The following is a 57,233-nucleotide window of genomic DNA, read 5'->3' on the forward strand; positions in this document are numbered from 1 at the left end:
CTGTATATGAGGTAAGAATTTTGCGTGTAGGTGGATTTGTTGGCCCAGTTAGCTTTAGTGCGGATGAACTGACTAACCAAACCGGAGTAGGATCAGTTGTTTTTGCTCAAAATCTAGTGAAAGATCCGTCCGGAAATATTTATGATATGACCGTGACAGCCAATGGAACAGTATTTAATGCGGATTATCCGTTTTATGTCAAGGGAACTACTCCTGACTTGGGCGGCTTACCAGCCGAGAGATGGGCACCGAATAAGTTAGCTGGACCTCCCCCAGAACCGCCAGCGCACTTTATTATTCAGAGTACGCCGGGCTACACCTTAGACATTGTGGAACCCAGCCAAAATGTTTTTGCTGGCAACACGGCTACCTATACCATCAAAATTCAGGATTTTGTAAATGGTTTTAACGAACCTATTCGTTTGAGCGATGATATTTTAACTAACTATAGCGATTATGTTGAACCTAATGGGGTTAGTTACGATCAAAATCCCATTACTAACGAAACTCTTTTACACATTCACACTAAAGAAGGTGTGTCTCACCCAGGCTTTACGTTCACCGTGTATGGCAATAGCACTCCGCCCAACCCTACTCTATACCGGTTTGACACGTCAATTCTAGCCATAGGTGTGGCACCAGATTTTTCCCTCTCCATTGTGCCTCTGACTCACACCGTATCTCCAACTGCTCCGGGTAACAGCGCTGTATATGAGGTAAGAATTTTGCGTGTAGGTGGATTTGTTGGCCCAGTTAGCTTTAGTGCGGATGAACTGACTAACCAAACCGGAGTAGGATCAGTTGTTTTTGCTCAAAATCTAGTGAAAGATCCTCTCGGAAATATTTATGATATGACCGTGACAGCCAATGGAACAGTATTTAATGCGGATTATCCGTTCTATGTCAAGGGAACTACTCCCGATTTGGGTGGATTACCTGCCGAAAGATGGGCGCCCAACAAGTTAGCTGGGCCTCCTCCAGAACTGCCAGCGCACTTTATTATTCAGAGTACGCCTGATTTTGCTATTGATATTGAGCCACCTACTACCAAAACCGTCCATCCGGGAGAAACTGCCAATTACCATATTCGACTTACCAGGTTTAATGGCTACAGCGGAACAGTCACCCTGTCTCATAATCTGATCAGTCTATTTGTAGTAACTCCTCTTGTCTTCGACGATCCTATTCTAGAAGAAGGTCAAAATGATACTTATTTGCGAGTTACAGCTACGAACCCAGCCGATAATAGCACTTTACCTTTCAAGGTTTTTGGCCAAGGTATTGTGTCGGGTAATCCAGCCACCCGGGAAACGGATGGCACATTTATCATCGAAAATCTCTTCGATTACCGCCTGTCTATCAATCCCGCTAGCCGAACAGTGGCTCCAGGTGGAATCACGACTTATACCGTAACTTTAACTAGAGAATTCTTGTTCCCAGGCCCAGTTAGTTTAACGACTAATTTGGGCAGTATGGTAGGGGTGCAATCGGCTGTATTTAATCCAGAGACTTTATCTGGCGGGGTGATGACATCCACTTTGACAGTGACAGCCAACAGTTCAGCCAGTGATGCCGCCCATGTCTTTACTGTCTATGGAGCTACTCCTGACCTAAATGGTAGTCCTGCCCAAAGAACAACTCAGGCCACTTTTGTGATTGAGAATAATGAGGATTTTAACATTGAGGTAACACCAAATACTCTCACGGTCGCTCCCGGAGGCACGGCATCCTACGATGTCACTCTGATTCCAATCAATAACTACCCTGGCTCTGTAACTCTCAGCAATAATCTTCTGTCTGTTTATGGCGATTATATTCAATCAGCTACCTTTGGCACCACCGTTTTAAGACCCAGCTCCCCTACGACCAAACTCTGGGTAACAGCTAAATCAGACATTCCTAATTACGATATTCTTGATTTTATTGTGACAGGGACTGGTTTGGTAGAAGGCATCAATCAAGACCGCAGCGATTATGCTGATCTTCTGATTCGCAATCCCTTCGACTACCGCCTCTCTATCAGTCCCCTTAGCCGAACAGTGGCCCCGGGTGGAGTTACAACTTATACCGTCACTTTAACTAGGGAATTCTTGTTTACTGGCCCAGTTAGTTTAACGACTAATCTGGATAGTATGGTGGGAGTACAATCGGCTGTGTTTAATCCGGAAACTTTGTCCGGTGGGGTCATGACATCCACTTTGACAGTAACCGCCAACAGTTCGGCCAGTGATGCTACCCATGTCTTTACTGTCTACGGAGACACTCCTGACCTCAATGGTAGTCCGGCCCAAAAAACAACTCAGGCGACCTTTGTGATTGAGAATAATGAGGATTTTACGATTTCAATTTCTCCCAAAACTAAATCAGTGGCTCCTGGCAGAACTACCACTTACGATATTACAGTTACTCGCCTTAATAATTTTACCGGTACGATTAGTCTAAGTACCGACCTGGGCAGCAAGATCGGCATTCAATCTGCCTTATTTACTGACAATACTTTAGATAGTACAGAAACTGCCACTGCTTTAAATGTCATCACTTTAGCTACCGTCCCCACTGTCGATATTCCTTTCTTAGTGATTGGTAGTGGCAGTCCGGAAGGCATACCCACTATTCGCCAGGATACGGCTACATTAAATGTAGTGGATTTCCGCATCACCATCGACCCAAATAGCCAGACTGTTACTCCGGGCGGAGCTACCTCTTATACGGTTAACCTAACTCGACTTAATGGCTTCACCGGTACTGTTAATTTAACTACTGACTTGGGTACGAAAAATTATATTGCATCGGCTATATTGGCCGATACTGCTTTGAACGGCGCCGAATCCAGTACTAGCTTAAATGTAACCACCTTGAGCCCGGCCCCTGATTTAGATATTAACTTTACTGTAACGGGAGACAGTTCAGTGGAAGTTGCCCCCCTATCTCATCAAGCCACAGCTCTTCTCCGATTACTCACCCCCACTATTCCTGATTTTACTATTACTGTGATTCCCGAAAACCAGACCGTTAATTCGGCTGGCAGTACTACCTATGATGTACTATTACATCGTCTAAATGGATTCGATAAGTCGGTGACTTTAAGTGAAAATCTATTGAGTAATTATCCGGATTATATTGCTTCGGCTACCTTTGGCTTAGACGTTCTCCCGGACGGAACTACCGATCAAACCACAGTTCTGTATGTTACTGCCAAAGATGTGATCGGCGGCAATATTGATCTGCCCTTTGTGGTTACGGGTAAAGAAACTGCCACTGGCTTACCTGAACACTCAGACAACGCTACTCTTTCTATTATCGGTGACACGCCTCCTCCGCCTCCGCCACCTCCACCCGTCCCTGATTTTACTATCAAAATTACTCCCGACCTAAGAGAGGTAGATGCTGGTGGTTCCACTGATTACACCATTACCGTTACACCTATAAATAATTTTAACGACAAGGTTATTCTCACCCACAATCTATTAAGTGATTTTGGCGATTACATATCTAAAGTTGATTTCGATGTCCTACAACTTGATATAGACAACAACTATACTACCACTATGCATGTGGAAACTAAGAATATCTCCAATAGCCACATACTTACTTTTACTATTACCGGAACTGCCATCAGCGGATCTCCGATTCACTCCGATAATGCCGACCTACAAATTAATGTCGCCGGATCTCCTCCTCCCGCTGGCGGTGGAGGCGGGGGTGGAACTTACACTCCTCCTGCTCCCACTACTGGCGGCAGCACAGAAGACTTTACTATCCAAGTAACTCCTCTGACTAACACTACTATTTATCCAGGCCAAACTGCTACCTATCAAATCACCATTATTCGCTTGGGCGGCTTCACTGGTCCCGTCACTCTCTCTACCGATGTTTTGCGACTTAATTATGATGTTGCCTCGGCCACTTTCGGTAAAACTACCGTTCCTGCTGGTGAAACTACCACTACTTTATTATTAGTAGCGCGGTCTAATGCCGTGATTGATTCCAGTACCCTCTTTAATGTTCAGGGCAATAGCTCCACCTTAGGAGACAGAAATGATGATGCACCGGTAGCTATTATTATTCCTCGCGGCTTACCTTCTACTGGTCCTGTCACGCCTCCATCGCCATGGTTCTGGCTTACCATTATGGGTATAGCTTGGTTGAGCTGGGCACAACTGCATACTCCCAAATCCCGGCAGGTTAAATAATTTCATCTACTAAAACTCGGCGATATTTCCCCACGGAAAGATGGCCGAGTTTTAATTTGCCAATACGCACTCGCTTAAGTTGAATGATTTTATATCCCAGCATTTCGGCCACGCGTCGGATTTGCCGTTTTCTCCCCTCTTGCAGAATCAATGAGATAATCCACGAATTAGGACTAATCTTATTAATTATCTTCACTCGCATGGGTTTAATTCTGGCGCCATCTATTTTGAAACTCTGAGAGAATTTGGTAATTAAATCTTCGCGTTCCGTGCCTCTTCCGTCATCCTGAACTCGTTTCCCTGGCCGGGCAGGCAGGATCTTCCTTGGAGATGCTGAACTAAATTCAGCATGACGGGAAATAACTACCTCGTATTCTTTTTCGTGTTCGTAGCGGGGATGCATCAACTTGTTAGCCAAATCCCCATCGTTAGTAACTAGCAATAATCCCTCACTGTCTTTATCTAACCGGCCCACCGGGTAAACCCGACCCACATCCTTAAAGTAATCGGCAACGGTTTTTTGGGCATGCGGGTCTGCCATAGTCGAGGTTACTCCCGCTGGCTTATTAAACATAAACAGCAGAGGAGTCGCCGCCTGCAAAATCTTGCCCTGGTATTCCACTTTATCTTTTTCTGGATCAATTTGTATGCCAAGACTAGTAATAATCTTGCCATTTACCTTCACCTTCCCCTCTTGGATCAGCTCGTCAGCCTTGCGCCGGCTGGCTATCCCCGCCCCCGCCAAATACTTGTTCAATCTCATTTTCGTCATGCTTATAATATAAGCTGGTTTTCTCAAGATAAAAAGAAGCCCCCATAAAGGGGGCGTTGAGATTATCATTTCTAAAAGGATCATTTTTTTATTACATCACGGGGGGCAGTTCTGCACCGCACTTGCCACAAAAATCTAATTCGAGTGGCATACCTTCGGCTCCGCAGGCATCACACTTGCGTGTCGTATAGGGCCCAAACAAAAGTTCCATGTCGGCGCCTTCCGCGGCGGCACACCGGATAGAGTCATGATCGACCGGCCGTTTTTTCGCGAACCCGACCATGCCGAAATAGGCTTCGATCCCGCCCATGTTGCGAACGAGTGTGTCTTTGGCAAATCCCATGCTGGTGCCCCAGACCAGGTTACTGAAGAAATTAAGCTGCTCGCGAGTGGAGCGGATTGAACCAGGGAATTGGTTGAGAGCATCATGCGCCCATCGATCGACCGTAGAGTCGAGTTCGGCGTATGAGACAACGTCGTTCACCAACCCCCAGGCTTTAGCCTGTTCGGGTAGGATCGGGCGGTTGAAGAGGAGAATTTCCTTCGCGCGACGCATGCCGACCACGAGTGGTAGATTCTGGGTCGCACCGCCGGCGGCGACACTTCCAACCGTCGCACCGACCTGCTTGATATAGCGAGTCGGTGATTTCGTCCCGTCGGATTTTTCTTTCCAGTCGGTGTCGGCCATGATCGCGACGTCGCAGCTTAAGTTCCATTCATTACCGCCGCCGACGACAATTCCGTTCAGGCACGCAATGGAAGTTTTGCCAGTGTTACGGAGGGCATCATGGGCGCGAACAAACCAGTTCATCCAGTGCCACATGTCCTGTGATTTTCCGAGGACGATCATGTCGGCATATTCTTTGACGTCGCCGCCGGTGCAGAAAGCTATGTCGCCTTCACCACGGAGAATGACCACGCCGATTCTGTCATCACACGCAACATCGTCGAACGCTTCGGTCATTTCTTTTAGAGTTGCAAGGTTGTATGAGTTGTAGACGTCGGGACGGTTGATCGTCACGCGTGCGATTCCGTCCGTTTTCTGATACTTGATGAATTTGAAATCGAACTCGCTCGCGTCCTTATGTTCAAAAAGTCCGGGAGCCTTTCTTTTGGGAATTTGGTACTGCATAGGTTCTTTGGGTGTCATCGGTGTTTCTCCTGTGATTGTCTAGTTGTTAAGGTGCTTTCCTGCACCTATTTATTCTAAGTTGTCAGGTTAAGGTAGGTTAGTTATACTATGGCATATTAAGAGACCTGTCAACAAAGCATTGATAGCCAGCAACGCTAAAATCTCATACAATAAAGGAGAGTTAATCCATAGAATATGTCTAAACAAACCAGACAACACAAAACCGATAAACAGAGTCGACTTTCTATCTTGCGGCATTCGGCTTCCCATATCTTAGCCGCCTCAGTGATGGAAATGTTCCCCGAAGCCAAACTGGGGATTGGCCCGGCGACCGAGGATGGGTTTTATTATGATTTTGCCCTGCCGCGCCCGCTCATTCCGGAAGACCTGCCTCTAATCGAAGCCAAAATGCAAGCACTCATTGCGGCTGATTTGCCGTTCGAAAAAACTACCGTCGCGATTGACGAGGCTATTAATAAATCGGCCAATACTTCGCAGATCTACAAAACAGAGTTGATGCAAGATTTGAAAGCAGCGGGGGAGACCCAAGTTACTTTTTATAAAAGCGGGGAATTCGTAGATTTGTGTGCCGGCCCGCATGTGAAATCCACTAAAGAGATCGGCGCCATCAAACTGCTTTCTATCGCAGGGGCTTATTGGCGCGGAGACGAGCATAATACCCAGCTTACCCGTATCTACGGCACTGCTTTCGAGACGATCAAAGAATTGGATGAGTATCTTGTTATGTTAGAAGAAGCCAAAAAACGCGACCACCGCAAATTAGGCAAAGAACTTAATATCTTCGCTTTTGACGACCAAGTTGGCCCGGGTTTACCCCTCTGGATGCCTAATGGCACGGTTATTATTGAACAATTAGAAAAACTAGCCCACCAAACCGAAGCAGCAGCCGGCTATCAGCAAGTCAGAACCCCACATATTGCCAAGGAATCCTTGTATCTTACTTCTGGACACCTGCCCTACTATGCCGATAGTATGTTCCCGCCTATGGTGGCAGAAGATGCCAAGTATTACTTAAAAGCTATGAACTGTCCGCATCACCACAAAATCTTTGCCGCTATCCCCCGCAGTTACCGGGACCTGCCTTTGCGCTTAACAGAATATGGTACCTGCTATCGTTATGAGAAATCAGGGGAATTGTTCGGACTAATGCGGGTCCGGTCTTTTCAAATGAATGATGCTCATATTTATTGCGCTCCCGAACAATTTGCCGAGGAATTTAAGGCGGTTAATGATATGTACATTAAATACTTTAAGATCTTCGGTCTCAAAAAATATGTGATGCGCCTATCCACTCACGACCCAGCTAAATTAGGCAAAAAATATATTGACGAACCTGAGCTTTGGCAACAAACCGAAGAGATGGTACGAAAAGTCTTGATTGATGCCAAAATTCCTTATATAGAAGTGGCGGATGAAGCGGCCTTCTATGGGCCAAAGATCGATGTGCAGGTTTGGAGTGCCATCGGTAAAGAATTTTCTATTGCTACCAATCAAGTCGACTTTGCCATACCGAAACGATTTGGGCTGTGCTACGCCACCAGCGATGGCGGTACTGCTACGCCACTATGTATTCACCGCGCACCGCTCGGCGTCCATGAGCGATTAATCGGCTTTCTATTGGAGCACTATGTTGGAGCCTTCCCTTTCTGGCTCGCCCCAGTCCAAGCCATTGTCCTTCCAGTCAGCGATAAATTTAATGATTATGCCAAATCTGTATTTTATCAACTTATCAAAAAGGGTTATCGAATCAATTTAGATGACCGCAATGAATCGTTGGGTAAAAAAATCCGCGAAGCCGAACTTCAAAAAATTCCTTATATGTTAGTGGTGGGAGAAAAAGAGGCCTCTGCTTTAACTGCAACTATTCGGACATTGCATGCCGAGGAACAATTAACCAAAACTATCCCCGAAATCATCGAACTCTTTCGTAAACAACGCTCTCCATTAAAGTAACAATGTTTACTTTGCATCGCTATCCTGGCCTTGCCCAGGATCGTATATAAGATTCTGGAGTCGCTCCAGAAGCTCCCCAGAATGACGACCAAGAAGTCCGGAATGACAGGAATATAGTAAATATATGACTAGAAAAATAAAGGATTCGGGCGATCCTGATTTGCACGCTCAAAAGCGGGAGGTTAAGCTCCGCAAAAAACATCACTTACCGGATAACCGCAAAAGCATTCAGTTAATTGCCAAGCTATCTTCCGCCCCTAAACATGGTCAAAAATCTTCGTCTCGTTAGAAATGATATAATCAGCAGTTGAGTTCTCGCTTAAGCTCGAATCCATCCTTCGCTCTGTGAGCTTCGGAGGGCTACTGTAGCAATATTCTTCGAGCAGAGGCGAGCCTGCCTGCCGGCAGGCAGGAAGTTAACATTAATCTAAGATTTTGATGGTAATTTCTAAACAGGGTAAAGCGATTGTGATCGTGGGACCAACCTCTTCAGGTAAAACTGATTTGTCTTTGCAATTAGCTAAAAAATTCAATGGAGTGGTGATTTCCGCCGATTCCAGGCAAATTTACAAAGATATGGATATCGCTACCGCCAAAACTACACGCGACCAGCAACAAAATATTACTCATTATATGATCGATATTTTAAGCCCGGATGAAGATTTTAATCTAGCTCATTACCAAAACACCGTGAACAATTTACTTTGCTCAATTTCCGAAAACAATTCAAAACGCAGCCAACCGGTTATTCCTTTTATTGTCGGGGGTACTGGTTTATATATCAAATCGATTGTGGATGGTTACCAATTGCCTGCCGTCCCGCCTAATCCAGTTCTCAGAGCTCAATTAGAACAGTTCTCAATAAAAGAATTAGCCCATCAACTAAAACAACTTGATCCCACCACAAAAGTAGATTTACAGAATAAGCGCAGAGTAATCCGTGCCCTGGAAATTATTAAAAACCGGTCGGGGAAACCAATCCTAAATCAACCAGTAAAGTTGAATTATGAATTCTTCCACATTGGCATCACTCGACCGCGGCCGGAAATTAAACAACGCATCGTGAATAAAATTACCGAAATGTACAAACAAGGGCTCGTGAAAGAAACTAAAAAATTACTGGCCAAAGGCTATGATTTTACCAAGCCGGCTTTTTCGGCTCTTGGCTATAAACATATCCTGGGTTACTTGCAACATAAAATTACCTTGCATGAAGCATTAGATCGCATGCGGCAGGATACCCAAAGATATGCTAAACGGCAAATGACTTGGTTTAAACGCGATCCTCGCATCCATTGGATCAAAGATTATACCGAAGCTGAAACTCTGATTCGAAATTTTCTTAGATAAAATTCTACTTGCGATCCACTGAATTATCAGATATAATGCAAAACCTAAACAAAAAAACAGGAGTGTACATTAAAAATGGTTAGCACAAAAGAAGACGAAAAAACATTCGCCGAAATGACAGCCAATGAGTTGGAAGAAAACACTTACCTTCTCAAAAACAAAGCTAGAAGGGGAGAAATCAGCCCCGAGGAAGCGAAAAAACTTATCAGGCAATTGGGAGAAGTAGCTGATGACCCAAATAAAGGTTATCTAGTAAGACAAACTGCAGCAGGAACACTCAGGGCACTGGGTATCATCTGTCTCCCTGTTTCGGGTGGTTCGGAATGAACCAACTTTCTCCGGATAAATTTTAACCCCTGCTTAGGCCCCAGGGGTTTTTTTTACATAAATCCCCTTCTCTAAGTTAGATTTGACTTTAAAAAGATCGCCCAAAGTCCGCCAAGCATCTCGGCCAGCACGCACTTTACTGGCGCTATCGTTAGACCAATCTATTCCCACTTCTTTAAATGAATATTTAAGATACCGGGCAATGGCTAAGGCTTCGAAATCAAACCCAAACCTATCAATCGTCACTCGGCTAAAAATCTCTTTAGCGGGTTGGTTTTGGAATAACTTGAACCCGCACTGGGTGTCATATATACCTGGCAACAAGACCACCCGAATTAAACGATTACTCAGGCGGCTTAACCAAACTCGATACCACGCTTGCGGCATTAGAATTTTGGCCCCCGGGCAATAACGAGAACCAAACACCACCTCGTATCGACCAATGTGGGGTAATAGTTTCTCAATTTGGGTAATGGGAGTAGAATTATCCGCATCGGAAAACAGAACATACTGTCCCCGAGCAGACAATATCCCTTGCCGGACCACTGCCCCCTTGCCCTGATTCGTTGAATTAGAAAGCAATTTTAACTCTGGCCAATCTCTGGCAATATCACTCACTGTCTTGTTGGTATTATCAGTACTGCCATCATTTACCACTAACACTTCGTAAATATATGCCTGCTGTTCCAAAAATTTCCGCAGCCCAGTGAGAGTTTCACTGACCCGCTTTTCCTCATTGTAAGCCGGAACCACTACTGATAAAAAAATTGATGCATTCATTTAGTGGCGACAAAGAAAATATTAGTAACAGTGGGATAAATTTTTATTTGGCTAAAACTTGTGCTCAATAAATCATTCAGTTCATTAACCGACATCTCGTTATGAAAAGGTTCTTGAATTTTATAGTGCTTAGTATTGGAATGATACGTAATACTTAAAAAACGCAACTTCCAAAACCATGATCTCCGCGGAACTGATCCTACCAAAACTCCACCATTTTTTAGGAGGCGACATATTTCATGTACCACTTTCTCCGGATAAATTAAGTGTTCTAATACTTCTGCCGCCACTATCAGATCAAAGGTAGCCTCCGGATAATTAATCCCTTCTTCCACATCGCATAACTGGCCGATGGCTCCTGGTACATATTTTTTTAAGCGTTCTAAATTGCGCGGATTTAGATCCAACCCCACCGAACCAACTGGTAAATGCCGTAAAATCAGGCCTGTTCCGCAACCTACTTCCAACGCCACTGGGCTGCCCTGAAGATAGGGCTGCAACAATTTTAACAGCCACCATTCCCTGTATTTATGCAAAAAACTCTCTGGCCCTCGTAAATTATCAGCGGTATCAGTCCAATCATAGGTTTCCACCTCTTGGTAATATTGATTCACCAGCGTCTTGTAACCCGGCCAGTCCAATTCGGAGGGCTTACTGTCCGCTATATGCTGTTTATATGATGGATGATTTGCGTTTTCCAAAGATGATAAATTTATAGGCTAAGAAATTCCAGACCCAGATAACAAAAACTGACACAACTTTAACTATATTATAGCGCCAGTCGAAAGCCAAACTCGGCCAATAGTCGCCTGATGCGGGTAGGCCATACTTAATGATCAAAGTGGAAATACCTAAGCCCAGCAAATTAACCGCTACAAACCCGCTAAACTGCTGCCAACTATTAACTGACTTGTCCTGAAAAGTCCAATATTTAGTCAAAAAATAACTGTTGGTTACCGCCAGCGAAAAGGAAACTGCATTCGCCGGTAAGACTTGCCAATGCCAGATTTGGATCAGCAAATTCAATACTCCAAAATCTATCGCCGTATTACCCAGTCCAACAATGATAAACTTCATTAATTGGTAGCTGATTTTAAAATAATGTAACCCCTCGATGCGTCCCTCCCCAATTTTCCTGAATAACACAAGATTAGTTGCTAATCTTTTGCAAAAATTAGGGAGGGACTTACTCGGGGAATAATTATTTGCCGAGCGGAGTCGAGGCATTACCATGACTTTTTTTAGCTAATATTACTATACTGCTGCCAAAGGGAAATTTAGCGAAACTCAACCACCAGGATTCAACTTTGCCTACACCAATCAAAAAATTATTAATCCATTTGGGTACAGCTATATATTGGACCAAAGCTTGAGAAGATTTTTTCACGAAAATCCGCTGGAGCCAAAATAAAGGAAAGGTTAAACAAAAAAAATACGAACTAAAGATGATATTAAAACCATTGTTTTGCAATAATTTAGTTAATGGCCGTAAATTATAACGCCGAAAGTGCCCCAATGCGCGGTCATGCGGACCGAACAAACTCTGATATGCCGGCACAGAGATGAATAATAAGCCACCAGAGAGCAAAACTCTCCCCCACTCCCCTAATACCCGACTTTCATCAGCTAAATGTTCTAAAACATCAAAGGCGGTGACTAAATCGAATTCTCCGCTTTCCACTGGCAAATCTTCTGCCCTACCTAACACTGCCTTTCCTTTTTGGGCAGCTAATGCAACTGCCAGCTCGCTCGTGTCAGTCCCTACTATCTCGCCGAATTTGCTTAGCCAGTAGAAGTTTTCTCCTGTCCCGCATCCGACATCCAGAATCCTTAGTTTCTCCTCCCTTGTCATTCCGAGCGAAGTCGAGGAATCTAGCGGAGGAGATCCTTCGACTCCACTGTCGTTCCGCTCAGGATGACAGAAAAGTAAACCATGAAACCTATTTAATATTGTCTGCAAAATCGCTCGGCGGCTGATATGCCACCAATAAGTTTTCTCCTCCTCCGCCAATGCCCGCACTGCCTGATCATCCATATTTATTATTGTATCAGATCAGGGTCAGAGTAATACTTCCGGTATATGCACCTACTTGAGCAATATTATAGATCCGGAGAGTTGGTAGTAAGGTAAATCCGCCTAAACCATCTTTGCTACTGCCGGCTACCGAAGCAGCAGTTACCGCACTTCCCATATAATCTCCCGACTGGGTAGAAATGTTAGTGGTCGGAGCGGCAAATAACCCAGTAATCACATCGCTAATCCAATAGGTACTGGAATCGGCAATAACAGTTTGGCTGCCCGGCACACTAGTAAACTGCCATACATTGCCCGTAAAATGGCCGTCTACCGCAGCCCATTTAACTGCCACTCCATGTTGCAGTTCTACCCAATCGGTGGACATATCACCACTGCCAGACCCGCCTAAGTCACTGGACCAACCGAATGTGTCAGGGCTACTAATCGTATTGGCAACCTGAATCGTAAAGGTTTCTACCGAACACCCCTCATAGGTATTATTATGGCTCATATCATTAAGCCCACCTCCAATGAAGCTGATATTCCCCAGGGTCCCTGTAGCGCAGGTGTTGAATTCGGTGGTCACTGTAGCTGTGCAATCCCAACCGGTGCTATTGCCGCTGGTTTGGCCTCGGTTGTCTCTCACGGTAATTTCCTCCCCTCCTACAAAGTCATATTCATGATAAGCGCCGCTGCCGAATTGGTAATTTCCTAAAGCCACTGATGAAGGAGAACTGATTGTCAAAGCATATGCATCGGCAACTTTCAAGCTGGGATAACTTTTGCCGCTAGCCAAAGGAATACTTGCCGCTAATACTTCATCATAGAGACCAAAGTAATAAGTAGTGTCAGTATCATTGAGAACACTATAATGCTCAATACAAAATTCCCATTCCACTGTCGTACTGGCCGGGTGATCGGAATTGGTTTGGCCGGTAGAACTCGCTTCGTTATGTGTACCTAAATTGGTGGCATGAGAATCAGACAACACTTTTGATGGTATTTTATCTCCATCTGTTCCTCCACCGTCATAAAAGCGCCATTGGCGAGTACCATCTGCAATACTCCCCACTGGAACCCATATTATCGGTTCATTTAGACTGATAGTATATTTCAACACTTTCCGACTATCATTTTCCGCTATCCCACCGGTCTCGGTCAGGTTAACTCGTAGTTTATACGGAATGGATTTGCCATTTTCTATTTGCGGGGGGGCTGTATTTTCTGCTGCATAGGCATCGGCTTCGTCTGGCGAAGCATCGGCTTCATCCGCATACCAGCGCCAGTTATTTATTTCCGGGGTATAACCAGTTATAGTTATCTGGGGAGTATATGTATAGGTAGCAAAAGCACTGCCATTGTCATTAGCGCGGATATTGTAGGTTTGGGTGGAGCCGGCGCCGACCAACGACCATTCGTATTCGGTAAAATTCCACAACCCCATTGTGGTATCTCTCGCCGGACTAGAATCCTCTTCCATCTGCCCAGCTACAAAATCATAGCCGGAGCTGGTCTGATCAGTTAATTGTCTGGTAGTAGCAGTGGGTTCGGTAAATTGAGCAGAGGCGATAATTTTAATCGGAGCGGCGGAAGTAGTAATTTCCACCCAAGCGCCGGGCGGTGAGCTAACTTGATATTCTATTTTTGGTTGCAGGACATCTGGTTCCCCTCCAGCGTTCTCAATCTGGATGCGCAGGCGAAAGTTAACCCCTGCATTAAAGGCGGCGGCAGTATGGGGGTCGATGGCACCACCGTTTCCATTAGTCCAAGCTATATGAGTTTCATCATCATCATCTTCGTCAAATTGATAATCGCTTTCAGTGTAAGTCGCCGCTTGGTACTGCAGAGGCGCTCGATTGGAGTTCAGCGGAGGGATAATGGCGCTGTTTCTAGGAGAAGTGCTGGGGGTATTGGCACCACCAAAGTAGTGATTGACCGTATAGGTATTAACTATATATTCATTCATCTCTATAACTAATCGCTCACCAGCTGAGATGGTAATGGCTCCGGCGCCATTATTAACAACTATTTCAACTTGATTGTCGGTCGTGGCCACGGCCCACTCGTTAGCAGCCCCTGAAACTTGGGTCACTCCCACAATAGTGTCTCCAATCGTGTCGTCCGGATCCCAAGTGTAAATGGCATATCGGAAAAAAGCGTTGGCACTGATATTACTCTCGTTACCGCACATCTTGATGATAAAATTACTACTAGCGGGGATGGTCTGGGCCGCCAGCGGAGGAGAGGTAAATATATTAAATAACCATTCACCGCTAGCTGTGGCGGCCTGGGAGTTGGTTTCGGCGCTACTACCGGCACCTGTTTGCATCCGGCGACTGTCTAGTGTGCCTCCTTCGGGAGCGGATTCTATGCTAGTGGTGTTAGTGGGCTCATGGTCTACATTAGTTTCCCGGAAATAGAGCGGATCAAAAGTGTCTACGATAGTATTATTGACGGTGATGTAGCTGGCCGGAGAAGCGTTGCCGGTTCCAGTTGCCACCGCCGTATTCCCGCCCCACATGAAAGTGCAGGTATAGGCCGTCGTCCGGGTATTGTTGAAGTTGACCCAAATTTCCACCGCCAGATAGTCATCAGTGTCGGTAGTATAAGGCGTTCCCGCCCCCACTACATTACCCATTTCGGTTGTGCTGATCAGAATACCCTCATTGCTAGTCCCTATTTCGGTTGTGTCCTGGCCGGGACCGGCCAAAGTTTTGACATTGGCCGAAGGATTCTCGTCGCCATCATACACATAGACAAAGGCTCTGGCCATGGCATTGGCGTTACCGGAACTTTCATCAAAAGAGGCCCCGATCTGGAATGTTGTAGCACTAGTAAAAGTAGTGTCGGCTGCGAGCGGCATAATAAAAGTACGATACCACACTAAGTCAGCATTAGCATCGACCGTGCTGCTCGCCTGCACGCTATCAGTAGCTACGCCAGGAACCAGTGCTCCAAAAACTGGGTGTTGCGCTATAGCAGTGGTGGCGCCAGCTTCAGTCACTTCAGCAGTATCAGTGCTTTCCTCATTGTTCGGCCCGGTAATATCATAATAAGTGCTGGCAGTAGCAGTATCGTTTTTGAAATAAAAAGTGGTTTGAGTGGTGGCCTGGGCATTAGCTTTTGGTGTTGGCGTTACTTCCTGCGGGTGGCCAACTAAATCCGTATCCACCCAAATATTCGTCGTCAAAAAAACCGCCATCATCAACCACGCCACCCGGCGGAGTAGAGTGGGACGAAAAATCTTCCGTTTTAACGATTGGTGATGTTTAGTTTTCGTTAATCTGCTCATTCAAGAAAATTCTTTTTTTCATCATACTGGCCTCCAATTCCGTCATCCTGAACTCGTTTCAGGATCTCTTGCGCTGTCGTTTGAGGGACATTAACTTAGAGATGCTGAAATAAATTCAGCATGACGAAACAAGATAATTATCGTCAATTATTTTGATCGTTTGGGTGGCCGGCGCTTCACGGTTTTTTTAGCCGCTAATCTACTCGCGCCAGACGATTTTTTAATTGCCATTACTGGAGGAACCGGGATAAATAATTCCTGTCCTGCCTGCAACTTATATGGCCATTTCAATTTATTGATCGCAATGATTTCCTTGGCGCTTACCTCGGCAAATTCCGCCACAGTTTTAACGGTGTCCCCCACCTCCGCAATCACTGGCTCCAGATCAACCATACTTCCTTCATCCTGAACCTGCCTCGCTTGACGCGAGTCAAGGCGGGCTCGTTTCCCTGGCCGGGCAGACAGAATCTTCCTTGGAGATGCTGAAATCCATCCTTCGCTCTCCGAGTTTCGGAGGACTGGCGTAAATTCAGCATGACGACCACTGGAATTAGGGCGGTGCCTGAAAATATTTTTAAACCATTTCCCTATAGGTTCTTCTACCCCGCGACGTAAAGCCTCCTTATCTGCACTAGATTGCGCTTTTTGTTCGACTTTAGTCATTTGTCCTTGCGGGATAAGCAAGATATCTCCCACCAATAGATCATATGGCCATTTTAATAAATTAAATTTGGCAATTTTTTTCGGATCTATATTATAAATACCGGCAATCGTCGTTAAGGTTTCGCCTTTTTTCACAGTGTGCTCTTTGGTTTTAGTATTCAACCTTTGGCGGATCACGATCCACAGCCAGAATTTGCGTATCAGCAATAAGAGAGCTAGTCCGATCAGCCACCAGAGCATGGTCAGCCATGGAATCAACCAAAAGACATACTGAATATCTTGGTATTCGTCTTTGACATACTCACCTTTAAAGTCCTCTTCACCATAATGGATCCGGAAATCAGCCACAAACCGGCCAAACTTAGGCGGATGCTTTTGCCAAGGGATTTTAGCTTGGATCGTGCCTCCCCGCAGGATCATCCCAAATTGAGATTTTAACTGTTCTCCCGCAGAACCAAAAATCCCCCGCAACTTCACATCTGCTTTCGGAGTCAACTGGACATTGCCATCATTGTGCATCGTCATCTGAAAATACAGCACATCCTTGTAAATAGTGTGGTGGACATTTTCTATTCTCAGTTTTCTGATGATATCTCCCGGAACAGTCAGATATAACCGAGCTGCCACGCGAGTGACTACCGACAACTGGCCGGCACTTTTTGTCGCACCGGCAGTGGCGGTCTTGTCTTCCCAAATCACTACCCCGCCAGGGTGGCTTCCAACATCCGCATCTAATGGCACTTTCACGGTCAAATCTATGGTTTGTTGGCTTTGGGGAGGCAAAGTTACGCTATTGCGGCTTAAAGTTGACCAAGTCCCCACATCTTTGTTTTCTTCCACGCCTCCCACTAAAGTATAGCCGCCGTCTTTGGTGACTGCTCCATCCAACACAGCCACTTTTAAGGTAACCGTGCTATTGCTATGATTTTTAATTAATACTTTGTCTTTGATCTCTTTGCCCGGCTCTGCTTCGTATACAAACCACGACCGGATACCAGGGTATTCATTCGTTGCGGCTGGAAAGACACTGACGCCATTTCCCTCAATCGCTAAAATTCGCGCTGGCGCTAAATTGAGTATAATCACAGCCAGAAGCACCAACCCAAAACGATAAATTGTTGATGTTGAACGCATTCCCTCCATATTTATCAGTATATCATCTGATAATTCTAATTAGTAATGCTTTTGAGGTCAGAGCGCTCGAAAATCATCGCAATCTTATCGCTATACAATAATTTCCACTCCTCCGGATGCGCCATAAAGTAATCTTTTGATGTCCGATTCGCAAACACCAGCGCTAACCCCACATCATAGCGACCAAGTATTTCCGGGGTGGCTTCTTGATTCTTGCCGACTACTAAATAATCAGCAAATATGTCCTGTTCGGGTGTCTGCCAAACCGCCATCCGCCCATCAATAAACACTTGTTTCTCCGGCAGCTGCCAAACCAAATACCCCCCCCAATTATATTCATTAAACAATTTGCCCGCAGGGTGATTTTCTTTGATATACTGTACGGCTTGATAGGGATAATTAGCGATACTGCCCCATGCCGAGGGATCATGAGTATAAGGCATTATCTCTTGGTACCTTAGATAGCCTATATATATAATGATAGGCATTAACGCTAATATCAGCCACCGGCTGCGCAAATAATAGTGAATTCCTTTCGGAAACAGTTGGTCAATCATTTCCACTAGCAAGGGTAAAGCAATCAACGGGAAAAACGGCAAATTACGCCAGCTAGCGATAGCTATGACAAAAAAAACTAACGCTAAACCAAGTTTAACAACATCCAATTTCCGCCAGGTCCATGGAAGTAAGACCAGCAAACAAACTGTGTAAATAATCAGATTCTGGCTTTGCGGATTAGACCACTGGACCGGATTCCATTCTGAAATACCCTTGAGTACGGCCGGATTAAACACAGTCCGAATAATTTCATCATACACGCGCCAAGTATATGGATTAATTAAGGTAACCCCTGCCATCAAGACAATCACTATCCCTAATTCAATTAATTGGCGAGTGGTCAGGATAGGCCCGATCAATGCTTTTTTAGAATAGTGCTGCCAAATAGTTTTGCTTGTTGCCAAAAATAAAAATACTCCAGAGAGCAATAATCCGGCAACAAATCCTCCATGTAAATTAACCCAAATTAGCATTAAAGGTATCAACCAATAAATCCGATGGTTCTTGGGCTCATAATACCAACTGAATAAATAATAGAGCGTGGCAGCCAACCCTACTAGCGTGATCACCTGGGCCCGAATGCCTACGATCGGCAAGGCGACTAAAGCCGCCACTAATGTCATAAAGATAACCACTTCCCACCGTGCTTTAGAAACTCGGGCTGCCAATAAATAAGCGGCAGCTACCAGTCCGGCAAACAGCGCCGACAACCACCAAAATCCTAAATAATGATTGCTCAAATATAACCCCACATCTGTGAGCCACTCGTGAGAGATCCACGGGTAACCAAACATAGTATAAGAATAAAGATCACCTCGAGGCACTCCAAGGCGAAGAATATCTGCCCCGTTGCGCAAATGCCAACCCAAATCCGGATCGGTTGGGGGACGCATCAGCACAACTGTAACCAATAGTAAAATTAACCCGCTGAACCACCAGACAATTTTGTCCGTCCTTATCTTGGAAATTGGTTTATTCTTCTTTTGTGATGGGCGCGAGCCCTTTAACCTTGACATCAGTTATACCATTTAATAATTCGCGAATACCAGGGACGCCTAAATCATAGTAAGCCAAATAACCCACACCGTCCCCTAATGCTAATTTAGAGTATGCTCCGGTGGGAATATTCCACTTATTACGGATGATGATCATAGATTCATCGGTGGGCAATATTTCCAGCCAATCTACCAAAGACCACTGGTGCCTATAAGCCAACATCCATTTTTTGTTATCCGGATTATATACTCCCCAAGTGGTATGGATATATACCGGATACTCCGGTAAATAATACTCAAATTGAGGAAATCCCCAATTGAGAAATGGCGATTCTAAGGCAATCAAGGAACTTTGCGGATTAAACTTATTGCGAATAGCCGGAATCACATTTCGCCAAAGTCTGTTATTTACTTCAATCACGGGATAAGTACTCTTTTGCATAGCGACAGTGGCGCTTGGCTTAACATAAGTAAAAATATTGAACCCAGCTATACTAATAGCTAACACTGTTATCAAAGAAGTTATCAATAATGATTGACTGGTCTTAACATGATAGGCCGCTACCAACGATTCAATTAAACCTATGGTAGCTACCGCTACCAGGATAGTTAGAGCGGGCAGTACCACCAAAAGATATCCGGGAATGGTAAATACTATCAATAGATAAAACAGCATCGCTGGAATAACCCAGAGACACCAAAACCAGAGATTAAGCAGATTCAACTTCCGCTCACCGGCCCGTGGAGCTAACCAAGAAGCCAGGTAAGTTATAGTGACAAAAGTAGCTAACCCAAAATTAAGCAATAAATTATTCCAGATCAGTTTCGCATACCACGCCAATTTGGCCAAACCCTGGTCGAATACTGTAAAACTATACAGACCAGCTTTCCCTAATAAAATACTGCTTAAGGCTTGCCAGAATTCAAGCAATCCGCCGCTCAGCCACATGGCTGGGAACAGCCATGCGAGTGTCCCCCCTAACATAATAGATATATTAATAAGCAGCCCTCGCCAGCTGCGTTGGCGCCAAATTGTCCACAACCACAACGGAACCATAAAGATGATCAGGGTGGGCCGGAATCCCCCGCCGATAGCCAAGATCAAACTTGCCCACAGAAGCGCCTTGTAATTTTTGGTGTCAGTAGCTGCACGATATAAATATATCCCCGCCCAAGCCGAGAAGAAAGCATCACAAGCATAATTGAGCGCCACCTGGCCATAAAACCAAAATAAGGGGCCTGTTATTAACATAATAGTACTTAACCAAGCCACTTTTCTTCCGTAAATTAACTTGGCTAAATAAAACACAGCGTAAAAAGCCAGTACTGAAAAAATAATACTGACTATGACTAACGCTAAGTTGGCATCCTGTATTAATAAGTAAAACCCCTTGGCAAATAATATATATAAAGCGTAACCCGGTGGATGAGGCTGGTGCATACTGATATCATAATGATCCAAAGCCAAGGCATACAAAGCCGAATCAGTGCTAAACAAATATTCCGATTTGCCAATCCATCGGCTAATAATAACCCCTAGCGCCATCACCCCTAACCAATAATTATCCGATCGTGCCATAACTGAATCAAACAAACTCTGCGGTTTGATTTTTTTGAAACGAGTCAGCCAGATCGCAAAACCGCGCTTAGTTTTACTAACGAGAACTTTTTTGCTTTTGGCTGTGCGTTTCTTCACACATCTATTGTAATGAATTTGCAGATATTAAAAAAGCGCCCCTTTAGAACGCATCAAATAATTACAATTAACTATGGTTAGATATTTATGCCAACGTATAAACGAGTGTGGCAGTATAAGCACCGGCAGGATCTGTACCGTCAACCGTCAAGTTGATAAACCCATTATCGTAATTAAATCTCCCCGAGGCAGCCGTAGAACCATTGAATAGAGTAATTCCAGTTCTATCCAAAGTACCATTGGTGCCCTTCGCTACTTGATTAGTATCAGCATTCTGCAAGTTGCTAATAATACCCGCTTCCGCATAACAATTCAAGGCAGAAGCAGCAATCTCATCCCCGGTAAAGTTAGACGAATTGATTGTTACTCCCCAGGCTTGCGAGTTGCCGCGATAATCCGTAGCTACCAAACCATCAATCTCTGTATCACCAGTAATGTTGTTACCTATGCCAAAGGCTTGGGAAGCAAAGTTTATTGCTAAAGGAGCATTTTCAAGCGTAAAAGAACCGGCTGTCACATTGAAAGACAAATTAGTAACATCGCCCACAGCTTTGACTAAGCCAAAGGTGGTCATAATCATCAACCCAGCAACCGCCAAAAGAATACCGCCAAACAGCTGTTGCCGCACTTGATTTTCCGCCCTATTTAAGATTGTTTGCTTAGTAGCCATTTATTTGAGTGTTTCTTTAGTTCTGCGAGCTGTTTTTACTTTATTATCTTATTATACCACTATTTTCCATCTTTGTAAAGCGTCTTCTTTCCTATGAACCCAAGACCAGAAAGACGGATTTTTGACTGTTTTTCAGCCCTTGGACTTCATCTGTTGGAGCCCCCGCCGACATCTCTCTGTAGCGGTGGCGAAAGTTCTGTTGGCTAGCCTATTAATCCACCGGATAACACAACTGTCAAGAGCCCCACTGGCGTGAAGTTCCTATAAAAATTATATTTGTTTTTTATGCAACCCGGGCATACTGCTAATAAATTTTGTGAGCCAAAATAAAATAAATATTTGCAACAACTTTAATATATAAGCAACTCAAACTATATGCAAATATTTTATCCCCATTTTTCTCAACTTTTATTTTAGACATTTCCCTACTTCGTCATTCTGGCTTGTCCAGAATCTTTGAGTACAAATCTTTTAAATCAGGATTGATTATTTTTACTAAGCGGATTTTGTCTGCTCTGTTGAGATTCTTAATTTGTTTTTCTCAAATAATAGCTTGCTCTATGAAATCAAAAGTTTCGTAATAAAGTAGTCTATGGCATTTATATTTAGCCGTAAAGCCTGGAATTAAATTATGCTTATGTTCATAAACTCTGCGTATTAGATTATTTGTCACTCCTGTATACAAAGTCAACTTGTAACTTCCTACAATATATGTAAATCCGCCTTTAATCATAAGTCTATTGTATAAAGATTCTGGACGCATTTGCCACGGGCAAATTTGCCAGAATGACGGTATGTATTTGTGGTCGGGGTGAGAGGACTTGCACCTCCGATCTCCGCGTCCCAAACGCGGCGCCTTAGCTGCTGGGCTACACCCCGATGATCATTCCTATTTTCCCATTATTCCGGCTTTCCGCCAACTGGACCCACGGAATCAGTGTAATCCGTCCCCAATCAGCGGAATTAGTGGTTATGCTATCATGAGGATATGAGGTATTCGCAAAGTTTTATTAAAACCAACAAGGAAGCGCCGAAAGAAGCGGAGACAATTTCGCACCGACTTTTGCTCCGCGGCGGGTTTATTCACCCCCTCGGTGCCGGATTTTATTCACTGCTCCCGCTGGGTTTTAAGGTTTATCTAAAGATCTACAACATCATTATGGACGAGCTGCATAAAATTGGTGTGGAAGATATGGTCATGCCGGTAGTGCACCCCGCTAGAGTGTGGAAAGAAACCGGCCGGTTTAGTGAAGTTGGGCCAGAACTTTGGAAGATAAAGAATCGCTCGGATGAAGATTTTGTCCTGGCTATGACTCACGAAGAAGTGGTGACCGATGCGGCCAAAGCAATCATTTCGTCTTACAAAGATCTGCCGAAATTAGTCGGGCAAATTCAAACCAAAGTGCGCGACGAAGCTCGGGCGAGAGGTGGATTAATTCGCACCAAAGAGTTTACTATGCAAGATGCTTATTCTTTCGACCGCGACGAAGCCGGATTGGATGCGGTTTATCAAAAATTTATTGGCGCTTATAATAATATCTTCCAGAGAGTGGGTGTCGAAACTGTGATGATAGAATCATCTACCGGCGCTATGGGCGGCTCCGGCGCTCATGAATTTATGATGATCACGCCGAGCGGAGAAGATAAGATTGTTATCTGTAAAGATTGCGGCTGTGCCGTGAATGCAGAAGTATTAGGTATTATGAAAGAAGGAGCGGACGAACCCAATGTCAGCTGTAAGAAATGCGGCAGCACTAATTGTGAATTTAAACGCGGGATTGAGTCCGGTAATATTTTCAAACTGGGCACCAAATACAGCATCCCGATGAAATTGATATACACTGATGAAAACAATCAACAAAAACCGGTCGTGATGGGAAGTTATGGGATTGGGTTGGAGCGGTTAATGGCATCGGTAATTGAAGCTAGTAATGATAGCCGCGGCATGATCTGGCCGGAAAATATTGCGCCGTTTAAATTGCATTTAATTAGCATTGATAAAAATAAAAAAGCTGACGCTATTTACGAGAAATTGGTCGGCAAGGGTATTGAAGTATTTTATGATGATCGGGATGTTTCACCCGGAGAAAAATTTGCCGATGCCGATTTGATCGGTATTCCCTACCGCGCCACCGTAAGCCGTAAAACTGCCGGAAAAATTGAGCTGAAGCGCCGCACCGAGTCGGAAGTAAAATTAGTCACCACCGCCGAACTCCTCAAGTTACTCAAGTAACAATCTACCACTTCTACCGTCATTATTGAACTTACACCAGCCCACCATAGCCTCGGCGTCGGCTGGGTTTCAGCATCTCTTGCACTATTGTTGCTTAAGTTAATAAAGAATATCAGTGATGGAGATCCTGAAATAAATTCAGGATGACGGAAGGAGGCACTAAAATGACGAATTGGAGAGATGTCCAGATGACGATACAATAGGTGTATGACTATCGCGGAAAAACTCCATGCAGCAGTTCAAGAAGCGGCCATCGCCTTATGGCCAATAATTGAATTGCCCGGTTTTGATGTCGTGGCACCTCCCTCGCCGGAATTCGGGGATTTTTCTACTGCCCTACCTTTGACTCTAGCAAAAATAGCGCAGGAGTCGCCTATGTCGATCGCCCAAAAGCTGCAAACCCACCTGCAAACCCAATCTTTAGGTTTTATTAAAGATATAACTACCACCGCTCCCGGTTATGTTAATTTTTTGGTTGATTTTTCTTCTTTAAGCGAACATCTGATCCAGAAGATTCTAACTCAAAAACATGAATACGGCACATGGCGGGAAGATAAAGGCAAAGTTCTAGTGGAACACACGGCTATCAACCCTAATAAAGCTGCCCATGTCGGCAATTTGCGCAATGCCTGTTTGGGTGATACTGTGGCCAATATTTTGCGCACTACTGGCTACCAAGTCGAGGTACAAAACTATATTGATGACACTGGCGCCCAAGTGGCTGATATTTTAGTGGCAATGGAGAATCTACCCGATAAACAAGGCAGCGAACCGTTTGATTACTATTGCTGGAATATCTACACCAAAATCCACAGAATGTACGAAGTGGACGAGAAATTGGTTGCCCGCCGCAAAGAGATTCTCAAGCTCACCGAGGAAGGCAATAATGAAACTGCCCAAAAAGCCTTGGAGATAGCCAACCAAGTGGTCGATCGCCATCTACAAACTATGTCTCGGCTCAACATTGCCTACAATCTTTTAGTTTGGGAAAGAGACATCATCGATCTCGGGCTCTGGCCAACTGTATTCGAGAAATTAAAACAAAAGAAGTTAATCAAACAGCCTTGGCGCGGAGTCAATAAAGGGGCCTGGATTGTGGAATTTGGTTCCACTGATCGCGAACATAAAATCTTGGTCAAAAGCGACGGGGTGGCTACCTACACCGCTAAAGATCTGGCTTATCAACTTTGGAAATTCGGCTTACTCCCGATTGATTTTGAATATTTTGTCCGTACTCGCCAGTGGAATAATGAACCATTACTTACCACCGCTGGCGGAACTTTGGGAATTGAGAATCTGGAACCGGCTGAACGGCATTTCCAGAAACCCAATAAAGTTATTAACGTAATTGATGTCAGGCAAAGTTATCCGCAGGAAGTGATCAAAGAAACTCTAACTAAGTTAGGGTATGCCGATGCTGCGAATAATTCCATCCACCTAGACTACAATGTGGTCAAGCTTTCATTGGGAGCTGTGAAAGAGTTAGGTATTAGACCGGAGGTGGACAAAACCGAGTATGCTATGTCCGGCCGGGAAGGTATTGGAGTTAAGATTGATGATTTGATGGATAAGATCGAAGAAAAAATTGCCGCTGTTAATCCCAATCTCCTCCCCACCGATGTACAAAATTTAGCTTCCTCAACCTTACGCTATTATATGCTCCGCAACCGGCTCCACACGGAAATTATTTTTGATTTTGACGAAGCATTAAGGACTGACGGCAATACCGGCGTTTACCTCCAATATGCTTATGCTAGAAGTTGTAATATCTTGAATAAAGTGGAACAATGGCGACCACTTAGCCAGAAATTGAATATACCGGCGGGGTTGTCGTTGGAGACTAAAGGATTACTCAAAGCAATCGAAGAATATCCGGGTGCTTTGCGGGCCGCTGAAACGGAATTAGATCCTTCACTACTCACTGACTACGCCTTTGCTTTGGCTAGCCAATTTGCTAAGTTCTACGAAAAAAACCCAGTTCTATCAGCTGATCCTGAAACTAAGAACTTCCGTTTGCATTTAGTCGCCAGCGTCAAACAAATCTTAGAGAATCTACTGGAAATTTTGGGTATCATTCCCCTTCCCAAGATCTAGCGATACAATAAGCCTATGAAAATACAGGATAAAATCTATCTCGGTTTAGGTGTAATCTTCATTTTGTACGCCTTGGTCAATTTTATTGATAAACCGGCTCCTAGCGTTAACCAAACCAATACTCCGACTGAACAACCTGTCAAAATCATTGCGGTCGGAGATATTAATTTGGGACGACAAACTGGCCAAAAGATCTTGGCCGGTGAGATTGATTATCCTTTTATTAATATTGCTGATTATTTAAAATCAGCTGACATCACTTTTGGTAATTTAGAAAGCCAATTGGCTGATTTGGATGGGGAAACTCAATCTCCCACTAATGAATATCGCTTTGCCGGGCCACCCGCCGGAGCCGACAGCCTAAATAATGCCGGTTTTGATATCGTTTCTCTCGCCAACAATCATATGTGGGATTATGGCAAAGATCGGCTATTCGAAACGATGGATAACTTGGATCGGACTCCGATTAAATATATTGGAGCTAGTAGAACCACAGAGAATCTCTATCATCCGGTGATTATGGAAGTGCGCAATCAAAAAATCGCTTGGTTCGCCGTTACTGCCATTTTAAACGGTTACGAAAAAGCGGGAGCAAAAGATTATGTAGCCTGGGCAGATGATGACCGCTTGATTGAGGCTATCAAACAATTAAGAACCCCTCCTGCACCTCCCTTTACCGATGGGGGGATGGGTGGGGTGGATTGGATCATCGTTTCGATGCATCGCGGTGTTGAATATGCCGCCACTCCGTCATCTACTCAAATCGATTTTGCCCATAAAGTGATTAATGCCGGAGCTAATATTGTGATCGGCCACCATCCCCATGTGCCAGAGGGGATTGAAAATTACAATAACGGGATAATTTTTTATTCGCTGGGGAACTTTGCCTTTTGGCAACCATTTGATTATTGGACCCAACACAGTTTTGCTGTGGAATTTACTTTAAAACCTGACGGCACATTTGATCACACTATTGTGCCGATCAATGCCGGCTGGCAACCTAAATTAAGTGACGAGATCGATCAAACCAAGATAAAAGAATATCTCATCAAATTATCCGATAAGCTCAACCCCGCAGCTGCCGAATAGCAGTATAATAAAATATACCCGAAAAAAGGGCGCACCTAAGGAGGCTACTATGACTACAGCGGCGATCACTATTTTGCCTGAAGAACACGAGATGCTTGCAAAACAGATCTGTGAAAAGTTAGGGAAACTCAACCTCCCTAAAACATTCACTCGCAAGTCTGGCTGGACAAGAGGACTCTACCTGGGCAGTGATACCGATAGCGATATTAACTACCCTCGAGCCACTGAACTACTCTCTGGCACCTATCATCGGACCAATCCTCCCCAAACTATCACAGTGCAAGAATGGTTTGCCATTCTTGACCGGATTGAGGAGCTCTTCCCAGTATAGACTGGGTTTGCTCCCGACTGGCGGATCCTCACAGTGACCCGCCTTTTTGTTATAGTCAAAGTATGGCTCTGGCAAAAATAAATAGCGCGGCAATTGTAGGACTCTCCGCCACTTTAGTGGATACGGAAGTGGATATCAGCAATGGTCTGCCAGGTTTTCTGATAGTGGGACTCCCGGACAAAGCCGTGGAAGAAGCTAAAGAGCGAGTAAAATCAGCTATCAGGAACAGTAATGTGCAATTCCCCAATCGCAAGATTACCGTTAATTTAGCTCCAGCCGATTTGCGCAAAGAAGGACCAGCTTATGATCTGCCGATTGCAGTGGGGATTATGTTAGCCTCAGAACAAATTTATAAACCGGATAGTGCGGTGTTCTTTGGCGAATTAGCGTTGGACGGGAATATTCGCCCCATCAACGGAGCGATCCTGTTCGCCTCTATGGCTAAGGATCTGCACATTAAAACTATTTATCTACCCGCCGAAAATGCTTTAGAGGCTTCTCTGATCGATGAAATAGAAATTATTCCGGTCAAAAATTTAAAGCAACTGGTGGCTCATTTGCGTAAAGAAATTAATATTCCAGCCCACCCGCAAACTGCCGTGGACCCGTCGTTGTTGGAACAATCTTTCGCGACCGATATGAAAGATATTTCCGGGCAAGAACAAGCCAAGCGAGCCTTGGAAATCGCTGCTGCCGGCCGGCACAATATTCTCAAGTTATGGGCACAATGTAGACAATATGCCCAGATTTAAGATAAGAATCAAGATTTGATTCCGACTTCAAACCCCTAAGCATACTGATTGACATTCTGATTGGAGAACGATATAATCTAGTTACTAAACCTGAAGCGGATATTTCGTATGTCCGCTTCTTTTGATAGATTGAGACTCCTCAATTTGTTCAAGGTCCTTTTTTAGCATTATGAAATCTCTAAAATTACTCCCAGCAAATTTCTTGATTTCTTGAGCAGTATTATGCGAACGAGCCAAAATAATTACCTCATACTCAAGGTCTTTAAGATATTTTAAGACTGGTAGATAATCCCCGTCACCTGCTAATACAACGGCTCTCTTGTAATTATCCTTCTCCTTCATTAAATAGAATGTCAGGTCTACATCGCAATTTGCCTTTCTGGTAACTGTGCCGTCTTGTTGCGGATAGAATTTAACAGGTTTTACCACCAATAAATACCCAAAATTCTGTAGTTTCAAATAAAATTTAGTTTTTTGATAAGCACTCCTGAGCTCTTCGAATGATTTAATCTTTTGAGCATCAAATTCACAATTAAATCTTTTACTGCATGCCATTGCAGTCTGTTGGACATCTTTGTGTTGGGCCTGACATTCGGATATATAATTGGTGATATTTTCTTTTAGCTTTTCCTTTGCAGCTAAGTTATTTGCAGGTACAGATACTAAAATGTCAGCCGCATAACTCATTTTACTATAGAGCTCTATTTTTAATCCTTTCAAATCCACTGATTCACAACCGAGATAATCGTGTTGGTAATTGAATGTTTCTACGCCACCAAAATAATAAATCTTTTCGGCTTGATATTTTTGCTGCAGGTATATGAAGAGTTTCTCATAATCAACTGTCCATCCTAGACTCTTTTTCCCACCATAAAAAAGATTAGAGGCATCAATGAAGACGTATGTTTTTCCACCCATACCGATATAAATAAGTTTTTTAATTATCAGACTAATACACCTAATAATACCAGGGGAACACCATGAAAACGATATAAAATAGTTATGGTAACGTTATGTTTAGAAATTGGGTGTTATTTAAACAACAGATTATTTAGCAATGTTTTAACCTAGGGTGGGGCTCTTTATGCCCGTACCCCGCACAGGATTTATTTATTTTTTATGGTAGGTACCCTATTTCCCTATACCTTAGGACTGGAAATGGTCTGAGGCAAATAGCATCATACCGGCTGCTAGATAACCAACGAAGATACTGGGCAACTTGTCTTCACCTCTAAGGTCGGGTGTTATGTTTTTTTTCTTGAAGAAAACCTCCATTTTCTGATAGTCCAAATTAGTGATGTTTGTTAGACCTCTTAATGTATTATCTCCAAGCATATTCCAATCGAGTGTGTATATCTGTGGCACCCATTTTTCATACAATTGTTGACCACTGACAGTGCTGGAATGGTTCATGATAGATCCCGTCATAAATGTGAAAGGATACATAAATGCCTTCATGATGATCTTTGTGATTAACTCACCCATCTCAGAGATTTCATTACCATCCATCTTCGAAAAATAACTTCTGTAATATGCTGCAAGACGTGGCTGATTATCGGTTAAGCGACCCAATCCGCGATAACCTGATGTCAGATAATCCAATTCAGATTTTATGTATTTGTCTAGGCAATAGTTGATCTTTTCTAGAGACATCTTATGTTTGCCACCCTCAAACCTCTTCTTGACTCCGTCTATCTCAACAGCAGCGACTTCCCACTGCTTAAGTTGCGTCAACATTTCTTCCATGTATTGGTCTAATTTTAAGTCAGTAATTGCCATAATGTTTTGATTAGGTTTGTGAAATACAATAACTTATTTGATACAAAATGCTCTAACACTATTTAGTTAAAGACCCCGCTTTTATCTAACAATTTCCGCGTATGTTCGACCAAGGTTATCATAAATTGACTGGCTAGATAAATCATAGCTGCATTATTCCCTAGATTTGATGATTCTGATATTTTCTTACCATAAACTAAATAAATATTATTTGACGGGTCATCTACGCCTTCATTACAATCTTTATATTCATTTTGCCTCTGGCGATAAGACTCTATAAATGATTTGGCGAATGAGTCACTTAATCTAACTTTGATCTTTTGCGGTAAGTCTTCAATAATATAATCAATTATGGCATCCATGAATAATTGCCGGTCATAGACACCAATTTTCTGAAAAATTGTCCTATCTATCAAATGCAAAAGGCAACACAATGCTTCAATAAACAACACCTCCCTCTCTTTGATTCCTACCAATATAGCAACTTGATTACTTTCTGGACTGCCAATCATGCCGCCATACAAATCGGGTAAGTCATATGAGGACTTGAACGCCTCTGGTATTACAGCCACGCCAAGATCCTTACTGATTCTTGTCCAATCTTTATTCATGACTTAGGTTATTATCCGCTTCAAACTCATTATTAATAGCACCGCTGCTCCAACTCAATGATAGTGGCGTCCACAGTAAAATGAGCACTATGGCAACCACAATAACCCATTCTGCTCCAAGAACTAATCTGACAGTAACCAATAAAACATAGCTTAACTCTGATAGCATTACTCCAAATAATGCGGCCTCATTATCTCTACTTTCTTTTTGAGCCAAAGAAGTAAATAAACCAGTTGCAATACAATAGCCCCCAATAAGTAATGGCCAAATTAACCCGTCACCGCCCGATAATGAATCTGCCATAATTATAAACAGTAATGACCATCCCACTATTACTGTGTTTGTAAATAAAACACTTAAGGTTAAGAATGACCACATCAACCATTTAATACGTTTACAGGCTAATGTTATCCCACCTAACAATAACTGTATAGGAAGTGTTATTAAAGAATAAACCCAAGTATCTATAAACATGATTAGTATGCCGAAAAGAACAATCGGCCACTGACCCTCAATCAAAAGCCAAATGCCAGCAACCAGACCGCCGCCCCACGATAGAATAGGGTTTATAACCCCCAGAAATGTAGCGACACCAACCAGTACACCTTCGGATAATTTCATATTATTTCTTTAATTAATACTAGCCAACGATCAGCTCGTATCTTTCTTAGTGATTATTACTAACCCAACAAACAAGATGGCTACAACTACATCAATAGAGCCCCACAGCCCTTTGTCGTTTAGATAAATGGGTACAAGCGGGTTAAATAGTATGGCTATGATGACTAGCGTCCATAGCCAACCAGTTAACTTCTTAGCATCGTATAGCGTATAGGCGTAATAAACGGCTATACTGCACACTACCCATTTCAGTAGCATGTAGTACCCGTAAGGCCACGCTAGAGGGGCTAGGAGTAGCATAATTATAGCTATAATAGCTGGATAGTTTTTTACCTTGCTGTCAGATTTATTCATTCCTTACTTTTTTATAGCTTTTATCAATTTATATAAACCCCATCCACCTAACCCAACCCCTGCAATAGTCGCTGCGACAACTCCAGTATTCGAAGAGCTATCCTTGCGCGGCAACATACCATCTTCGTCAAGAATAAGAACATTAGTCCCAAGTATGCTTATATTGTTAGATGGAGTTAAAGATTGAGTTGTTTGCTCTTCTACTTTCGGAGGCTGGTAAGCAGACGGTATTTCCCGAGTTATTGGCTGATTACATTCTGGATAATACGGAGCACAGGTGCTAGATAATGGTGTTCCATCACAGCACTCGCAACCACATACGCCACTGTGGCGAGAACAACACCCTTGTCTAGCTTCAACAACATTTGGGCTTGCCAAAAGAACCAAAAGCAGCATAACCACAGTTATGATGACCCGACAGCTATACGCTGTATTTAGTTTCTTCATATAATAATTACTCTTACGCCCCCATCTTAACACTAGGAATAATTTAATCAATCCCAGACGGCATAGTTTGTGGTTGATTACTTGTCTAGAGCACAAATTAATGGTATAATAAAAATAGTTAGATAGCTCTTTCTTATATAGAAAAGAAGACAAGAAGTCACCCGCGGGACTTAGAAGCCCGCTGAAAGTAGCGTAAAAAAGAGGCTGCTAATTAACTCCAAGAGAGTTGATTGGCGACCTCTTTTTTTATGTTCAAAATTATATGACATTTGAATTAAACAATCCTAAAAATTATCTGTATACCCACGATCTGGGATGCTGCACCGCGCTTATGAGCGCCGGATTTGAGTTGGCCGGATTTGATAACACCAACCCCAGCCAAGTACTTTTCGTGTTCACTAGGACCCCAGAACTGAACCAAGCAGAAGAAAATTACTGGGCAGATACCTTGGAAGTCAAGGCCAGAACCCTGTTTAACAACACTAAGATGCTAAAAAGTAGAATAAGAAACTCTTATGGCGGAGCCAATTAAAGACAATCTGGATATTGATTGCCAAATCAGTCAAATAATCACTCCCGAAGAAAGTGACAGAGTACTATTCCAAGCATTCGATCTACTGCTCGAGTTAATCAAAGACAAGAGAATTATTAATATTAGAAAAAATGTACAGAGGGTGGATAAAACTTTATAGAAAATCACTGGATAGTGATCTTTGGCAACATCAGAACGCCTTCCGAGTGTTTACATACCTGCTCTTAAAGACTAATGCTGGCGATAACGGGATCAGTGTTATTTTTGATGGAAGCCAATACTACTTAAAGAATGGTGAATGTGTCACCGGCAGAAAATATTTAGCCAAAGAAACCGGTCTGACAGAGCAAAACATCAGAACTGCACTTAACTACCTAAAATCAACCAACAGAATAACCACCAAATTTGATAGTAAAAAGAGTCTGGTTTCTATCTGTAGCTGGGATAAATATCAACACCACGAAGAGGATAAATCAACCAGCAAACTAACCAGCAATCAACCATCAGTTAACCAGCAGCTAACCACTAAACAAGAATATAAGAATATAAGAATTAAAGAAAATAGAGAGAGGCAAACAGTCGCTAACGCTCCCACTCCCTTAGATGTAACTACAAACTTCTTTAGTAACCAGGATACTCAAACTCAGCTCATAAATGAGCTAGTTGCTAAAGGTATACCCCAACCTATTGCCAGTGCCGAGATTGCCAAGTTTATTTCCTACTGGACTGAGCTCAGCCCCTCCGGCAATAAGCAACTCTGGCAAACTAAACCAACCTTTGAGATTAGAAAGCGATTAACCGCTTGGTTTAACAAAATAGAGTCATTTAATAGTTATAAAAGTAAGAAAGGGATAAGGATATGAGCACAGAATTAGCTAATCAGCAGATGTGCATTTGTTTGCGAGGTGATTTTGAAGTATGGGTTGATAAAGACCGCGCTGAAAAATTACAAAATTTGCTAGAAAACAATACGGGTCGACAGTATATTCAAATGGATGACCGCACGATAAACACAGCTGATATCGTTGCCATTTTACGGCCTCAAGATATGGAAGACCGCACTCGGCGCAAAAACGGCGAACGGAAGTGCAAATATGGGGAATGGCACGAAGCACGTGGTATTTGCGAATGTGGGAAAAATAAAATAGTTAATCCAGATTTACATATTTTAGATGATGCACAATGGGAAAAAACTAAAATAATTAAAGATCAGCTTAAAGACAAACTAACTTTTAATAAAGTTGACAATCATTGCGCATAATAATATCTTAAGTATGGACATAGTTAATTTGCGGGGCTTTTAGTTTCGCACTAGAGGGGGCAACCTGTTTAGTCTCGCAAGAGCTATGTCCAACGGGTTGCCCTTTCTGGTAAATAATATTAATAATTATATGAATATGGAAAATCAACAAAAAGTGGCTATATACGCTCGAGTTTCTACTGATGAGCAAAGAGAAGGTCATACAATTCAATCTCAGCTCAACGAGCTCAGGAAATACGCACAAGAAAATAATTTTCTGGTGTCTAATGAGTATTTAGATGACGGCTGGAGTGGTAGTCTATTGGACCGCCCAGCGTTAGACAGAATGAGAGATGATGCCGACAAATCATTGTTTGAGGCGGTATTAGTAAACGATGTCGACAGATTAGCCCGTGATATTGGCCATATTATAGCTATCAGGCGTGATCTAGAGAATAAGGGGAAACAAATTATTTTTAGGAAACTCCCAAATAACAACCATGATGCCAACGGCAATCTCATGATCAATATGATGAGTGCTTTCGCCGAATATGAAAGAGAGGTCATCTTAGACCGGACCAGACGAGGCAAACGTAATAAGGTAGAAAACATGAAGCTTATATTGGGTGGCATCCCCCCTTATGGCTACGACTATATAAAAAGGGATAAAGACAACAACGCATACGGCTTCTATAAAATTAATCTGAAGGAAACCAATGTCGTAAAGAGAATATTCAATTTGGTTGATCAGAAGGGTTACAGCGCGAGACAGATAGTTAGGTGGCTAACAGAAAATAATATACCGCCCAGGGAGGGCAACACTAAATGGGCACGCAGCTCTGTCTTGAGAATACTAAAAAGAACAGAATACATTGGCATAGCCTTTTACAACAAATACGAGGCAGTTGAGCCGCATTCGCCAAAAGATGCTAATAAATATAAAAGACAAAAGAAGAATGGTCGCCGGCTTAGGGATAGAACCGAGTGGATACAGATACCAGTCCCTCAATGCCGAATAATTTCAGATGAACAGTTTAATCGAGTTCAACTGATAATAAAGAATAATAAGGTTTTTGCGAAGAGAAACACTAAACATAGCTATCTACTAGCAAAGCTATTATATTGCCAATGTGGCTCCTTGTTTGTAGGGTGCCCCATGCATGATAAGCCCTATTACAGGTGCAATTCACGGGATAAAGACTTCCCGTTGACTAAAACCTGTAATGCACACTCTATCCGATCTAATGAAGTTGATAATAAGGCATGGGAATCCATTAAAAGAATGATTCTGGAACCCGAATTGCTAGAATCTAAGATCGATAAATACAGAAATTGGGCAAAGAAACAAGGGAGTGTAAAATTGCCTACCCCGATATCAACTGATAAAGAAATTAAAAAACTTACCATGCAAGACGAAAGAATATTCTCGGCATATAGAGATGGGGCTATATCTTTGCCAAAATACAAGGAAGAAGCCAATAAAATCAAACAAAAAATATCTGAGTTGGGTAAATCTAATACTAGGCACAATGAGCTAAATCCGCCAGATATTAGAATCAATGCTACCCGATCAGTGGAACAACTAAGAAGCAAGTTGCGAGCTGGTCTAGAACTGGTAGATCATGATGCTGAAGAAAAACAAAAAATAATCAGGTTATTAGTAGAAAAAGGAGAATTAATAGATAAACTGCTGACACTAAACATTCGGATACCTGCTAATATTGTGAACACAACCTGCTGATGTCAGGGCCACCGGGTAGTGGCAAAACTATGCTCGCCAAAGCGCTAACTACCATTCTCCCGCCTCTGACAGTCCCGGAGATGCTGGAAGTAACTAAGATTTACAGTGTAACCGGTTATTTGGCTAATAATAGCTCTCTGATCCTGCAGAGGCCTTTCCGCAGCCCTCACCACACCGCTTCGGCGGTGGCCGTCACCGGCGGAGGTAATTGGCCAAAACCCGGCGAGATTTCTCTGGCCCACAAAGGTGTCTTATTTCTAGATGAACTCCCGGAATTCACTCGCCAAGTTTTGGATGTTCTGCGCCAACCCATGGAAGACAAGATCGTGCATATTTCCCGGGCTAACCAAAGCACTTCGTTTCCGGCCAATTTTATGCTGGTGGCTGCTCAAAACCCGTGTCCCTGCGGTTATTTTGGCGATCCCCAAAAATCCTGTACCTGCAGCGCCGGCCAAATCCATAATTACCAAAAGAAGATTTCGGGGCCGATGCTAGACCGGATCGATCTGCATATTCAAGTCCCCCGTTTAAGTTACGACAAACTTACCACCAACCCTAATGCCGAAAGTTCTTTTGCTATTCGAGAAAGAATAATTTCAGCGCAGGGGATTCAGGCTGAAAGATTTGGGAACTCCCCCACTACCAACAATTCCGAAATGAACACCGAAGAGCTCAAGCAATTTTGTGCCTTAGATGAAGAGGGACACAGTTTGCTCCGCCACGCGGTTGATAAAATGAACTTATCCGGCCGGGCTTATAGCCGCACCCTGAAAGTAGCCCGCACGATTGCCGATTTAGAACGGGAACTCAACATAAAACCTCAGCATATCGCCGAGGCCTTAAGTTATCGTTTAACTGACAACGAATTCTGATTCTTCTTGTCATCCTGACATTATCTGAAGATTGTTATAAATATTCCCCGAGCGTAGTCGAGGGGCTACCTTTGATTTTGTAAAATCAATAAACTTATTCTTTTGCTACCACTTTGCTCGTCCAAAGTGGTAGCGCCGAAAGGACGGCCAAGTCGTCGGGATTATTCATTGGCCAAATCCTCTTACCGCTTCAGGTCGAAACTCGCTTACGCTCAAACATCTCCCCGCGACAAGGATTTGGCTCAATTCAGCACATCCCTCCTCCAATGGCTTAAGGGAAAAACGCTCGGGCTCCAATGGGCAGACTTGGGCAAACACGAGCTAACGGCCAGGCCAGCAACCTGGCACAAAATGAATGGTTTGTTTATTATTACTCTTGGTCGGGAATCTTCTGCCAGCACAACTCAAAAATTGACCGCATAGTATCGGCAATGGTTTTATCTTCAATCACCACCCCGATGGGCCGGTCTTTGGTGGTCATAATCGCTATTTTGTTGTTCCAAATATCAATGCTGGCTTTAAAGGGAAACTGTTTTGCATCCACTAATTTAACATGGCGCCAGTTCTTCCAATCTTCTCCCAATTTGTAGCCCGGCGCTCCTTCAATAGATGACATTAGCAAACGACTTAGAATTTGCTTTTTAATACGCATTCTGGCTAAACCTTCAAATCTTTTTTTAGAATAGTAAACTGCCGCGGCCCCCGGGGCGGAAAATGAGAGAATCTCGCCCCGATGCTTAACCTCTTTAATTAATGATTCAATAGAATTGCGCAAACCTTCCACTCCTTCAAAATAGGTCAGCTTGGGTTTATCGGCGCTTAAGTCGTATAGCTGCTCCAAAGCCGGATAAATCTCTTGGACTGCCGTTTTTTTAGCTTGAGCATATTCCACTAAAAACCGGGGATGCAAAGCTGCCCAGGTGGTTTTTTTGTTCTCCTTAAAGGTTTGGACCAGAGGGATAGCCAAAAACTTCTCTAATATCCGATAAAGAGTAGTGCGATCTACCTTAGATTGGCGGGAAACATCTAAAACGCTCCCTTTCCCGATCTCTAAAAGAGCCAAATAAGCCGCTGATTCCTTATCGGAAAAGCCACTTTCTTGCAGTAAAAATTCGATTTCTTTATTATCTTTGTGCATTTTTCGCACAACATTTTAAGTGGTATTTACTCCTATTGTAGCACATTATTCGTATATTTACAATTATTTTGTCTACATTATTAACATATTAATCAAATTCTATTATCCTAGAGCTAACAATCCCCACTTTTAAGGGGAATGGCTTATAGCATTAATCTAAGGAAGAGGATGAATAAACAAAATAACTGGTTAGTTGGATCTTTAGTGGCAATAGTCCTGATTGTAGCGGTTGTCTTGTGGTCTAACAGTATAAATACTGGCCAATCGACATCGGAGGGAACAATTAAGATCGGCGCTATTTATGCCCTCACCGGTCCAGCAGCTCAGTTCGGCCAAATGTCGATTCAGGGAGTCAAAGATGCTGTTGCTTATTTCACAGAAACCACTGGTAAAAAAGTGGAATTAATAGCTGAAGATAGTATGGGCGACCCCAAAACAGGAACTATTGCAGCAACTAAACTTTTTACAGTAGATAAAATTAAAATAGCTGTAGTTGGCATGAGCGGTGTTTCAGCCGCAATATCTCCTATCGCTGAGAAAGAAAAGAGTTTACTGATCTCTGACGCAGCTTTATTGGGCCTGACTAAAGACAAACATTATACTTTGCAAAACTTTATGCCATCGTTATCAGACATCGCCAAACAAGTTAATAACAATACCGCGTGGAAAAAAGTATCAGTGGTTTATATTAACGATGAGTTCGGTAATCTGTGGGGAAAAAATATCAAGAATAATCTGAATACAGATAAAACTGTTCAAGATGTTTCTTTCGAAAAAACCACTGCCGATTATCGCACCGGGGCCTTAAAGATTAAACAATTTAATCCGGATGTGATGGTGGTAGTGGGCTATGGATCTGCCCTTAACCAAGTATTCGCTGATCTTACTGTTAATCAGATTACTACACCGATAATATCATACCTAGCCTGTACATTACCGGGCGTTCTTACCGATAAGAAATTTTCTTTAGAGGGACAATATAGTTACGAATATCCTCCGATCAGCAATAAAACCATCAACGATTGGATTATTAAAAATGGTCGGAGCGTGAATACCTTCTACATCGGTGCTTTTGAGAATACTTTACTAGCCTTAACTGCTGCTCGAAAAACAGGCAGTAATCCGGATAATATGATTAGTTATCTCAAACGCAACACGACTCCTGGGCTTTGGGGAGATGTAAAATTTGATAATACAGGGATGGTTAACAGAGATCTTGTGCTGACAAAAATTGCCAATGGCGTTTGTGTGCCAGTTATCAAGTAATTCTTTTAGTTAAAACATTAATCAAAAACCGCAAATTAACTTTGCGGTTTTTTTAATCTAACAAAATGAATTTTAGATGAATTTGCTGACTACTTGATTCAGCCAAGTGCCGACAATGGTGTGGTCAACCGCATAATTCAGAGCAAACAAAGCTACTAGCATAATGACCGCCACAATCAGCAGGGTGATGAGATCGTGCCGAATAATGGCATGTTTTTGGTTGTGCGCCGCCGCCAAAGTGCCTTCAGCAGCTGAGCCGGATATGGCACTGGCTATAGGAGTTGCGGACATACCAATATGCTGATTGGTCTGCTGGTATAACCCGCTTAATCTTTCGATCTCCTTAGCTGTCTTTTTGAATTTTTTCGCCATAGGACTACATATTAATTAGTAAATATATTGTATCACAACCAATAAAGCTAATCTAAACAGAAAATTACCTCAACAAAAAGCCCCTTTTTCAGGGGCGTTTAATCTGGTGGGAATTAAGTGATGTCAGTTGAGCGACAAGGGCGTGACCTTCCAATAATAAAAGATCGAATGGTTCCAGATAGCCGGATCTCCTATTGTATCGGCCAACTTCTCGATCACTTCCCACCTGCCATATGGGCCAGGATCGCTTAGATCATACCTGGTCACATTGTCCTCGCATTCAATAACAGATTGGTCTTTGCCATTCAACCACTCAGGGATAGCAGCAGTTGGTTGGATATCAACCACAAAATCGGTCATCTCTGGCTTTCTACCCATAATGCTTTCTAACGTGTCCATAATGTTCTTGGTGGGATTATAAGGCCCGTTACTAGTAGAAATACAGAGTAGTCTACCTATCGCAGAGTTCTTCACTACAGTGCCAACCAACACAATCCCCTCAATGGTGTCTGTGTAAGAATTTTTTCTATCCGCCGGACTGCCGAGATCTTTGCCAGGTAATTGGCTGGCAATCTGAACAAACTTTTCAAGCTGTTCTTTCATGATATGGATCTCCTCTTGTTGAAAAAGTGCAGACTAGTAATGGAATTTAATACAAAAAATAACCTATTCGGAAGTTATTCTATCTAACCAGTATATTGTCCTGGCACCGACCTACTTTTGCGACCCACAAGGGGTAACTATCATCGGCGCTGAGGTGCTTAACTGCCGTGTTCGGGATGGGAACGGGTGTGACCACCTCGCTTCAGACACCAGGACAATATACTCGTTGTTAATTATTTGCGATCCAGTAGATCGCGAAGTTTTCTGGTATTACCTTCAATAGACAAAAATCCTTGGACACATTCTGATAATGCAAACAAAATCATAGCATAGATAACTCCCCCGATTAACATAGCTAACGCCACCAGCCAAGCCGACTGACTAATAGCCGCCAAGCCTAGCCGATCGATCATTTGGGGATACACTAATATTTCAATAGCCGCTGCTAGACCGCCAACTAAACATAACCAACCTAGCATTTTAAATAGGATGATGAAGGTTTTTAACATTTTGAACTTATCGGATTTATCTTTTTTCATTGCTAAACAATTTAATTCATCATCATTTTACCACAAATTATTTCCCTGCCCTTAATTTACTTGAACTACCGATTAAGAGAAAACTCTAGAGTAAGTCAAGTAATCGAACTATTAGTACAACTCAGCTCAACCCATTGCTGGGCTTACACTTGTTGCCTATCAACCAAGTGGTCTACTTGGGTTCTTATTTCTTGCGAAATGGAAATCTCTCTTGGAGGAGGCTTCGCACTTAGATGCTTTCAGCGCTTATCCCGTCCGGACATAGCTACCCAGCGGTGCTTTTGGTAAAACAACTGGTACACCAGCGGTCCGTTCACTTCGGTCCTCTCGTACTAGAAGTGACTCTCCTCAAATTTCCTACGTGCACAGCAGATAGAGACCGAACTGTCTCACGCATGTGATTCCATTATTACTAATGGCATAGACTATATCTTCATCCTCTGCAATACAACTCATGCAGGAGGAGGTGGCGTGTGATGGCATAAAGCCATCTCATCTCATTGCTCTTGCCAAGCAATTTTGAATCAGTCGTTACGGGGAATAAGATTATTTTGTTGAAGAAAAACTTTGACAGTTTTACTGGTCGTTGTGCGTTTCTTTGAATAATTGTATAAAGCAGTTTCATCCACCAATTGAGCTCTTCTTAAGAACTCTCTGGCGGAAATAGATTTCTTGTTGGTAAGGTTGATCCGGCAAATGGTTAAAACTTTTCCCGCTAATTCACGTTTTAACCGTAAATACGGCAATAGTCTTACGAGCACTTGCTGAACTGACATGGGACTTACAATAGTATATTCTGTCATTCCGTCATTCCGATCCCTGATATATCCGACTTTAAATTTACTTTGGAGCCAAACCAGAAAATCTTTATGATTATTTTTCTGATAAAACACTATGCTGACTCTAATTTGAAAGCCATAAATATATCCGGGACGTTTGACCAATTGAGCCATAATACAACCATCCCCATCCAAGAAACCTGCAATATACGCAAGAAGTTTTTCTGACATAATCTTAATCTTCCCTCGGTATTGCCCTCTTTCCGTTCGGTTGGAAAGTTAGGGTTTCACCGATACAGCCACATTTATTATACGGTATTTCTACCGTAGAACGCAATGTAATTTACGTTCTGAACCCAGCTCGCGTGCCGCTTTAATTGGCGAACAGCCAAACCCTTGGAAGGTGCTGCCCCTCCAGGATGCGACGGGCCGACATCGTATGATGTTCCATTATTACTAATGGCATAGACTATATCTTCATCCTACGCTCGGACTTTAGGTTAAATAACCATATCCTGAGTTGAGATTGTAGGCGTTGGCGTATTGCCCTGCTCTAGGAGCAGAGCCTCCCCTTTCGGGTCAGTCGTTACAGGGTCACTCCGATATCAAAATCGAAGGACTTCCCACGGTATTGCCCTTATTCACATCATTATTTTACCACCTTGTGAATAGTTGGGTTTCACCGTTATAAGCCAAATTTTTTATTTTAGGTGCAGAATTACTTCTGCAGCACCCCGAAACCTTAAAGGTTAAGGTGCCAAACCAGGTCGTCGATGTGGACTCTTGGACCTGATAAGCCTGTTATCCCCGGGGTAACTTTTATTCGTTGAGCTTCGGCGCACCCATGTGCAACCGTCGGATCACTATATCCTACTTTCGTATCTGCTTGACTTGTAAGTCTCGCAGTTAAGCTCCCATATGCTATTGCGCTATCACATCGGTTTCCATTCGATGTTAGGGAACCTTTGAACGCCTCCGTTACTTTTTGGGAGGCAACCGCCCCAGTTAAACTACCCACCAAACACTGTCCCCATACCGGATAACGGCACAGGTTAGAATTAAGAGGTAATCAGGGTGGTATTTCAACGTTGACTCCACCCTAGCTAGCGCTAGGGCTTCTAAGTCTCCCACCTATCCTACACAAACTAGAACTTAATTCAGTATCAGGATGTAGTAAAGCTCCACGGGGTCTTTTTGTCTTGCTGCGCATAGCCGGCATCTTCACCGGCAATGTAGTTTCACCGAGCCCCTCTTTGAGACAGTTTTCATATCGTTATGCTATTCGTGCGGGTCGGAACTTACCCGACAAGGAATTTCGCTTATTGTTGTTTTCTGCCTTGTGGCAGAACCTTTTGCAAGGCTGCATGTCGCCATGCAGATCGGACTATATCTTCCAATCTCTTCGGCAGAGGAGATTGGCTTGGCGTGTAGTCTCTGAGGATCCTCATTTTAAATGAGTTTCCTGCTGATTGTCTGCACTCACAAATTTTTACTCAATGAGTATTGTGAGATACACAGAGTTTCCAGCATATAGCCAAGTTTTACTAAGGCAGCTTTCTTTCCTACCTTAGGACCGTTCATTGATGTTACCTTTTTTCTTGAAAGGGTTAACCATTTCTGATTAACACTCATGGTCGCCCATGAGATCGGACTATATCATCCTATCAACTTACTACTGACAGGTTTGGCGTATAGTCTCTGAGGATTCTTTCTTTGGAATATTTCCGTTTGCCACCGCGATTCATTTGTTCTCGCAAAGATAATACCTTCAAATAATCAATGTCATTCGTCATTGATTGTGACAAAATATTGACTACTTCTTTGAAACGAAGGAATTCTTGATGTTTTGTACCTACTAATGGGAAGTGGTCAAAGAAAGGAACAACTTTTGTGGTTAGATCAACTAAATTATTGACCTCGTAATACCACCCGTTGTTGCCTGCTTTGCGTAAACTTCCACACTGCAGTGTTCGCTGAAAAAGATACAAAGGCTCATCATCTTGTTGAGAAACATTGAAGGCAGCAGACAGTTTCCAATGTCGTTTATAATCGGTTCTCCGACGACAAACAACCATGAAACTGCCTTCACCCAGAGCAAATCCAGATAGGAAATTGCCAAGGGCGGGGGAAATTGATTCCATTGAAAGTCTTTCCTGCTGATTGCCTGCACCTGACGCTTTTTCAGTCTCAATCATACCTATATTGTATATGATTCCGACTAGCGCAGGATACTACATCTTTCACAGAACAGGTGTTCCAGCATATAGCCAAATTTTACAACTACCATGGTCGATAGTTACGGCCGCCATTCACCAGGGCTTAATGTTTCAGCTTCTCCGGATAAATCCGAATAACTAATCTACTTGACCTTCTGGCATTGGGCAAGCATCAGTCCCTATACATCTTCTTTCGAATTGGCAGAGACCTGCGTTTTTGCTAAACAGTCGCATGAAAAACTTTTGCTGTGGCCTCATTGACCCTAGAAAACTAAAATCGTAGAGGCAGTCCTTATTCCGAAGTTACGGACGCTTTTTTGCCGAGTTCCTTAAAGAGGGTTATCTCGATCGCCTTAGTCTACTCGACCTACCTACCCGTGTCGGTTTGTGGTACGGATACTAACAATTCTCGCAGAGAGGTTTTTCCAGTCAGTTTGGATGAGTTAAATCGCATTCTGGCAAGCCAGAACACTTTCCGTAACTTCTCGCGGTTGTCCTAAAAGGACAGCTCCCCGGATTTGCCAAAGGAACCCCACTAAAAGCTTGGACGGGTAAACCTATGCCCGCTCAACCTGCCAACCCGCGTTACCCCATAGCTAAATTGAACACATCTGCAACCGGACGTCCATTCTGCCTTGCGGCAAAACAACCTTTCCAGCGTAGAACGCGCCCAATTTCGGACGAATTATCAGTAGTACAGGAATATTAACCTGTTGTCCATCGACTACGCCTTGCGGCCTCGCCTTAGGACCGACTAACCCTGAGATGATTAACATAGCCCAGGAAACCTTAGGTTTTCGGCGCGCAGGTTTTTCACCTGCGTTATCACGTTACTCGTGCCGACATTCTCACTTCTGCCCGCTCCACCCAACCTTACGGTTGAACTTCACAGCCGAGCAGAACGCTCTTCTACCACTGGCTCTGATAAATCAGAACCAATCTGCAACTTCGGTACTCAGCTTGAGCCCCGATAAATTTTAGGCGCAAGAATACGTCGACCAGTGAGCTGTTACGCTTTCTTTAAAGGATGGCTGCTTCTAAGCCAACCTCCTGGTTGTTTATGTATTCTTACTTCCTTTGACACTTAGCTGAGATTTAGGGACCTTAATTGGCAGTCTGGGTTTTTCCCCTCTCGACCATGGCGCTTAGCCGTCACAGACTGACTCCCATGTTATTGACCGAGAAGTATTCGGAGTTTAATTGGACGCGGTACGATTTCTCGCCCGAATCCATTCAGTAGCTCTACCACTTCCGGGAACACATGAGGCTATACCTAAATATATTTCGAAGAGAACCAGCTATCTCCGGGTTCGATTGGAATTTCTCCGCTAATCACAGTTCATCCCCTCACTTTTCAACGTAAGTGGGTGCGGCCCTCCACTGCTTCTTAGGGCAGCTTCAGCCTGACCATAATTAGATCACCCGGTTTCGGGTCTAATCCCAACAACTAATTCGCGCTATTCACACTCGCTTTCGCTCCGGCTCCAGTCCCTCAGGACTTTAGCCTCGCTGCTGAGATTAACTCGTCGGCTCATTCTACAAAAGGCACGCCGTCACCCCGCTTGCGCGGAGCTCCGACTTTTAAACGGGCAGTTGGTTTCAGGTACTATTTCACTCCCCTCTCGGGGGACTTTTCACCTTTCCCTCACGGTACTAGTTCACTATCGGTGAGAAGCAGTATTTAGTCTTGCCAGATGGTCCTGGCGATTTCCGACAGGATTTCACGAGTCCCGCCGTACTTAAGGAAACTGCTCAGAGTTATTTTCTTTTCGCATACGGGACTATCACCCGCTATGGTTGCTCTTTCCAGAGACCTTCTGCTAAGAAAATAATTTTTGACTCCTGACTTGATCTATTGCTCAAGAATGCAATTCCTTTTAACTCCCTTATTGCAACGCCAATAGGCTTTAACACAATAAGAGTTTAGACTCTTCCCTTTTCGCTCGCCACTACTAAGGGAATAAAAACTTTTCTCTGTTCCTCATGTTACTAAGATGTTTCAGTTCACATGGTTTACTTCTCAAAACCTATTTTATTCAGTTCTAAGATATCTTGTTCATCACAAGATGGGTTACCCCATTCAGACATCCCCGGATCGAAGGTTGCTTGGCACCTACCCGAGGCTTATCGCAGCCTGCTACGTCTTTCATCGTCTACTTCTCCCAAGGCATCCACCAACAGCCCTTAAGTAACTTGACCTTATCTCAAGAGTTAAATCTTAATCGGTAGTTACAATAAACTAAGGACAGTTTATTAATTCGTGGAACTAGTTTTCAAGCTGCAGAATGCCCGATTAATACTGAGCGATTCTAATATGAAAATTTATTAGCGGGTTAGAATTTCAGCAGGTTAGCAGGTTAGTGTATTTATTTACCGAGCGCAGTCGAAGCATTACATTATGTAATTCTTCGATTCCACTCAGGTTAAATTTCGCACAGCGATAATAAGGTGTGCTCCACCCTGCGCATAATCTCTTTGCGAAATAGGATATTTATCCTCTTCGCAAAATAGATAATGCTTCGGGGGATTAAATCTTGCACCGCAAGATTTAAAAATAAGGGCTTCAACCCTTACTTCCAAAAAAAGTTATTGGGCTGAATTACGGCGTTCGCTTAAGGTTATATAAAGATCCGACAATTAATTCAGATTGAAGAGAAATTGTGAGATATATATTCAAGCCCATTACTTATCTATATATGTAGTTTGATTTTTGTTTACTTTGGCATCTTATCACTGCAGTATTCGCAAAGCAAGAGTATTCTGCCTTATTCTCCTGGAATAGTCAAGAATGGGCTCCAGAAGCCCTAAAAAACCCTGGGATAGCATCTAGGGATTAGCATCCAGCATCTATGGAATTCTCCTATCTTAGCCGCTATATGCTAAATGCTATATGCTATGAATATGGACGATATCAAAGCTAGTCTAGGCCGGTTCCAGGGTCGGAAACCCAATCCCCACCTCCATTCGGATCTTCACCTTTTGGTCGACGAGGCTCGAACCCTGTTTGGCGAAACCGCCAAAAAAGGTCCCGGTTCTTTTAGTTTTTATTTAGGGTTTTTTAAGCGTCTGGGAGTTAAGCAAGTCCGACAACTTTTGTCGGAAGTGAAAGAGAATAAAGTAGATAATCCCGGGAAGTTGTTTTGGTGGAAAATCAAACAAAAATTAAAGGGAGAATCCTCTTAACTTCTTTATTCCCGAGCTTGTCGAGGGGCTACTTTGCAGTCCGTCATTCTGGCTTGTCCAGAATCTTATCCTAATCAAATATTCTTTCGCTACCACTTTGCTCGTCCAAAGTGGTAGCACCGAAAGGACGGCCAAGTCGTCGGGATTATTCATTGGCCAAATCCTCTTACCGCTAATGGTCGAAACTCCCCCGCATTCGCAGGGTCAAACATCTCCCCGCGCCAAGGATTTGGCTCAATTCAGCACATCCCTCCTCCAATGGCTTTAAGATTGCTCGGATTCCAATGGGCAGACTCCTTGGGGCAGAAAGCGCTAAAGCTCCGCTGGACATGAAATATAACGGCCGTTGTATCTCATGTCTTATGCAGAACTTCAACGGCTCAACCGGTTGAGCCGTTGAAAAATGATAACAAAAAAGCTGGAGGGTGTCCAGCTATGGTTGTGGTCGAGAATGTATTAATGCGCAATTCATGCAGGAGTGCAAGCAAATCACCAAGTGACTTTAATGAAATAGGTATAGGGAGCGCCATCATCCGACGGGCTGTCGTAACAACGATAGGCAGTGCCGCGGGAGATAATCTCGGCTCCAAAACCGCGCTCTCGCAACATTACACTCCCTATCTCTGCTTCTTTTGACCCAAGGAAGTCACGCACTCGCATTTGGAGTAAGACCTCCGTCTTGCCTCGATCAGCCTCCCAACGAATTCTAGGAATCCAGTCTTTTTCTAATCTCTTGGGGACCAGCAGAGTTAAGCCTGCAATGGCACGCTCATTTAGCTCCATTTGCTTGGCACAGCTTTTACGAGCTATCCGTGCGGCCTCTGCCTTAGCTACATCTGCAAGTTTATTGGCAATATTGGCATTAAATACATCACTCTGTTCTGTCACAACTCCCCCTTTTTTGACATCAGTATGGGATATGTCATTCTGTTTTGTCATAGCCCCCTCCTTCTTAATAAGCCACGAAAACAATGAGATGAATGAAAAAAGGAACAATAACATCCACCAAAGAAGATTTGCATTCATGAGTGTATACTCCTTTTAAGATGCAAGATACCTTATACTACCAGAAATTACACCAATAAAAAAGCCGGGGGCACCATCCCAACCGGCTATATTTTTAATGAAAAACTGCTTTTGCTTAAGTAGCGACATCTTAAAACTATCACCGTAGTGAGAATTACAATCCATACTACGGGCGCTGCGAGATCCTGCCAATGATTCTGCCAACGCAATAAAACTACTGTAATGTGTAGGCTTGTAGTAAACAGCCAGACGAACCAAGGTAATAGTTTCTCTGGTTTCCCTTTGCTTATCCCTATCCATTGAGGGATAAAAGCAATCAGGACACTACTTTGAATAATAACATTCGCACCGCTAGAATTTTTGAATACTAACCATATCAGGATAGCAATTAAGCTGATTGCTAATATTACATAGTCTAGTTTTTGTAATTTCTTATGTCTGCCGTATTTCATAACAGGCACAAGAAAAACTATATTAGCAGCCATACTCACTAGCGGGATAATGCTTTTAATTGGATCGGCGGTCATCTGAATATAGGTCAATCCGCTTATCAAACTCACTAAAGCTATGATAGAGCGCGTGGAGATATAGACCTCCGATTCTCGCCTGAGTAGCTGTAAAAAGTACCAATAACTTGATAAGGAGTGGAGCACAGTCATGACCCACCCCAACATAACTGAAAGCTCCATAGCTTGCTCACCTCGTTTTTGTCAAAGAATATCTTATAATAGCATAAAATTGGATAACCCCACCTCTCCTCTTATAGTCAAGGGGAGGTTGGGAGGGGTAATGTATACTAAAAATATGGTGAAGAAGATACTCACATACAACAGCAAGAAGCTGCGGGAAAAATCCCAGCCGGTGAAAAGGTTAGATAAGGCCACTATGCGATTGGTTAAAGATTTAGTGGAAACCCTGCGTTGTAGCGGCGGGGTGGGATTATCGGCTCCGCAAATTGGCATCCTAAAAAGAGTGCTGGTTTATGAATACAAAAAACCGAAAGATTCCACTGACAAAACTCCCGAATTGCCGCTGACAATTTTAATCAATCCGGAAATTATTAAAACTTCTACCAAAATGGAAATGGGCGAAGAAGGTTGTTTGTCCTTCCCTAACTTGTTCGGGCAAGTCGAGCGCTACAAAAAAATTACCGTGAAAGCTCTGGGTATTAATAATAAAGAAATTAAATTTGAAGCGAAAGATTTAGAAGCCCGCATTATTCAGCACGAAACCGACCACCTGAACGGTATTCTGTTTGTTGATCGGTTAGCCAATCCCAAACAAATCTACACTTACCAAATTTAGATACCGAGAACGAGGTATGAAAACTTCTACTAGAAAATACCGGGTAATTTTTATGGGGACGCCCGAGTTTGCCAAGACAATCTTGCAGACTTTACTTGATCTGCCCCAACTCGATATTGTTGCGGTTATCACTCAACCCGATAAACCCATTGGGCGCCACAAAACAGTTCAACCCAGTCCAGTTAAACAATTGGCCTTAGCCAATAGGCTGACAGTGTGGACACCCGAAAAACTGAAACACAATTCTGAGATTCTAGAAAAAATTAAAGCACTTGATCCGGATGTGATCATAGTGGCTGCTTATGGCAAAATTCTGCCACAGGAAATTTTGGATATTCCTGCTCATGGCATCGTCAACATACATGGTTCTTTGTTACCAAAATACCGCGGCGCCTCCCCTATTGCTGCCGCCATTTTGAATGGTGATACTATTACGGGAGTAACCCTAATGAAGATAGATGCCACTATGGATACTGGTCCAATTATAGCCGTCAGCGAACCTGTCCCCATAAAAGATACGTCCACCCAATTAGCTCTTAGCCATGTCCTAGCAAAGGTCGGCGCGGATCTATTGCAACAAAATCTCATCCCTTACTTAGAAGGTGAGATCGCGCCCATATCTCAGGATGACTCCCAGGCGACCTACACTTCTCTCATCAAAAAAGAGGATGGGTTAATCAATTGGCAAGAACCTGCTTTTATTATTGAACGTAAGACTCGAGCCTACACTCCCCAACCCACTACCTATACTTTCTATCACGGCAAACGGTTAAAAATTGCTTTCAGCAAAGTGGTGCCTACCGACCAACCCCGACCAGTTGGCCAAGCCTGGCTGACTTCAGATAAACATCTGGCAGTTTCTACATCACAAGCTAGCCTTCAGCTAGAAGTTGTCTGTTTAGAAGGCAAAAATTTAACCAGCGATCAGGAATTTTTGCGTGGCCACCCAGACATAATTGGAACCATTCTAGGATAACTCTACTTTGATATAATAAAAGTAGTGATTCCTTTACTAATTAGGTAATACTTATAAAGAAAGGAGGAACAAGCGTATGCCATATCTTTATCTGCTCATAGGAATTGTGGACCTGATTTTGGTCTTCATTAACGGAAGCTGGGCATTCACCTTAGCCGTTGTGCTTGGTATCATTTATGTTATCTTCGGCCTCTATGAGGTCTTTATGCCCAAGAAGTAGTTGGGTCAGTCAAAAACAAAATAGCTAGCTGTTATTTAGATATTAGCAAAACCCTTGTAAGAGATTACAGGGGTTTTGTGATGATAAAGTAAACTGCTACGGCTACTGCCAGAACCTGTGGTAACAACCCCCAGAACCAATTAACTGCTTCGTTTCTATTCTGTAAAGTTTCCGTATGCCATTCATGTAACTGCTCAATGATAGGAACTTTATATAATTGCGGCCAAAACAGGAATGGTAAGGCAAGTAAATCCGGCATAATGGCCACTCCCCCAATAACCAGGGTGTAGATCCGCAAGGAAGCGGGGATAATCAGCCAAAATATTATTGCTACGATCATTACATTAAACAACTGCATCGCTATATTAGGCAGGGTAAGTTGAGTTTTTCCGATCGTGTCCCGATGCGGAATCGAGTCCAACACAAAATGGCTCGTCAAAGCCGCCAGTCCGGCTAAAGGCCAGGCCTCCGGTGCATACACGGCAATCGCCGTTCCGACCAAAAAATGCGGTGCCACCAACATACATATATATTAGCATTTAGGGGTTAGCATATAGCATCTAAGGGAAAATAATTCCTCTCTCTCCTCCGGTCTTCGACTCCGAGGCTCAGGCTCGAGGAGCAGGAGGTGAATTTGACGATGTATCCCCTCGACAAGCTCGGGGAATAAGGACAGAGTTCTCACTACGATCGAACAACAAACTTTGCGCTTCCAGAGCCTAAAATACCCCATTTCTCCTAACTTCCCTTGACGAAAAGCTCATTTTATACTACAATATTATAATTTCCTGATGATCTTTAATAACTAGCCATAATCTAGACCCTTGGCCAAAGAAGGTAGCTTAGCAAACCGTTGGTAAACTATCTTCTTTGCTTCTCGTTCGGGTGCCGATCACACCCACCTATGTTCCGAAAACAAACATAAAATTGGTTTTCTTCTTTGTACCTTTGAACAAAAAATGGTTAGCCCGGCGCAAGCCGTGGAGACCGTAAGAGCAGCAAAGGGTTTGGTCATTATTGATCGGGACTATATGACCGTGTACACGTCCGGTTTGGTGCGTTTCATCAATTTGATGATTTCTCGCCAACCTGACATAAAAAGGCTGGCAGCACCAAATTTTTTTACTTTTGGGTGATCTCGTCCAGCCTTTTTCTTTTATCCAGTTATTTGACTTGGACTCATAATTAGAGTAATTTTATTAATCAGATTCTTGTCCTTGAAATTTTAAAGTTGCGATCAAAAAGAAAAGACTGAAAAGGAGCTCATAAATGACTGGTGAGATACCTGACACTATCACTGATCAAGCAGTTGCCGCCGCTGTAAACATCGTCTTTTGTCTTCCTAATGTGTACATAAAACAAGGGATGTTTCCAGCGCACACCAGAGCAATAGCGTTATTTCCTGAACGACGGGAAATGCCCCAATTTACACTGGCTTTAGATAAGTTTAATCATTACTCCACTTCGATTAATCACTTACTTGTGGCCGGCAACCGAGTGGACGTACAAAGCTATGAAGCTATTTGGCAAATTATTAGCGAGGGGGTACACCGCACACACCCGTTCTATGGACATTTCGAGATTCAGAAAGGATCCGAAAACGTAAAAGAACAGGCGGACTGGATAGCTGGGCAGATCAGCGCCCGCAAGATCAAGCACACATTCCTGATCACATCTCAATGGCACATGCCCAGAGTTTTTCTGACCCTATCGAAATCTCTGATTATTAATGGGATGGGACAGACAACCATCATCGAACCAGTTGCAGCACCGGTAGATTGGTTTGCGCCTATTCCAGGTGGAGATGGTACCTCCCCTAATGATGAGGTATTTAAAGAAATGCGTCGCATCGCAGACTATCAGAAAAAGGGCCACGTAGCCACCCTGGAAGAACTACGTGATTATGTACATTTTATTTGCAGTATGGCTACATAGAAAATCTATTTAAACCACAATAAAAAAACGAGGATTTCTCCTCGTTTTTCTTTTATCCAATCGACAATATATTCATTGTATTGTCGTCCTGGCTTCGTCCAGGATCGTATAAGATTCTGGATGCGCCTGCTGGCTTACCAGAATGACGGAAAATAAATATTAGTTACTGAAACAATAGAACACTGTATATACCGTGTTCTATCAGAGTCTTATTGTTTTGATTGACTAGGCCTGGATGTGGGATTCCAAATCCGCTAGCGCATAATTCACATTGTAGATCCAGTGTTCAAAAGGCTTTACATACTTCCATTTAGCTACCATTCCGACAGCAGTTGGCTCGCCATCTTTCTTGTCGTATTTGTACAATAATTCAGAAGTATATTCAATGGATTCTGCCCAAGAAGTAAAGTCTCGGGTTTTGCCAAAGTTAGCACTACCCTTGCGAAAATCTTTAATCCCCCAGGCATTGTAATCCCCGCCCAAGTGTTTGCCATAACCGCTTTCCGCGTTAGAGAGAGCTACAATCATTTCCCAGTTAGAATACTTTAATAGTTCACCAGCAGGTAGCGGACTTTTCTTTTCCTCTAAGAAAATCTGTATCTTTGGTAAAATCATCCGGTTTTCCGGAAGAATTCTTAAGCTGTCGGCTAATAGATTGGTTTGCATAGACGCCGATATAATAAAAGGCGTTAGCATTGTGATCATGCTATCCATATTATTCTCCTTAAGGACTCTGCTGCCTGGAAACCAGATCATCAGAGCAACCTTATTAGTTGTAAACCCCCTCCTTAACTGATCAAATAAGCTTACTCCAAAACGCCTCTTCTGTCAAGAGTTTTTCGCTTCCAGAGCTGATTATTTCAGAGGGGTCTAGGTAATGATTTTGGGGTTATTAATTGCCCCATAAATAGCTGTTTTCTTACCCAAACGCCTGGCCCATTGAATATCGCCATACGACCAGTGCCAATATTCTTTGGGGTAATTAGATAGACCCGCTTTAGTTAATGCAGCAAACATTACCTGCCGATTGCGCCTTAAATAAGCCGGTAATTTAGATTGATGGGACAGAGCGTTTTCTTGATAGTTTAATTTAGAACTCTTCATTGGCACTTTGCGGCCATTTTTTATTAAGCGTAAATCTACGGCTCCGCCCGTCATATGGCCAGATGCCCACTTCCCCTTTGAGTCAGCCACATATTTATTTACTTCTTGCAATACTCTTTGTTTCGACCATTTGGGATGAGTTTTACTAAAGCGTGCAATAAATTCATCAAAAATTTCTTCTTGGATATATTGCGGCCGCCAGGCATCCCCAATTGTAAAATTTACCCCCTGGGGCAAATAACCTTGAGCTTTATGTAACATATTGGCCACGGTTTTGCGCAAATAGGCAGTCTTTTCACGCCGCAGGCGTTTTTTACCTAAACGAATAACAACTCCTGGGCAAGTTTTCTTTAGATCGACTAATGGTTCTCCGCATTCCCTAATTGTGATCATATATTTACTTTCTTACATCGTTATTCTATAACAAAGCGCAGGTTACACTAAAGAGCGCTGAATACCCGCTGTCAGTCAGAATCTTTATCTCGCACTCTCTAAATAAACTTTAGATTCTACTTATCGAAGTAAAATCTTGCATCTCCTGAAATATCGTTGCTAGCAGGTTGCAAAGAACCATTATTAATCCTGACCCCTTCACTCAATATCTTCATCGCCCCCGCTTTCGTTGTAATAGCATTGATTTTGTCTAGCATTTGTTTATAAGCAGCCTTATCAATTTCACTCTCTCCACCATAACTATTAAATTCCCCGACTGATTTTTCTTCCGCACCTATAATTTTATTAATGAGGGTAGTACTATACCCGGCGTCTCCCCAACTTTGTCTAATATAAAAAGCTTCTTCACTCTCGACATACCCAAGTATCACGGCTCCTAATGAGCTATGCGCGATCAGGGTTGGTTTACCTCCCACGAGCGGAATCGAGTATAAATCGGCCGAACATTTATTATAGCCGTCAAAACAAGTACCTAACTCAGAACTACCCATCAGATAATAGACGTTGCCATCGCGCAAATAGAGAGATGAGATGTAGGTATTGGCTGTTATTGTGCCAGGGATTTGTTTTGTTTGACCAGTGAAGGGATCAAGAACGCAGATCTCGGAATCAAATCTTGCTTTCTTCTCTGCCGTATTAGGTTGGTATGAATTTGCCGGTGTATATAACTTATTTCCAAGCACAGAAAAACTGCCCGCCCATGTGCCAGTAGGAATACGCATAACTTCTCGTTTTTCTTTGGAGCCATCGGCCATAAATATTAGATGTTCATATGACTTATCTGTTGCAGCGCGCGTAGCATCGTCCCATACTTTCTCAGTGGTGAGCACCCCCTTAGAAAAGGAATTTAATTGGACCGTTTCATAGTATGGCTCTACAGTCTTGAGCATTGCATTAAAATCACTATTGCAATCATCTGGAACAGCCGTGCCATCACTCATAAACAGTGCGAATGGGTCATTGCGTAGACTGTGGGAGATACGAAATTCACCGGCGATATACTGCCGAGTATGATCCGAAAAAGAATATTTGACTGAGTCGCCAGTTGCAGCAATCCACCAATTCCCATCATATTGATGATAACTACTAAACACTCTGTCAGCAAATGAAATTTGTTTTAGTGTGCCCGCAGGCATAATATCCTGTTTCGCCTCAACGATAACACAAGTCGATCCCGTCTTTTTCAGAACAAAGATTGGCTCCCTAAACCCTGTTGGGAGAGATAGATTAGCATTATTGATTATTGTCCATCCATCAGGCATAACAAAGCGGATATTCTCTGTGTTTGACCGATACCAAGCTCCCAACACCGAAGCATCCGAGTCAGGTTCATTCAATAATTGGGTTGAGTCCGAACGATAGAAATATGCACTCGTTAAGCTGACTAACACAAAAACTAGAACTACCAGGAAAGGTACCCAGGTTTTTTTGCGCTTCCAAAATAAAGCGAGTTTTGTTACTGGTTGATTTTCTGGTTGCGTTAATGCGGGCGGGTCGGTTTGTTCGGGAGACATAATAAAAATTTAACTGCTTCTATAATATCACGAAATTGGCTCTGATAAAGCGTTTTTTACCTAACCTAATTACCACTCCTGGGCAAGTTTTCTTTAGATCGATTAATGGTTCTTGATTATCTTTAATGGAAATCATATATCCCCTTGCACCATTATTTTAGCAAAAATAAAGCGGGCTATTAATAATGCCCGCTATTCACAAAGTGCTTCTGGGGTGATTGGTTAGGGAGGCAAGAGTGGATATTCCACTAGTGTTAGGAATGTCTCCATACTGCATTCCCCTTTGCTAGGCGCTTGGGACCGGCCTTCCTGTGCCTGAGTAAGATACTTCACCCTTACTTCTCCGGTTTCAGGATCAGTCACTATACTGATCACCTCCCTCAGAACAGGCTTGCCCGTTCTGCGGTTTTTACTGTAGTAATGGTGACCGGCGACAATATCTTCGACGCTAAGACGGGACATTTACCCCACCTCGCTTTTTTCAAATCAAAGTAAATTCATATTAAATGAAATATAAAAAAACCGCAACTGCAGCTATTTATTCTCTTCGTGATGGAGCTAGACGGAACCCTCCTGCGTTCAATCTCATCGCAAGTAGATCATCCGTCTCTTGCGATATAGATATCACTGCGGGCGGGCAGGTCGAACTCGCATCCCTGCAACTTGCCCCATTAAAATATATTGCCCATGCTTCGCTTCATCTCATCGGGAATAGATCATTAGTCTCTACCGATATAGATAGCGCTCCGCAGGGCAGTCTTCTTTCTGATTAATTTATACAGCTGGCAAAGCCAGGCGTAGCTCCGTTAGAAGCGAAGACTGGTGGACCTGGCGAGAATCGAACTCGCGTCTCCGCAATGCGAATGCGATGCATTACCACTGTGCTACAGGCCCATTATTTAAATCTCCTTGTATTCTATAGTCTTTTGGCCGATCTTGACCATATTCCCTTCTTTGGCGCCAATCTTCCGAAGCTCCGAGAGCACCCCCATCCGCCGTAAAACTTTATACAGCCGACCAAGGGCTTGTTCGTTATCTAAGTCTGTCCGGATAAGCAGTTTCTCAATTTTATCTCCTTTCACGATCAGTTTGCCTTTAATTTTTTCAACTTCGAACCGGGTACTAGGTAAATCTGCCAATGTGTAAACTTTAACAGCGACACTGGGATTAGGGATGGCTTTGAGTTGCCGCACCGTTTCTTGTAATAAATCAGCTACCCCAGTATGGGCAGCGCCGGAAATGTAAAATACTGGTCGGCCGGTGAATTTTAATTTCTGGATAGCTTTTAATTTCTCGGGAGTTATCGCATCAATTTTAGTAAAGACTATAATTTGCGGTTCGCGAGCCAGGTCTTTACTATACTTTTTCAATTCAGTGTTGATAATTTTGAATTGGGTTTTAGGATCATCTTGCGTCGCGTCAATTAAATGCCAGAGTAATTTAGTGCGCTCGACATGTTTTAAGAAATCTATCCCTAAACCTTTGCCTTGATGAGCCCCTTCAATTATTCCGGGAATATCAGCCACCAAGAATCTCTTGCCGGAAGCGTCAACAATACCAAGATTGGGTATTAAGGTTGTAAAAGCGTAGTCAGCGATTTTAGGCCGGGCATTAGATATCACAGACAACAACGTGGATTTACCCGCATTAGGCAGACCAATGATACCGACTTCGGCAATGAGTTTGAGGCGCAAAATAATATCTTTGTCTTCGCCAGGCTCACCCAGCTCGGCAAATCGTGGCACCTGAAAATTAGACCGGGCAAAACGCGCATTACCAAATCCCCCTTTGCCTCCGGCCGCCACCTTAAACTTCACTCCATCCGCGTTAAGGTCGGCAATAATAAACTCTTTAACCTTACGCTTCTCTGTGTCCACTGCGACGATTTGAGTGCCTACAGGCACCTTCAAGACCATATCCTGGCCCGACTTGCCACTGCACTTACTCGCCCAACCCCTTTCGCCATGCTCAGCCCGGAGATGGCGCTCGCGCAAAAAGGGAGCCAAGCTGCTTTCATTATGATCAGCTATTAGATAGATACTGCCGCCGTTCCCACCATCGCCCCCATCGGGCCCTCCTTTAGGCATATTCCGACTATGCTGAAAACTGGCCAGTCCATTGCCGCCATCGCCCGCTTCCACATGAATTTTAACTTCATCTGCAAAGGCCATAAATTAGGGGCTAGGGAATAGCATCTAGCATTTAAGATTAAGACAAGTTAATTATACCAGCACCTTCTCTACCGTCATTCTGAACTCGTTTCAGAATCTCTATCATATAATACAGGAGATCCTGAAATAAATTCAGGATGACGAAAAATAATAATGGTCATAAAAAAGCCCCCACATAATGCA

At 43.2% G+C, this 57,233-nt stretch carries 51 protein-coding genes, 2 tRNA genes and 2 rRNA genes; 22 read left to right on the forward strand and 33 right to left on the reverse strand.

What is annotated here, in order from left to right:
- The first annotated feature begins 20 nt into the window (after positions 1-20).
- Positions 21-4,193, forward strand: coding sequence for a hypothetical protein (locus WC805_03670; GenBank protein MFA5967575.1), 4,173 nt, complete (start codon positions 21-23; stop codon positions 4,191-4,193).
- Here the strand turns inward: WC805_03670 and WC805_03675 are convergent.
- Both WC805_03675 and WC805_03680 read right to left on the reverse strand, forming a co-directional pair.
- Positions 4,186-4,965, reverse strand: a complete 780-nt coding sequence (locus WC805_03675; GenBank protein ID MFA5967576.1) for a pseudouridine synthase — start codon at positions 4,963-4,965, stop codon at positions 4,186-4,188. The genes WC805_03670 and WC805_03675 overlap by 8 nt on opposite strands.
- 91 nt (positions 4,966-5,056) lie before the next feature.
- Positions 5,057-6,115 (reverse strand): enoyl-CoA hydratase/isomerase family protein, encoded by a 1,059-nt coding sequence (locus WC805_03680; GenBank protein ID MFA5967577.1) that lies wholly within the window; start codon positions 6,113-6,115, stop codon positions 5,057-5,059.
- A 177-nt stretch (positions 6,116-6,292) separates the two neighbouring features.
- On the opposite strand from WC805_03680, the gene thrS reads away from it, so the two are divergent.
- The 4 genes from thrS to WC805_03700 all read left to right on the forward strand — a co-directional run bounded on the left by thrS (position 6,293) and on the right by WC805_03700 (position 9,748).
- Positions 6,293-8,071, forward strand: coding sequence for a threonine--tRNA ligase (gene thrS / locus WC805_03685; protein ID MFA5967578.1), 1,779 nt, complete (start codon positions 6,293-6,295; stop codon positions 8,069-8,071).
- Between the two features lie 124 nt (positions 8,072-8,195).
- A complete protein-coding gene (locus WC805_03690) occupies positions 8,196-8,360 on the forward strand; it encodes a hypothetical protein (protein MFA5967579.1) in 165 nt (54 codons plus the stop codon).
- Between the two features lie 149 nt (positions 8,361-8,509).
- Positions 8,510-9,421 carry a tRNA (adenosine(37)-N6)-dimethylallyltransferase MiaA gene (gene miaA / locus WC805_03695; GenBank protein ID MFA5967580.1) on the forward strand — a complete coding sequence of 304 codons (912 nt, stop codon included), beginning with the start codon at positions 8,510-8,512 and terminating at the stop codon, positions 9,419-9,421.
- A 75-nt stretch (positions 9,422-9,496) separates the two neighbouring features.
- On the forward strand, positions 9,497-9,748 hold the full coding sequence (locus tag WC805_03700) for a hypothetical protein (protein ID MFA5967581.1): 252 nt from the start codon (positions 9,497-9,499) through the stop codon (positions 9,746-9,748).
- Positions 9,749-9,781: 33 nt separating this feature from the next.
- Here WC805_03700 and WC805_03705 read toward each other — a convergent pair whose 3' ends face one another.
- The 11 genes from WC805_03705 to WC805_03755 form a co-directional block, all read right to left on the reverse strand.
- The gene (locus WC805_03705) at positions 9,782-10,528 is read right to left on the reverse strand and encodes a dolichyl-phosphate beta-glucosyltransferase (protein MFA5967582.1); all 747 of its coding nucleotides are present in this window, start codon (positions 10,526-10,528) and stop codon (positions 9,782-9,784) included.
- Complete coding sequence (locus WC805_03710) at positions 10,525-11,142, reverse strand: class I SAM-dependent methyltransferase (protein ID MFA5967583.1); 618 nt, start codon at positions 11,140-11,142, stop codon at positions 10,525-10,527. Before WC805_03710 ends, WC805_03705 begins: the two co-directional genes overlap by 4 nt.
- A gap of 58 nt (positions 11,143-11,200) precedes the next feature.
- Positions 11,201-11,605, reverse strand: a complete 405-nt coding sequence (locus WC805_03715) for a GtrA family protein (protein MFA5967584.1) — start codon at positions 11,603-11,605, stop codon at positions 11,201-11,203.
- Between the two features lie 124 nt (positions 11,606-11,729).
- Positions 11,730-12,563 (reverse strand): class I SAM-dependent methyltransferase, encoded by an 834-nt coding sequence (locus WC805_03720; GenBank protein ID MFA5967585.1) that lies wholly within the window; start codon positions 12,561-12,563, stop codon positions 11,730-11,732.
- Positions 12,564-12,576: 13 nt separating this feature from the next.
- Positions 12,577-15,837 carry a hypothetical protein gene (locus WC805_03725; GenBank protein ID MFA5967586.1) on the reverse strand — a complete coding sequence of 1,087 codons (3,261 nt, stop codon included), beginning with the start codon at positions 15,835-15,837 and terminating at the stop codon, positions 12,577-12,579.
- 147 nt (positions 15,838-15,984) lie between these two features.
- Positions 15,985-17,634: a LysM peptidoglycan-binding domain-containing protein gene (locus tag WC805_03730; protein ID MFA5967587.1), complete on the reverse strand. Its 1,650-nt coding sequence runs from the start codon at positions 17,632-17,634 to the stop codon at positions 15,985-15,987.
- Between the two features lie 35 nt (positions 17,635-17,669).
- Positions 17,670-19,208, reverse strand: coding sequence for a hypothetical protein (locus WC805_03735; GenBank protein ID MFA5967588.1), 1,539 nt, complete (start codon positions 19,206-19,208; stop codon positions 17,670-17,672).
- On the reverse strand, positions 19,165-20,883 hold the full coding sequence (locus WC805_03740) for a glycosyltransferase family 39 protein (GenBank protein MFA5967589.1): 1,719 nt from the start codon (positions 20,881-20,883) through the stop codon (positions 19,165-19,167). Before WC805_03740 ends, WC805_03735 begins: the two co-directional genes overlap by 44 nt.
- An 85-nt stretch (positions 20,884-20,968) precedes the next feature.
- Positions 20,969-21,553: a hypothetical protein gene (locus WC805_03745; protein MFA5967590.1), complete on the reverse strand. Its 585-nt coding sequence runs from the start codon at positions 21,551-21,553 to the stop codon at positions 20,969-20,971.
- A 541-nt stretch (positions 21,554-22,094) separates the two neighbouring features.
- Positions 22,095-22,316 carry a GIY-YIG nuclease family protein gene (locus WC805_03750; GenBank protein MFA5967591.1) on the reverse strand — a complete coding sequence of 74 codons (222 nt, stop codon included), beginning with the start codon at positions 22,314-22,316 and terminating at the stop codon, positions 22,095-22,097.
- Between the two features lie 40 nt (positions 22,317-22,356).
- Positions 22,357-22,432, reverse strand: a tRNA-Pro gene (locus WC805_03755).
- A gap of 109 nt (positions 22,433-22,541) precedes the next feature.
- Between WC805_03755 and WC805_03760 the strand changes: the two genes are divergently transcribed.
- The 5 genes from WC805_03760 to WC805_03780 all read left to right on the forward strand — a co-directional run bounded on the left by WC805_03760 (position 22,542) and on the right by WC805_03780 (position 28,052).
- A complete protein-coding gene (locus tag WC805_03760) occupies positions 22,542-23,786 on the forward strand; it encodes an aminoacyl--tRNA ligase-related protein (protein ID MFA5967592.1) in 1,245 nt (414 codons plus the stop codon).
- A gap of 207 nt (positions 23,787-23,993) precedes the next feature.
- Positions 23,994-25,880 carry an arginine--tRNA ligase gene (argS, locus tag WC805_03765; protein MFA5967593.1) on the forward strand — a complete coding sequence of 629 codons (1,887 nt, stop codon included), beginning with the start codon at positions 23,994-23,996 and terminating at the stop codon, positions 25,878-25,880.
- 15 nt (positions 25,881-25,895) lie between these two features.
- Complete coding sequence (locus WC805_03770) at positions 25,896-26,969, forward strand: CapA family protein (protein MFA5967594.1); 1,074 nt, start codon at positions 25,896-25,898, stop codon at positions 26,967-26,969.
- Between the two features lie 49 nt (positions 26,970-27,018).
- Positions 27,019-27,300 carry a hypothetical protein gene (locus WC805_03775; protein ID MFA5967595.1) on the forward strand — a complete coding sequence of 94 codons (282 nt, stop codon included), beginning with the start codon at positions 27,019-27,021 and terminating at the stop codon, positions 27,298-27,300.
- A gap of 62 nt (positions 27,301-27,362) precedes the next feature.
- Entirely contained in the window at positions 27,363-28,052 is a 690-nt protein-coding gene (locus WC805_03780; GenBank protein ID MFA5967596.1) for a magnesium chelatase domain-containing protein, read from the forward strand.
- Positions 28,053-28,136: 84 nt separating this feature from the next.
- On the opposite strand, the gene WC805_03785 is transcribed toward WC805_03780, so the two are convergent.
- The 6 genes from WC805_03785 to WC805_03810 form a co-directional block, all read right to left on the reverse strand.
- Positions 28,137-28,970 (reverse strand): NYN domain-containing protein, encoded by an 834-nt coding sequence (locus WC805_03785; protein ID MFA5967597.1) that lies wholly within the window; start codon positions 28,968-28,970, stop codon positions 28,137-28,139.
- Between the two features lie 228 nt (positions 28,971-29,198).
- Positions 29,199-29,831: a hypothetical protein gene (locus tag WC805_03790; protein ID MFA5967598.1), complete on the reverse strand. Its 633-nt coding sequence runs from the start codon at positions 29,829-29,831 to the stop codon at positions 29,199-29,201.
- A 62-nt stretch (positions 29,832-29,893) separates the two neighbouring features.
- On the reverse strand, positions 29,894-30,442 hold the full coding sequence (locus WC805_03795) for a hypothetical protein (GenBank protein ID MFA5967599.1): 549 nt from the start codon (positions 30,440-30,442) through the stop codon (positions 29,894-29,896).
- Positions 30,435-31,064, reverse strand: a complete 630-nt coding sequence (locus WC805_03800; GenBank protein ID MFA5967600.1) for a hypothetical protein — start codon at positions 31,062-31,064, stop codon at positions 30,435-30,437. Before WC805_03800 ends, WC805_03795 begins: the two co-directional genes overlap by 8 nt.
- Positions 31,065-31,094: 30 nt before the next feature.
- Positions 31,095-31,418: a DUF6804 family protein gene (locus tag WC805_03805; protein MFA5967601.1), complete on the reverse strand. Its 324-nt coding sequence runs from the start codon at positions 31,416-31,418 to the stop codon at positions 31,095-31,097.
- 3 nt (positions 31,419-31,421) lie between these two features.
- Positions 31,422-31,865, reverse strand: coding sequence for a hypothetical protein (locus WC805_03810; GenBank protein MFA5967602.1), 444 nt, complete (start codon positions 31,863-31,865; stop codon positions 31,422-31,424).
- 262 nt (positions 31,866-32,127) lie between these two features.
- Between WC805_03810 and WC805_03815 the strand changes: the two genes are divergently transcribed.
- The 6 genes from WC805_03815 (at position 32,128) to WC805_03840 (ending at position 36,250) form a co-directional block, all read left to right on the forward strand.
- Complete coding sequence (locus WC805_03815) at positions 32,128-32,397, forward strand: DUF5659 domain-containing protein (protein ID MFA5967603.1); 270 nt, start codon at positions 32,128-32,130, stop codon at positions 32,395-32,397.
- Positions 32,381-32,557, forward strand: a complete 177-nt coding sequence (locus WC805_03820; GenBank protein ID MFA5967604.1) for a hypothetical protein — start codon at positions 32,381-32,383, stop codon at positions 32,555-32,557. Before WC805_03815 ends, WC805_03820 begins: the two co-directional genes overlap by 17 nt.
- Complete coding sequence (locus tag WC805_03825; protein ID MFA5967605.1) at positions 32,529-33,260, forward strand: hypothetical protein; 732 nt, start codon at positions 32,529-32,531, stop codon at positions 33,258-33,260. Before WC805_03820 ends, WC805_03825 begins: the two co-directional genes overlap by 29 nt.
- Positions 33,257-33,658 (forward strand): hypothetical protein, encoded by a 402-nt coding sequence (locus tag WC805_03830; GenBank protein MFA5967606.1) that lies wholly within the window; start codon positions 33,257-33,259, stop codon positions 33,656-33,658. Before WC805_03825 ends, WC805_03830 begins: the two co-directional genes overlap by 4 nt.
- Before the next feature lie 130 nt (positions 33,659-33,788).
- A complete protein-coding gene (locus WC805_03835) occupies positions 33,789-35,378 on the forward strand; it encodes a recombinase family protein (GenBank protein ID MFA5967607.1) in 1,590 nt (529 codons plus the stop codon).
- A complete protein-coding gene (locus WC805_03840) occupies positions 35,378-36,250 on the forward strand; it encodes a YifB family Mg chelatase-like AAA ATPase (GenBank protein MFA5967608.1) in 873 nt (290 codons plus the stop codon). Before WC805_03835 ends, WC805_03840 begins: the two co-directional genes overlap by 1 nt.
- A gap of 370 nt (positions 36,251-36,620) precedes the next feature.
- Here the strand turns inward: WC805_03840 and WC805_03845 are convergent, their stop codons facing one another.
- Positions 36,621-37,388, reverse strand: coding sequence for a helix-turn-helix domain-containing protein (locus tag WC805_03845; GenBank protein MFA5967609.1), 768 nt, complete (start codon positions 37,386-37,388; stop codon positions 36,621-36,623).
- Between the two features lie 168 nt (positions 37,389-37,556).
- Between WC805_03845 and WC805_03850 the strand changes: the two genes are divergently transcribed.
- Entirely contained in the window at positions 37,557-38,654 is a 1,098-nt protein-coding gene (locus tag WC805_03850; protein ID MFA5967610.1) for an ABC transporter substrate-binding protein, read from the forward strand.
- 72 nt (positions 38,655-38,726) lie between these two features.
- Here WC805_03850 and WC805_03855 read toward each other — a convergent pair whose 3' ends face one another.
- The 5 genes from WC805_03855 to WC805_03875 form a co-directional block, all read right to left on the reverse strand.
- Positions 38,727-39,026 (reverse strand): hypothetical protein, encoded by a 300-nt coding sequence (locus tag WC805_03855; GenBank protein MFA5967611.1) that lies wholly within the window; start codon positions 39,024-39,026, stop codon positions 38,727-38,729.
- 123 nt (positions 39,027-39,149) lie between these two features.
- On the reverse strand, positions 39,150-39,629 hold the full coding sequence (locus tag WC805_03860) for a hypothetical protein (GenBank protein MFA5967612.1): 480 nt from the start codon (positions 39,627-39,629) through the stop codon (positions 39,150-39,152).
- A 98-nt stretch (positions 39,630-39,727) separates the two neighbouring features.
- Positions 39,728-39,843 (reverse strand): 5S ribosomal RNA (rrf, locus tag WC805_03865).
- Positions 39,844-39,862: 19 nt separating this feature from the next.
- Positions 39,863-40,168, reverse strand: coding sequence for a hypothetical protein (locus WC805_03870; GenBank protein ID MFA5967613.1), 306 nt, complete (start codon positions 40,166-40,168; stop codon positions 39,863-39,865).
- Between the two features lie 91 nt (positions 40,169-40,259).
- Positions 40,260-45,362: ribosomal RNA gene (locus WC805_03875) — 23S ribosomal RNA — on the reverse strand.
- Between the two features lie 696 nt (positions 45,363-46,058).
- Between WC805_03875 and WC805_03880 the strand changes: the two genes are divergently transcribed.
- Positions 46,059-46,346 carry a hypothetical protein gene (locus tag WC805_03880; GenBank protein ID MFA5967614.1) on the forward strand — a complete coding sequence of 96 codons (288 nt, stop codon included), beginning with the start codon at positions 46,059-46,061 and terminating at the stop codon, positions 46,344-46,346.
- Positions 46,347-46,835: 489 nt separating this feature from the next.
- On the opposite strand, the gene WC805_03885 is transcribed toward WC805_03880, so the two are convergent.
- Both WC805_03885 and WC805_03890 read right to left on the reverse strand, forming a co-directional pair.
- Positions 46,836-47,285 (reverse strand): hypothetical protein, encoded by a 450-nt coding sequence (locus tag WC805_03885; protein MFA5967615.1) that lies wholly within the window; start codon positions 47,283-47,285, stop codon positions 46,836-46,838.
- Positions 47,286-47,458: 173 nt separating this feature from the next.
- Positions 47,459-47,899, reverse strand: coding sequence for a hypothetical protein (locus WC805_03890; protein ID MFA5967616.1), 441 nt, complete (start codon positions 47,897-47,899; stop codon positions 47,459-47,461).
- Positions 47,900-48,161: 262 nt separating this feature from the next.
- Here WC805_03890 and def point away from each other — a divergent pair, with 262 nt between their 5' ends.
- Positions 48,162-48,677: a peptide deformylase gene (gene def, locus WC805_03895; GenBank protein MFA5967617.1), complete on the forward strand. Its 516-nt coding sequence runs from the start codon at positions 48,162-48,164 to the stop codon at positions 48,675-48,677.
- Between the two features lie 16 nt (positions 48,678-48,693).
- Positions 48,694-49,653, forward strand: coding sequence for a methionyl-tRNA formyltransferase (gene fmt, locus WC805_03900; GenBank protein ID MFA5967618.1), 960 nt, complete (start codon positions 48,694-48,696; stop codon positions 49,651-49,653).
- A 284-nt stretch (positions 49,654-49,937) separates the two neighbouring features.
- Here fmt and WC805_03905 read toward each other — a convergent pair whose 3' ends face one another.
- Positions 49,938-50,396, reverse strand: a complete 459-nt coding sequence (locus WC805_03905; protein MFA5967619.1) for a hypothetical protein — start codon at positions 50,394-50,396, stop codon at positions 49,938-49,940.
- A 746-nt stretch (positions 50,397-51,142) separates the two neighbouring features.
- Here WC805_03905 and WC805_03910 point away from each other — a divergent pair.
- Entirely contained in the window at positions 51,143-51,808 is a 666-nt protein-coding gene (locus WC805_03910; protein ID MFA5967620.1) for a hypothetical protein, read from the forward strand.
- A gap of 225 nt (positions 51,809-52,033) precedes the next feature.
- Here WC805_03910 and WC805_03915 read toward each other — a convergent pair whose 3' ends face one another.
- The 3 genes from WC805_03915 to WC805_03925 form a co-directional block, all read right to left on the reverse strand.
- Positions 52,034-52,522, reverse strand: a complete 489-nt coding sequence (locus WC805_03915) for a hypothetical protein (protein MFA5967621.1) — start codon at positions 52,520-52,522, stop codon at positions 52,034-52,036.
- Positions 52,523-52,678: 156 nt separating this feature from the next.
- Positions 52,679-53,305, reverse strand: a complete 627-nt coding sequence (locus WC805_03920; protein MFA5967622.1) for a M15 family metallopeptidase — start codon at positions 53,303-53,305, stop codon at positions 52,679-52,681.
- A 116-nt stretch (positions 53,306-53,421) separates the two neighbouring features.
- The gene (locus WC805_03925; GenBank protein ID MFA5967623.1) at positions 53,422-54,879 is read right to left on the reverse strand and encodes a hypothetical protein; all 1,458 of its coding nucleotides are present in this window, start codon (positions 54,877-54,879) and stop codon (positions 53,422-53,424) included.
- Between the two features lie 506 nt (positions 54,880-55,385).
- Between WC805_03925 and WC805_03930 the strand changes: the two genes are divergently transcribed.
- On the forward strand, positions 55,386-55,652 hold the full coding sequence (locus tag WC805_03930) for a hypothetical protein (protein ID MFA5967624.1): 267 nt from the start codon (positions 55,386-55,388) through the stop codon (positions 55,650-55,652).
- A 47-nt stretch (positions 55,653-55,699) separates the two neighbouring features.
- Here WC805_03930 and WC805_03935 read toward each other — a convergent pair.
- Together WC805_03935 and obgE are read right to left on the reverse strand one after the other, a co-directional pair.
- Positions 55,700-55,773: transfer RNA gene (locus WC805_03935), tRNA-Ala, on the reverse strand.
- Between the two features lie 5 nt (positions 55,774-55,778).
- Positions 55,779-57,050 carry a GTPase ObgE gene (gene obgE / locus WC805_03940; protein ID MFA5967625.1) on the reverse strand — a complete coding sequence of 424 codons (1,272 nt, stop codon included), beginning with the start codon at positions 57,048-57,050 and terminating at the stop codon, positions 55,779-55,781.
- Positions 57,051-57,233 lie beyond the last annotated feature (183 nt).

It is taken from the genome of Patescibacteria group bacterium (assembly GCA_041659905.1).
In the GTDB taxonomy this organism is placed as follows: domain Bacteria; phylum Patescibacteriota; class Kazan-3B-28; order Kazan-3B-28; family UBA10110; genus UBA10110.

What these genes read in the sequence shown, in the direction of transcription:
- WC805_03730 (MFA5967587.1), bottom strand. Translation starts at nt 17,634, where the DNA reads ATGCGTTCAACATCAACAATTTATCGTTTTGGGTTGGTGCTTCTGGCT.
- WC805_03790 (MFA5967598.1), bottom strand. Translation starts at nt 29,831, where the DNA reads ATGGCAATTACTGACTTAAAATTAGACCAATACATGGAAGAAATGTTG.
- WC805_03705 (MFA5967582.1), bottom strand. Translation starts at nt 10,528, where the DNA reads ATGAATGCATCAATTTTTTTATCAGTAGTGGTTCCGGCTTACAATGAG.
- WC805_03880 (MFA5967614.1), top strand. Translation starts at nt 46,059, where the DNA reads ATGAATATGGACGATATCAAAGCTAGTCTAGGCCGGTTCCAGGGTCGG.
- WC805_03855 (MFA5967611.1), bottom strand. Translation starts at nt 39,026, where the DNA reads ATGGCGAAAAAATTCAAAAAGACAGCTAAGGAGATCGAAAGATTAAGC.
- WC805_03885 (MFA5967615.1), bottom strand. Translation starts at nt 47,285, where the DNA reads ATGACAAAACAGAATGACATATCCCATACTGATGTCAAAAAAGGGGGA.
- WC805_03920 (MFA5967622.1), bottom strand. Translation starts at nt 53,305, where the DNA reads ATGATCACAATTAGGGAATGCGGAGAACCATTAGTCGATCTAAAGAAA.
- WC805_03735 (MFA5967588.1), bottom strand. Translation starts at nt 19,208, where the DNA reads ATGTCAAGGTTAAAGGGCTCGCGCCCATCACAAAAGAAGAATAAACCA.
- WC805_03850 (MFA5967610.1), top strand. Translation starts at nt 37,557, where the DNA reads ATGAATAAACAAAATAACTGGTTAGTTGGATCTTTAGTGGCAATAGTC.
- WC805_03840 (MFA5967608.1), top strand. Translation starts at nt 35,378, where the DNA reads ATGTCAGGGCCACCGGGTAGTGGCAAAACTATGCTCGCCAAAGCGCTA.
- obgE (MFA5967625.1), bottom strand. Translation starts at nt 57,050, where the DNA reads ATGGCCTTTGCAGATGAAGTTAAAATTCATGTGGAAGCGGGCGATGGC.
- argS (MFA5967593.1), top strand. Translation starts at nt 23,994, where the DNA reads ATGACTATCGCGGAAAAACTCCATGCAGCAGTTCAAGAAGCGGCCATC.
- WC805_03925 (MFA5967623.1), bottom strand. Translation starts at nt 54,879, where the DNA reads ATGTCTCCCGAACAAACCGACCCGCCCGCATTAACGCAACCAGAAAAT.
- WC805_03775 (MFA5967595.1), top strand. Translation starts at nt 27,019, where the DNA reads ATGACTACAGCGGCGATCACTATTTTGCCTGAAGAACACGAGATGCTT.
- WC805_03835 (MFA5967607.1), top strand. Translation starts at nt 33,789, where the DNA reads ATGAATATGGAAAATCAACAAAAAGTGGCTATATACGCTCGAGTTTCT.
- WC805_03785 (MFA5967597.1), bottom strand. Translation starts at nt 28,970, where the DNA reads ATGGGTGGAAAAACATACGTCTTCATTGATGCCTCTAATCTTTTTTAT.
- WC805_03725 (MFA5967586.1), bottom strand. Translation starts at nt 15,837, where the DNA reads ATGAGCAGATTAACGAAAACTAAACATCACCAATCGTTAAAACGGAAG.
- WC805_03805 (MFA5967601.1), bottom strand. Translation starts at nt 31,418, where the DNA reads ATGAATAAATCTGACAGCAAGGTAAAAAACTATCCAGCTATTATAGCT.
- WC805_03825 (MFA5967605.1), top strand. Translation starts at nt 32,529, where the DNA reads ATGTACAGAGGGTGGATAAAACTTTATAGAAAATCACTGGATAGTGAT.
- WC805_03820 (MFA5967604.1), top strand. Translation starts at nt 32,381, where the DNA reads ATGGCGGAGCCAATTAAAGACAATCTGGATATTGATTGCCAAATCAGT.
- WC805_03915 (MFA5967621.1), bottom strand. Translation starts at nt 52,522, where the DNA reads ATGGATAGCATGATCACAATGCTAACGCCTTTTATTATATCGGCGTCT.
- WC805_03830 (MFA5967606.1), top strand. Translation starts at nt 33,257, where the DNA reads ATGAGCACAGAATTAGCTAATCAGCAGATGTGCATTTGTTTGCGAGGT.
- WC805_03845 (MFA5967609.1), bottom strand. Translation starts at nt 37,388, where the DNA reads ATGCACAAAGATAATAAAGAAATCGAATTTTTACTGCAAGAAAGTGGC.
- WC805_03690 (MFA5967579.1), top strand. Translation starts at nt 8,196, where the DNA reads ATGACTAGAAAAATAAAGGATTCGGGCGATCCTGATTTGCACGCTCAA.
- WC805_03930 (MFA5967624.1), top strand. Translation starts at nt 55,386, where the DNA reads ATGAAATATAAAAAAACCGCAACTGCAGCTATTTATTCTCTTCGTGAT.
- WC805_03780 (MFA5967596.1), top strand. Translation starts at nt 27,363, where the DNA reads ATGGCTCTGGCAAAAATAAATAGCGCGGCAATTGTAGGACTCTCCGCC.
- WC805_03815 (MFA5967603.1), top strand. Translation starts at nt 32,128, where the DNA reads ATGACATTTGAATTAAACAATCCTAAAAATTATCTGTATACCCACGAT.
- WC805_03680 (MFA5967577.1), bottom strand. Translation starts at nt 6,115, where the DNA reads ATGACACCCAAAGAACCTATGCAGTACCAAATTCCCAAAAGAAAGGCT.
- WC805_03750 (MFA5967591.1), bottom strand. Translation starts at nt 22,316, where the DNA reads ATGCGTCCAGAATCTTTATACAATAGACTTATGATTAAAGGCGGATTT.
- WC805_03905 (MFA5967619.1), bottom strand. Translation starts at nt 50,396, where the DNA reads ATGTTGGTGGCACCGCATTTTTTGGTCGGAACGGCGATTGCCGTGTAT.
- WC805_03870 (MFA5967613.1), bottom strand. Translation starts at nt 40,168, where the DNA reads ATGAAAAAAGATAAATCCGATAAGTTCAAAATGTTAAAAACCTTCATC.
- WC805_03715 (MFA5967584.1), bottom strand. Translation starts at nt 11,605, where the DNA reads ATGAAGTTTATCATTGTTGGACTGGGTAATACGGCGATAGATTTTGGA.
- def (MFA5967617.1), top strand. Translation starts at nt 48,162, where the DNA reads ATGTATACTAAAAATATGGTGAAGAAGATACTCACATACAACAGCAAG.
- WC805_03810 (MFA5967602.1), bottom strand. Translation starts at nt 31,865, where the DNA reads ATGAAGAAACTAAATACAGCGTATAGCTGTCGGGTCATCATAACTGTG.
- thrS (MFA5967578.1), top strand. Translation starts at nt 6,293, where the DNA reads ATGTCTAAACAAACCAGACAACACAAAACCGATAAACAGAGTCGACTT.
- WC805_03770 (MFA5967594.1), top strand. Translation starts at nt 25,896, where the DNA reads ATGAAAATACAGGATAAAATCTATCTCGGTTTAGGTGTAATCTTCATT.
- WC805_03700 (MFA5967581.1), top strand. Translation starts at nt 9,497, where the DNA reads ATGGTTAGCACAAAAGAAGACGAAAAAACATTCGCCGAAATGACAGCC.
- WC805_03745 (MFA5967590.1), bottom strand. Translation starts at nt 21,553, where the DNA reads ATGGCTACTAAGCAAACAATCTTAAATAGGGCGGAAAATCAAGTGCGG.
- WC805_03795 (MFA5967599.1), bottom strand. Translation starts at nt 30,442, where the DNA reads ATGAATAAAGATTGGACAAGAATCAGTAAGGATCTTGGCGTGGCTGTA.
- WC805_03720 (MFA5967585.1), bottom strand. Translation starts at nt 12,563, where the DNA reads ATGGATGATCAGGCAGTGCGGGCATTGGCGGAGGAGGAGAAAACTTAT.
- fmt (MFA5967618.1), top strand. Translation starts at nt 48,694, where the DNA reads ATGAAAACTTCTACTAGAAAATACCGGGTAATTTTTATGGGGACGCCC.
- WC805_03760 (MFA5967592.1), top strand. Translation starts at nt 22,542, where the DNA reads ATGAGGTATTCGCAAAGTTTTATTAAAACCAACAAGGAAGCGCCGAAA.
- WC805_03800 (MFA5967600.1), bottom strand. Translation starts at nt 31,064, where the DNA reads ATGAAATTATCCGAAGGTGTACTGGTTGGTGTCGCTACATTTCTGGGG.
- miaA (MFA5967580.1), top strand. Translation starts at nt 8,510, where the DNA reads ATGGTAATTTCTAAACAGGGTAAAGCGATTGTGATCGTGGGACCAACC.
- WC805_03910 (MFA5967620.1), top strand. Translation starts at nt 51,143, where the DNA reads ATGACTGGTGAGATACCTGACACTATCACTGATCAAGCAGTTGCCGCC.
- WC805_03890 (MFA5967616.1), bottom strand. Translation starts at nt 47,899, where the DNA reads ATGACCGCCGATCCAATTAAAAGCATTATCCCGCTAGTGAGTATGGCT.
- WC805_03860 (MFA5967612.1), bottom strand. Translation starts at nt 39,629, where the DNA reads ATGAAAGAACAGCTTGAAAAGTTTGTTCAGATTGCCAGCCAATTACCT.
- WC805_03675 (MFA5967576.1), bottom strand. Translation starts at nt 4,965, where the DNA reads ATGACGAAAATGAGATTGAACAAGTATTTGGCGGGGGCGGGGATAGCC.